42 protein-coding genes, 3 pseudogenes and 1 riboswitch (2 of these 46 cut by a window edge) are annotated in these 57,671 nt (G+C 72.6%); of the genes and pseudogenes, 18 read left to right on the forward strand and 27 right to left on the reverse strand.

Going from position 1 to position 57,671, the window contains the following annotated elements; genetic code table 11:
- A protein-coding gene (locus ACF088_RS04695; RefSeq protein ID WP_392373896.1) for a peptidoglycan-binding protein crosses the window boundary here: on the forward strand, nt 1-412 show its 3' end. The gene continues 476 nt to the left of window position 1, outside the view; the window shows 412 of its 888 coding nt (coding positions 477-888); its start codon lies off the left edge, out of view; its stop codon occupies nt 410-412.
- A 194-nt stretch (nt 413-606) separates the two neighbouring features.
- On the opposite strand, the gene ACF088_RS04700 is transcribed toward ACF088_RS04695, so the two are convergent.
- The 5 genes from ACF088_RS04700 to ACF088_RS04720 all read right to left on the reverse strand — a co-directional run bounded on the left by ACF088_RS04700 (nt 607) and on the right by ACF088_RS04720 (nt 8,358).
- Nucleotides 607-2,016, reverse strand: coding sequence for a hypothetical protein (locus ACF088_RS04700; protein ID WP_392373897.1), 1,410 nt, complete (start codon nt 2,014-2,016; stop codon nt 607-609).
- Nucleotides 2,017-2,109: 93 nt separating this feature from the next.
- The gene (locus tag ACF088_RS04705) at nt 2,110-2,985 is read right to left on the reverse strand and encodes a hypothetical protein (protein WP_392373898.1); all 876 of its coding nucleotides are present in this window, start codon (nt 2,983-2,985) and stop codon (nt 2,110-2,112) included.
- Between the two features lie 134 nt (nt 2,986-3,119).
- Nucleotides 3,120-4,484 (reverse strand): VWA domain-containing protein, encoded by a 1,365-nt coding sequence (locus ACF088_RS04710; RefSeq protein ID WP_392373899.1) that lies wholly within the window; start codon nt 4,482-4,484, stop codon nt 3,120-3,122.
- Nucleotides 4,481-7,207: a DUF5682 family protein gene (locus ACF088_RS04715; protein ID WP_392373900.1), complete on the reverse strand. Its 2,727-nt coding sequence runs from the start codon at nt 7,205-7,207 to the stop codon at nt 4,481-4,483. The genes ACF088_RS04710 and ACF088_RS04715 overlap by 4 nt, the downstream gene beginning before the upstream one ends.
- Complete coding sequence (locus ACF088_RS04720; protein ID WP_392373901.1) at nt 7,204-8,358, reverse strand: AAA family ATPase; 1,155 nt, start codon at nt 8,356-8,358, stop codon at nt 7,204-7,206. Before ACF088_RS04720 ends, ACF088_RS04715 begins: the two co-directional genes overlap by 4 nt.
- A 167-nt stretch (nt 8,359-8,525) precedes the next feature.
- Between ACF088_RS04720 and ACF088_RS04725 the strand changes: the two genes are divergently transcribed.
- A complete protein-coding gene (locus ACF088_RS04725; RefSeq protein WP_392373902.1) occupies nt 8,526-9,920 on the forward strand; it encodes an SWIM zinc finger family protein in 1,395 nt (464 codons plus the stop codon).
- A gap of 92 nt (nt 9,921-10,012) precedes the next feature.
- A pseudogene (locus tag ACF088_RS04730) lies at nt 10,013-11,731 on the forward strand (DUF5691 domain-containing protein); the annotation flags it as partial.
- A 374-nt stretch (nt 11,732-12,105) separates the two neighbouring features.
- On the opposite strand, the gene ACF088_RS04735 reads toward ACF088_RS04730, so the two are convergent.
- Nucleotides 12,106-12,564 (reverse strand): cobalamin B12-binding domain-containing protein, encoded by a 459-nt coding sequence (locus tag ACF088_RS04735; protein ID WP_392373903.1) that lies wholly within the window; start codon nt 12,562-12,564, stop codon nt 12,106-12,108.
- A 375-nt stretch (nt 12,565-12,939) separates the two neighbouring features.
- Here ACF088_RS04735 and ACF088_RS04740 point away from each other — a divergent pair, with 375 nt between their 5' ends.
- Complete coding sequence (locus ACF088_RS04740) at nt 12,940-13,962, forward strand: esterase/lipase family protein (protein WP_392373904.1); 1,023 nt, start codon at nt 12,940-12,942, stop codon at nt 13,960-13,962.
- Between the two features lie 249 nt (nt 13,963-14,211).
- Entirely contained in the window at nt 14,212-16,188 is a 1,977-nt protein-coding gene (locus ACF088_RS04745) for a peptidoglycan DD-metalloendopeptidase family protein (RefSeq protein ID WP_392373905.1), read from the forward strand.
- Nucleotides 16,189-16,302: 114 nt separating this feature from the next.
- On the opposite strand, the gene pcrA is transcribed toward ACF088_RS04745, so the two are convergent.
- Nucleotides 16,303-18,786 carry a DNA helicase PcrA gene (gene pcrA, locus ACF088_RS04750; protein ID WP_392373906.1) on the reverse strand — a complete coding sequence of 828 codons (2,484 nt, stop codon included), beginning with the start codon at nt 18,784-18,786 and terminating at the stop codon, nt 16,303-16,305.
- A gap of 289 nt (nt 18,787-19,075) precedes the next feature.
- Nucleotides 19,076-19,259, forward strand: a riboswitch (cyclic di-AMP (ydaO/yuaA leader).
- Between the two features lie 7 nt (nt 19,260-19,266).
- On the opposite strand from pcrA, the gene ACF088_RS04755 reads away from it, so the two are divergent.
- Nucleotides 19,267-20,418 carry an NlpC/P60 family protein gene (locus ACF088_RS04755; RefSeq protein ID WP_392373907.1) on the forward strand — a complete coding sequence of 384 codons (1,152 nt, stop codon included), beginning with the start codon at nt 19,267-19,269 and terminating at the stop codon, nt 20,416-20,418.
- A gap of 166 nt (nt 20,419-20,584) precedes the next feature.
- Here the strand turns inward: ACF088_RS04755 and ACF088_RS04760 are convergent, their stop codons facing one another.
- Complete coding sequence (locus tag ACF088_RS04760) at nt 20,585-20,938, reverse strand: hypothetical protein (RefSeq protein ID WP_392373908.1); 354 nt, start codon at nt 20,936-20,938, stop codon at nt 20,585-20,587.
- 325 nt (nt 20,939-21,263) lie between these two features.
- Between ACF088_RS04760 and ACF088_RS04765 the strand changes: the two genes are divergently transcribed.
- Nucleotides 21,264-22,439, forward strand: a complete 1,176-nt coding sequence (locus tag ACF088_RS04765) for an NlpC/P60 family protein (protein WP_392373909.1) — start codon at nt 21,264-21,266, stop codon at nt 22,437-22,439.
- A 62-nt stretch (nt 22,440-22,501) separates the two neighbouring features.
- On the opposite strand, the gene ACF088_RS04770 is transcribed toward ACF088_RS04765, so the two are convergent.
- The 4 genes from ACF088_RS04770 to ACF088_RS04785 form a co-directional block, all read right to left on the reverse strand.
- Nucleotides 22,502-23,626 (reverse strand): alpha/beta hydrolase, encoded by a 1,125-nt coding sequence (locus tag ACF088_RS04770; RefSeq protein ID WP_392373910.1) that lies wholly within the window; start codon nt 23,624-23,626, stop codon nt 22,502-22,504.
- Nucleotides 23,627-23,809: 183 nt separating this feature from the next.
- Complete coding sequence (locus ACF088_RS04775; RefSeq protein ID WP_392374001.1) at nt 23,810-24,523, reverse strand: LuxR C-terminal-related transcriptional regulator; 714 nt, start codon at nt 24,521-24,523, stop codon at nt 23,810-23,812.
- 89 nt (nt 24,524-24,612) lie between these two features.
- On the reverse strand, nt 24,613-25,911 hold the full coding sequence (locus tag ACF088_RS04780; protein ID WP_392373911.1) for a PspC domain-containing protein: 1,299 nt from the start codon (nt 25,909-25,911) through the stop codon (nt 24,613-24,615).
- Nucleotides 25,912-26,020: 109 nt separating this feature from the next.
- Nucleotides 26,021-27,910: a serine/threonine-protein kinase gene (locus ACF088_RS04785; RefSeq protein WP_392373912.1), complete on the reverse strand. Its 1,890-nt coding sequence runs from the start codon at nt 27,908-27,910 to the stop codon at nt 26,021-26,023.
- A gap of 251 nt (nt 27,911-28,161) precedes the next feature.
- On the opposite strand from ACF088_RS04785, the gene ACF088_RS04790 reads away from it, so the two are divergent.
- Both ACF088_RS04790 and ACF088_RS04795 read left to right on the forward strand, forming a co-directional pair.
- Nucleotides 28,162-29,721 (forward strand): PspC domain-containing protein, encoded by a 1,560-nt coding sequence (locus ACF088_RS04790; protein ID WP_392373913.1) that lies wholly within the window; start codon nt 28,162-28,164, stop codon nt 29,719-29,721.
- The gene (locus ACF088_RS04795) at nt 29,718-29,945 is read left to right on the forward strand and encodes a hypothetical protein (RefSeq protein WP_392373914.1); all 228 of its coding nucleotides are present in this window, start codon (nt 29,718-29,720) and stop codon (nt 29,943-29,945) included. The genes ACF088_RS04790 and ACF088_RS04795 overlap by 4 nt, the downstream gene beginning before the upstream one ends.
- Nucleotides 29,946-30,114: 169 nt before the next feature.
- Here ACF088_RS04795 and ACF088_RS04800 read toward each other — a convergent pair whose 3' ends face one another.
- The 3 genes from ACF088_RS04800 to ACF088_RS04810 form a co-directional block, all read right to left on the reverse strand.
- Nucleotides 30,115-30,660: a TQO small subunit DoxD gene (locus ACF088_RS04800; RefSeq protein WP_392373915.1), complete on the reverse strand. Its 546-nt coding sequence runs from the start codon at nt 30,658-30,660 to the stop codon at nt 30,115-30,117.
- A gap of 360 nt (nt 30,661-31,020) precedes the next feature.
- Nucleotides 31,021-32,298 carry a hypothetical protein gene (locus ACF088_RS04805; RefSeq protein WP_392373916.1) on the reverse strand — a complete coding sequence of 426 codons (1,278 nt, stop codon included), beginning with the start codon at nt 32,296-32,298 and terminating at the stop codon, nt 31,021-31,023.
- Nucleotides 32,299-33,360: 1,062 nt separating this feature from the next.
- A complete protein-coding gene (locus ACF088_RS04810) occupies nt 33,361-33,519 on the reverse strand; it encodes a hypothetical protein (protein WP_392373917.1) in 159 nt (52 codons plus the stop codon).
- Between ACF088_RS04810 and ACF088_RS04815 the strand changes: the two genes are divergently transcribed.
- Both ACF088_RS04815 and ACF088_RS04820 read left to right on the forward strand, forming a co-directional pair.
- Complete coding sequence (locus tag ACF088_RS04815; RefSeq protein ID WP_392373918.1) at nt 33,518-34,276, forward strand: hypothetical protein; 759 nt, start codon at nt 33,518-33,520, stop codon at nt 34,274-34,276. The genes ACF088_RS04810 and ACF088_RS04815 overlap by 2 nt on opposite strands.
- Nucleotides 34,277-34,481: 205 nt before the next feature.
- Entirely contained in the window at nt 34,482-35,063 is a 582-nt protein-coding gene (locus tag ACF088_RS04820; protein WP_392373919.1) for a lytic polysaccharide monooxygenase auxiliary activity family 9 protein, read from the forward strand.
- Between the two features lie 157 nt (nt 35,064-35,220).
- On the opposite strand, the pseudogene ACF088_RS04825 reads toward ACF088_RS04820, so the two are convergent.
- The 5 genes and pseudogenes from ACF088_RS04825 to guaA all read right to left on the reverse strand — a co-directional run.
- A pseudogene (locus ACF088_RS04825) lies at nt 35,221-36,012 on the reverse strand (class II aldolase/adducin family protein); the annotation flags it as partial.
- Between the two features lie 116 nt (nt 36,013-36,128).
- On the reverse strand, nt 36,129-37,070 hold the full coding sequence (locus tag ACF088_RS04830; protein WP_392373920.1) for an ornithine cyclodeaminase family protein: 942 nt from the start codon (nt 37,068-37,070) through the stop codon (nt 36,129-36,131).
- On the reverse strand, nt 37,067-38,200 hold the full coding sequence (locus ACF088_RS04835; protein ID WP_392373921.1) for an aminotransferase class I/II-fold pyridoxal phosphate-dependent enzyme: 1,134 nt from the start codon (nt 38,198-38,200) through the stop codon (nt 37,067-37,069). Before ACF088_RS04835 ends, ACF088_RS04830 begins: the two co-directional genes overlap by 4 nt.
- Nucleotides 38,197-38,850 carry a transcriptional regulator gene (locus tag ACF088_RS04840; protein WP_392373922.1) on the reverse strand — a complete coding sequence of 218 codons (654 nt, stop codon included), beginning with the start codon at nt 38,848-38,850 and terminating at the stop codon, nt 38,197-38,199. Before ACF088_RS04840 ends, ACF088_RS04835 begins: the two co-directional genes overlap by 4 nt.
- Nucleotides 38,851-39,000: 150 nt before the next feature.
- Entirely contained in the window at nt 39,001-40,587 is a 1,587-nt protein-coding gene (gene guaA / locus ACF088_RS04845; RefSeq protein ID WP_392373923.1) for a glutamine-hydrolyzing GMP synthase, read from the reverse strand.
- 252 nt (nt 40,588-40,839) lie between these two features.
- Between guaA and ACF088_RS04850 the strand changes: the two genes are divergently transcribed.
- A complete protein-coding gene (locus tag ACF088_RS04850; protein ID WP_392373924.1) occupies nt 40,840-41,139 on the forward strand; it encodes a chorismate mutase in 300 nt (99 codons plus the stop codon).
- Between the two features lie 980 nt (nt 41,140-42,119).
- On the opposite strand, the gene ACF088_RS04855 is transcribed toward ACF088_RS04850, so the two are convergent.
- From ACF088_RS04855 to ACF088_RS04865, 3 genes are all read right to left on the reverse strand, one after another.
- On the reverse strand, nt 42,120-43,895 hold the full coding sequence (locus ACF088_RS04855) for a GMC oxidoreductase (RefSeq protein WP_392374002.1): 1,776 nt from the start codon (nt 43,893-43,895) through the stop codon (nt 42,120-42,122).
- 347 nt (nt 43,896-44,242) lie between these two features.
- Nucleotides 44,243-46,051, reverse strand: a complete 1,809-nt coding sequence (locus ACF088_RS04860; protein WP_392373925.1) for a succinic semialdehyde dehydrogenase — start codon at nt 46,049-46,051, stop codon at nt 44,243-44,245.
- A gap of 128 nt (nt 46,052-46,179) precedes the next feature.
- Nucleotides 46,180-48,426 (reverse strand): serine/threonine-protein kinase, encoded by a 2,247-nt coding sequence (locus ACF088_RS04865; RefSeq protein ID WP_392373926.1) that lies wholly within the window; start codon nt 48,424-48,426, stop codon nt 46,180-46,182.
- A 321-nt stretch (nt 48,427-48,747) separates the two neighbouring features.
- On the opposite strand from ACF088_RS04865, the gene ACF088_RS04870 reads away from it, so the two are divergent.
- Nucleotides 48,748-49,797, forward strand: coding sequence for a hypothetical protein (locus ACF088_RS04870; RefSeq protein WP_392373927.1), 1,050 nt, complete (start codon nt 48,748-48,750; stop codon nt 49,795-49,797).
- A 64-nt stretch (nt 49,798-49,861) separates the two neighbouring features.
- Here ACF088_RS04870 and ACF088_RS04875 read toward each other — a convergent pair whose 3' ends face one another.
- Together ACF088_RS04875 and ACF088_RS04880 are read right to left on the reverse strand one after the other, a co-directional pair.
- Nucleotides 49,862-50,542 carry an HAD family hydrolase gene (locus ACF088_RS04875; protein ID WP_392373928.1) on the reverse strand — a complete coding sequence of 227 codons (681 nt, stop codon included), beginning with the start codon at nt 50,540-50,542 and terminating at the stop codon, nt 49,862-49,864.
- Between the two features lie 83 nt (nt 50,543-50,625).
- Nucleotides 50,626-51,303, reverse strand: coding sequence for a LysE family translocator (locus tag ACF088_RS04880; protein ID WP_392373929.1), 678 nt, complete (start codon nt 51,301-51,303; stop codon nt 50,626-50,628).
- 485 nt (nt 51,304-51,788) lie between these two features.
- On the opposite strand from ACF088_RS04880, the gene ACF088_RS04885 reads away from it, so the two are divergent.
- From ACF088_RS04885 to ACF088_RS04895, 3 genes are all read left to right on the forward strand, one after another.
- A complete protein-coding gene (locus ACF088_RS04885) occupies nt 51,789-52,100 on the forward strand; it encodes a hypothetical protein (RefSeq protein ID WP_392373930.1) in 312 nt (103 codons plus the stop codon).
- Between the two features lie 335 nt (nt 52,101-52,435).
- Nucleotides 52,436-53,098 carry a response regulator gene (locus ACF088_RS04890; protein WP_392373931.1) on the forward strand — a complete coding sequence of 221 codons (663 nt, stop codon included), beginning with the start codon at nt 52,436-52,438 and terminating at the stop codon, nt 53,096-53,098.
- A 119-nt stretch (nt 53,099-53,217) separates the two neighbouring features.
- Nucleotides 53,218-54,471: a sensor histidine kinase gene (locus tag ACF088_RS04895; RefSeq protein ID WP_392374003.1), complete on the forward strand. Its 1,254-nt coding sequence runs from the start codon at nt 53,218-53,220 to the stop codon at nt 54,469-54,471.
- Nucleotides 54,472-54,577: 106 nt separating this feature from the next.
- On the opposite strand, the gene ACF088_RS04900 is transcribed toward ACF088_RS04895, so the two are convergent.
- Complete coding sequence (locus tag ACF088_RS04900; protein ID WP_392373932.1) at nt 54,578-54,952, reverse strand: STAS domain-containing protein; 375 nt, start codon at nt 54,950-54,952, stop codon at nt 54,578-54,580.
- A gap of 462 nt (nt 54,953-55,414) precedes the next feature.
- On the opposite strand from ACF088_RS04900, the pseudogene ACF088_RS04905 reads away from it, so the two are divergent.
- Together ACF088_RS04905 and ACF088_RS04910 are read left to right on the forward strand one after the other, a co-directional pair.
- Nucleotides 55,415-55,990: pseudogene (locus tag ACF088_RS04905) on the forward strand (sigma-70 family RNA polymerase sigma factor); the annotation flags it as partial.
- Nucleotides 55,991-56,127: 137 nt separating this feature from the next.
- A complete protein-coding gene (locus ACF088_RS04910) occupies nt 56,128-57,465 on the forward strand; it encodes a zf-HC2 domain-containing protein (RefSeq protein ID WP_392373933.1) in 1,338 nt (445 codons plus the stop codon).
- A 127-nt stretch (nt 57,466-57,592) separates the two neighbouring features.
- On the opposite strand, the gene purU is transcribed toward ACF088_RS04910, so the two are convergent.
- On the reverse strand, nt 57,593-57,671 hold the 3' end of the coding sequence (gene purU, locus ACF088_RS04915) for a formyltetrahydrofolate deformylase (RefSeq protein ID WP_392373934.1). Its footprint extends 812 nt past the window's final position; 79 of the gene's 891 nt are visible here — the last part of the coding sequence; the start codon falls outside the window, past its right edge; the stop codon is at nt 57,593-57,595.

Genomic DNA, 57,671 nt, shown 5'->3' on the forward strand with positions numbered 1-57,671 from the left:
GCACGGCTGGAGCGAACGCTCGGTGATCGGGCACAAGGAGTGGCAGCCGGGGAAGGTCGATCCGCGCGGCATCACGATGGACGACCTGCGGGGCCGGATCAAGAGACGACTGGCGAAGCCGGCGGAGGACTCGCCGGAGCCGCAGCAGCCGGCGTACGAGCCGTTTCCCGGCCACGGCTTCTTCCGGTCCGGGACCCGCAGCCCGGTGATCACGGCGATGGGGGAGCGGCTGGTGGCCGAGGACTGCGGCCACTACGACATCGGCCCCGGTCCGGAGTGGACCGAGGCGGACCGGACGTCGTACGCGGCCTGGCAGCGCAAGCTCGGCTTCCACGGCAAGGATGCGGACGGGGTGCCGGGAAAGGTCAGCTGGGAACGGTTGCGGGTGCCCCGCACACAGCCCCGCACATAGCCCAACAGGTAGTCCAACACGTAGCCCAACACGTAGCTCCGGCAAGCCCGTTGGCGCACCGCGGGGCGACAGCGGTGCGGTGGAAACACCAAGGCCGGGCGGCCCTCCCCCACAGAGGTCCGCCCGGCTGTTCATGGGTGTTCCGGCATCGGCCGCCGCCGCGGCCGAGGAGCCGGTGGTGTCGGCCTGAGGCCTCAGACCGCCTGGACCGGCAGGGCCGGCAGGGCCGGCAGCGCCGGGAGGGCCGGGATGTTGGCGGCGTTGGTCAGGTCGGCCAGGTTGGCGGGCACGGCCGGGAGGGCCGGGGCGGCCGGGACGGCAACGGCGTCGGTCAGGTTGGCCGGGACGGCGGGCACGGACGGCACGGCCGGGAGGGCGTCGGTCACGTTGGCGGGCACCGACGGGACGGCGGGCACGGCCGGGAGGGCGTCGGTCACGTTGGCGGGCACCGACGGGACGGCGGGCACGGCCGGGACGGCGGGCACCGACTTCACCGGGGCCAGGCCCTGCACACCGGCGACGGCCTTACCGGCGGTGCCCTGCGCGTCGGTCGCGACGACGCCGGCCAGGCCCTGCGCGAACGGGGTGGCGTCAGCGGCCGCACCCTGGGTGAACGCCACGGTGTCGGTCGCCTTGCCCTGGACGAACGGCACCGCGTCGCCGGCCACACCCTGGGCGAAGGGCACCGCGTCGCCGGCAGCACCCTGCACGAACAGCTGCGCCTGGCCGCCGACCGTGATCACGAACGGGGTGGCCTGGCCGGCCGCGTCACCGGCGAGGTGACCGGCACCGCCGACCGCGCCCTGCGCAACCGGCACGACCTTGACGACGGCCCGGCGGGCGACGGGCGGCAGCGCGTCGGAGGCCGCCTTGTCGACGACCGGACGGGCGGTGGCAAGGCCGCCCTGGGCCTGCTTCGTCAGCTGCTCGGGACGGACGCCCGCACCGGCGAGACCGGCCAGCAGGTTGTCGACCGAGCCCGGAGCCTTGGGCAGCGCGGGGGCCTTGGGGAGCGCCGGGGTGCCGGGCAGGCCCTGGGGCAGACCGCCGGGGAGGTGGGCGGACGGGACGCCCGGGGTGGCGGGCAGCGACGGAACGGAGGGCAGCGTGCCCTTCGCCAGGCGGCCGGCCTTGCCGAGGTCGGCAGCCTTGGCGGCCTTGGCGGCCTTCTTGCTGACGGCCTTGGCAGCCTTCTTGGCCTTCTTCAGGTCGGCGGTCTTGCGCAGCTCACCGGTCTTCGGCAGGCCGGCGCCCTGGGCCTGCTTCTGCACGCCGTCCACCGCACCGGTCAGGTCGCCGGCCTGCGGCAGCTTGCCGGTGGGCAGGTCCTGGGTGGACACGCCGCCGCCGAGGACGCCGGTGGCCTTGCCCGCCGTGTCGCCCACCGTCTTCTTGGCGGTCGTGGTGACGGTCTTGGCCGTCTTCGTCGCGGTGCCGGCCACGTCACCGGTGGGCAGCTGCTTGGCCGTGTCGGTCACCGTGCCGGCGGCCGGCAGGTCCGACCCGACGGGCAGCTCGGCGGCGTTGGCGGCGACGGAGCCCAGGGCCCACAGACCGGTGGCGGCGGCGGCAACGACGATGGAACGGCGGATGTTCGAGCGCATGGAGGTGACGTCCTTCGAATTCAGGAGGGGTGAAAGGGCAGACCTGTCCCGCCCCCGCGCGGCAGGTCAGTTACAGACGCGGAGCGGTCTGCCCTAGCCCGGGAATTCGAGGATTTCTTCGGCACGCCGACGCGTCGGAGCGCCATCGGCCGTGCGGACGCCACCGGGCAGCAGCCGGAAGCGCAGGGGGTCCGCCGGGGCGGCGGCGTGCTGGTCCCCGCCACGGGGGCCGTGGCCGTCACCGGCGGTGTGCGAGGCAGGCGCCATCGGAGCCTGCGGGCACTGTCCCGGAAGGCCGTTGTGGCCCGGGGCGTGCTGCTCGTGGGCGGCGGCCGAGGGGTGCTCGGCGGCCGGCTTGCGCAGGCAGTCGGCGACGTCCGACGACGGCGCGGCAGACGGGCCGGCCGCCCGGGCAGCGGTCCGCGGACCGGCCGGCTGTGCGTCGCCCGGCGTACGGCCGTGCTGGTGCGGTGCGCCGTCTCCGGGACGCCCCGTGTGCTCACCGGACGGGAGGTGTACGGGAAGCGCGGCGCCTGCCGAGTCCCCGACTTCCCGTACGACACGGTTCACCGGCTCGGTGATCCGGCCGGTGACCGGCGCGGCCTGCTCGGCGGCGGGGCGTACGGCCTTGGCCACCGCGTCGGACGCGGCATGGGTGTGCTCGGCGAGCTTCGCGCCGGACGCCTTGCCCTGCCGCTGGAGCGCGGCCTTGGAGCCGGACAGCCCGTTGGCCGCCCCGTCCCGGGTGGCGGCCCGGTCCGGGGTGGACGCCTCGGCCGCGGCCTTGGCCGGGGTCGCCACCCCGGTCAGGTCCGCGCTCCGCGTGCGGTCGTCGGCATGGGCGCCGGGACCGAAGGCGAAGCCGAGGGCGACAAAGCCCACCAGGAAGAGCCCGGCCAGCAGCGCACGCCGCACGGCCACCGTGCGCGGAAGGCGCACGGCGGCAGGCAGGGCGAGCACAGCAGACAAGGAGGGACCTTCCCCTACGGACGGGGACGCCCAAGGCACACGGCCTCGGGGTCACGCGCGTCGCGGGCGATCGAGCGATGGCCTGATCCTTGCACGAGCAGCCAGGTGCCACGCAAGTCCCCCGGGGGTTCCTGTCACCGTTGCTCCGCCATGTCCGGTATGGGCAGCGGCCGTTTCTCGATCGCGGCCGCCATCACGTCCGGAAACAGATCCGGGGTGCAGGCGAACGCCGGTGCGCCCAGGGCCGCGAGGGCCGCGGCGTGGTCACGGTCGTAGGCGGGCGCCCCCTCGTCGGAGAGCGCGAGCAATGTCACGAACTGCACGCCGGACGCCTTCATTGCGGCGACCCGCTTGAGCATCTCGTCCCGGATGCCGCCTTCGTAGAGGTCGCTGATGAGGACGACGACGGTTTCGGTGGGGCGGGTGATGCGGGACTGGCAGTAGGCGAGCGCACGGTTGATGTCCGTGCCTCCGCCGAGCTGGGTGCCGAAGAGAACATCGACCGGGTCGTCCAGTTGGTCCGTCAGATCGACGACCGAGGTGTCGAAGACGACGAGCCGGGTGTCGAGGGCCCGCATGGAGGCGAGCACCGCGCCGAACACCGAGGCATAGACGACCGAGGCGGCCATCGAACCGGACTGGTCGATACAGAGCACCACGTCCTTCTTCACCGACTGCGCCGCGCGGCCGTAGCCGATCAGCCGCTCGGGGACGACCGTGCGGTACTCCGGCAGGTAGTTCTTGAGGTTCGCCCGGATCGTGCGGTCCCAGTCGATATCGCGATGACGCGGCCGGCTGATCCGGGCGGAGCGGTCCAGTGCGCCGGTGAGCGTGGCGCGGGTGCGCTGCGCCAGCTTCTTCTCCAGCTGCTCGACGACCTTGCGGACGACGGCGCGGGCGGTCTCCTTGGTGGTCTCCGGCATGACCTTGTTGAGCGAGAGCAGGGTGCCCACCAGATGCACATCCGCCTCGACGGCCTCCAGCATCTCCGGCTCCAGCAGCAGCGCGGACAGCCCCAGCCGGTCGATGGCGTCCCGTTGCATCACCTGCACCACGGAGGACGGGAAGTACGTACGGATGTCGCCGAGCCAGCGCGCCACCCCGGGCGCCGAAGCCCCGAGCCCCGCCGAGCGCCTGCCGCCGGGTGCCGTGCCGCCGCTTCCCTTCTCCCGGCCGTAGAGCGAGGCCAGCGCGCCGTCCATCGCCGCGTCCCGCTCCCGGAGTTCACACCCCGTACCGTCCGCACCGCCACCACCGAGCACCAGCCGCCAGCGGCGCAGCCGTTCTTCGGCCTCGGAGGCGGCGTCGGGGGCGGGGGCGGCGTCGGCCTCGGGGGCTGGGGCGGGAGCGGGGGCTGGGGCGGCGTGGGCCGGGTCCGGGGCCGCCGTGGTAGCGGCAGCCGGGCTCGTTCCTGCCGCCGGGGCAGTGGTCGTACCCGTTGCCGTCGTCGAGGCGGTGGTCGTACCCGTTGCCGTCGGGTCCGGTGTCGTGCGGGTCATGTGCGTGCCCCCGTGAGGTCGTCGGCCGGTCGGGTGTCGTCGGCCGGTCGGGTGGTGTCCGGTGGGACGTCGTCCGGCCTCTCGCCCGGCTCGTCGCCGAAGCCGTGCGCTCCGATCCCCAGCAGCAGGCGCAGGGTGGGGAGGACGGCCGCGGCGCGGTCGCGGTCCAGGCCGGGGCCGAAGCCGGGTGCGGCGGCGTCCGGCGCCTCGCCTGCCGGATGACGGGACGGGGTCATGGGGCCGCGGCGGATCAGTTCGCCGAGGGTGCGCCGCACGCCGGCCTCGTACTCCGCGAAGGTCCGGCGCAGCAGCGGCAGCACGTCCGTGAACGCGGCGTCCGGCACGCCGGTCAGCCAGCCGTCGACCAGCGCGAGCAGCCGTTCGTCATGGACCAGCAGCATGCCGCCGTCCCCGCCACCGACGAATCCCTCGATCCAGCCGGCGGCATCGGTGGGCGGGGTGCCCGGCGAGAGGGCGAGCCCCATCAGCCGCTCCGCTCCCCCGTCGCCCAACTCTCCTTCGTCAAGCAGCAGTCTGGCCGCCCGGCCACGGATCAGGCCCGGTACGGCGTCCCGTTCGCTCACCGCCCGCAGCACCCCGGCCCACCGCGCCCGCAGAGGCTGCGGGCCGGCCTGTGGTCCCGTCTGTGGTCCGGTCACCGGTCCGGTGTGCGGTCCGGTGTGCGGTCCGGTGTGCGGTCCGGTCACCGGTCCGGTCTGCTGCCCGGCCTGCGGCTGGCCGAGGAGACCGACGGCCTGGTGGGTGGCGTCGAGATGGCCGCGCATTTCGGCGGCGCCGTCGGCATCCAGGCCCAGGCAGGCGGGTGGCAGTCCGACGAAGACCCGCTCGGCCAGGCCCGTCGCCACCTCGCGCAGCGCCGCGGCGTCCGTGCCACGCACATCGCCGTAGCGCACGGACCGTACGAGGGCGGGCAGCGCCTGGGCGAGATGGCCGACGTCCGCATCCAGCGCCGCACGGTCCGACAGCGCCCGCATCACCACCGGGAGGGCGTCGGGGAGTTCGGCCAGCAGGCAGCGCTCGGCAAGCGCCGTGACCTCGGCGAGCGTGGCCGCCCCGGACGCCTCGGACGCGGCCTTGGCCGTGGCGGCCGAGAGCACGGTCGTGCCCCAGATACCGGCCTCCGCGACCCGCACCGACAGTTCGGGCTCCCAGCGCAGCCGCCAGGTCTCCCGGAACGTGCCGGTGCTGCCGCGGGAGCGGCCGGGCTCGCCCCACGGGATGCCGAGCAGCCGGAGCCGGTGCAGCAGGCGGCTGCGGCCGGCGTCGGTCTCCTTGCGCAGGTCCAGCTCCAGTTCCCTGTCCGGCGCCTCCGGTTTGAGCCGCAGCGTCCGCTGGCTGCGGGTGAGATCCCGTTGCAGCGGCACCGCGGGGGCGTCCTGGGGAACCTCGCCCAGCACCTCCCCCACCACCAGCCGGTCGTGGATCAGCAAGGACGGCGCATCGGAGCCGTCCCCCATCACGGCCCGTACCGCGTCGTTCAGTTCCGTCAGGCCCGCCAGCGGGCGGCCGCGTACCGTGGCCAGGCCCTCGGCGAGCCGTACCGCTTCGATGACATGCGCCGACGAGACCGCGTAGTCCTCTTCCCGGAGCAGCCCGGCGACCTTGGTCAGCCAGCGTTCCACGGGGCGGTCGGGGGCGCCGAAGAGATGGCCGTACCAACCCGGTGAGGCGATACCGGCGCCGTAGCCGCTGTGGCGGGAGAGCCGTCGGTGCGTCCAGGGCACCCAGGTCACCGCCGCCTTCACCTTCGGCAGGCCCTTGAGCAGCTGCCGGTCGGCGGCCACGGTGGTGCGCCGCGCCAGGGCCGGTACATGCCAGGCACCGCACACCACGGCGATGTCGTCCCCGAACTCCCGTCGCGCGGCGCGCAGTCGCAGCCGCATATGGGCCTCGCGCACCGGATCACGGTCATGGCCGCCGTCCCCGTACGTCTCGCGCAGCGCCCCCATGGCTTCGGCCAGCGCCGCGAACGGGGCCAGCGCATCCGCGCCGGCGGCTCCCCCACTCCCGGCTCCGCCCCCGCTCCCGGCTCCGCGCCCACTACCGGTTTCGCGCCCACTCCCGGTTTCGCCCGGGCGGCGGGCCTTGCGCGACCGGGAAGTGTCCCCACTACCGCGGTGCTCGACCACGTCCTCCCACCAGCGCTCTGGGTCGTCGTAACCGGCCGCCTCGGCCAGCACCCGGATCGGATCGACCCGCACCTCGGCCTCGGCCTCGGCCTCGGCCTCGGCAGCAGCCTCCTTCTCGCCGTCGGCTCCGTTTCCGTCAACCAGGCTCCCGTCGGCTTCCTCACCGGCGGCCGGCCCCTCGTCGGACGGTCCCTCACCGGACGGCCCCTCGCCGCCCCGGCGGCCCTCGCCGGACGGGCCCTCACCGTCCCCCATCGCCAGGGAGTGCGCCGCGGGCAGATCGATGAAGCGGACGGGGATGCCGCGCTCCAGTGCCCAGCGCATCGCCACCCACTCCGGGGAGAACTCGGCCAGCGGCCAGCACGCCGCGCGGCCGGGATCGTCCTGTGCATGGGCGAGCAGCGCGACGGGTGGACGCATCCCTTCCTGGGCGGCCAGCGGCACCAGCGTGTCCGCCTCCGGTGGTCCCTCGATCAGGACCGCGTCCGGCGTGCACTGGTCGAGGGCGGCACGCACCGCCCGCGCCGAGCCGGGGCCGTGATGCCGCACCCCGAGCAGCACCGGCCCGGTCATGCGCTCACCTCACGGCAGGCGCGGTAGAAGTCCTTCCAGCCGTCGCGCTCGCGCACCACGGTCTCCAGGTACTCCTGCCATACGACCCGGTCCGCCGCCGGATCGCGGACCACGGCTCCCAGGATGCCCGCGGCCACGTCCCCGGCGCGCAGCACACCGTCCCCGAAGTGGGTGGCCAGCGCCAGCCCGTTCGTCACCACCGAGATGGCCTCGGCCGTGGAGAGGGTGCCGGACGGCGACTTGAGCTTGGTGCGGCCGTCGGAGGTGAGGCCGGCCCGCAGCTCGCGGAAGACCGTGACGACACGGCGGATCTCGTCCAGCCCCTCCGGCCCGGCCGGGAGATCCAGCGAGCGCCCGATCTGCTCGACCCGGCGCGAGACGATGTCCACCTCTTCGTCCGGGGTGGCGGGCAGCGGCAGTACGACGGTGTTGAAGCGGCGGCGCAGCGCGCTGGAGAGTTCGTTGACCCCGCGGTCGCGGTCGTTGGCGGTGGCGATCAGGTTGAACCCGCGAACGGCCTGCACCTCCTGCCCCAACTCCGGGATGGGCAGGGTCTTTTCCGACAGGACCGTGATGAGCGTGTCCTGGACGTCGGCGGGGATGCGGGTCAGTTCCTCGACCCGGGCGGTCATGCCCTGGGCCATCGCGCGCATCACCGGGCTGGGCACCAGCGCCTCGCGGCTCGGGCCGTTCGCGAGCAGCCGGGCGTAGTTCCAGCCGTAGCGGATCGCCTCTTCGGGGGTGCCGGCCGTGCCCTGGACCAACAGGGTGGAGTCGCCGCTGACGGCCGCCGCCAGATGCTCGGACACCCAGGTCTTCGCGGTGCCGGGCACGCCGAGCAGGAGCAGTGCGCGGTCCGTCGCCAGGGTCGTCACGGCGACCTCGACGATCCGGCGCGGGCCGACATACTTGGGTGTGATGAGCGTGCCGTCCGCGAGCGTGCCGCCGAGGAGATAGGTCGCGACCGCCCATGGCGAGAGCCGCCAGCGCTCCGGGCGCGGCCGGTCGTCGGCCGCCGCGAGGGCCTTCAGCTCCGCCGCGAAACTTTCCTCGGCGTGCGGTCGCAGCGCTTCGGCGCCCGCGCCCTGCGGCGCCGTCCCACCGTTCGGATTGGTCTCGTCGTCCGTCGTCCTGAAGCTGTTCTCGGACATGGTTCCCCCTCGTCGCAACGTCTGCGGCCGGGACGGCGAAATCCCTGCGGCCGCTTGCGGAATCAAGCCTGCACCACGCCACTGACAATCCCCCGAAAACCCACCCTGAGCTGCGAGTTCAACGCGGTCCGCGGCGATTGTCAGTGGGGCGTCGTAGCGTCGATGACATGAATCCGCAGGGGGAACGCTGGACGACGGATCAGGTGCTCGCGCTGGCACCTGACGAGGCCTCACGCAAGGCGGGCGGCAAGCTCGCGGCGCCGGGGCCGTGGTCGGAAACGGGCGCGGACGAGAGCGCGGTGTGGGGGCAGTGCAAGGGCAGCGGCAAGAAGCCGTATCACACGGCCGTGGACCTCAACGGCCCCGCATTCACGTGCAGTTGCCCGAGCCGCAAATTTCCGTGCAAGCACGCGCTGGGGCTGCTGCTGCTCTGGGCGGGCGGCGGCCGGGAGGTGGCGGCGGGGGAACCGGCGCCGTGGGCGGGCGAGTGGCTGGCCGGACGCCGGGAGCGCGCCGAGCGGTCCGCGGGCTCGGGCCCGGGCGGCGGCACTCCGTCGCGTGCGCCTGCCGACCCGGAGGCCGCCAAGCGGCGGGCGGAGCGCCGGATGCAGCGGATCGGCACCGGCGCGACGGAGCTGGAGCAGCGCCTGGAGGATCTGCTGCAGTCGGGTCTGGCCTCGGCCGGCCACGCCGACGGGGGGATCTCCCGGTCGGGCAGCGGCACTGGGGGTTCGTGGGACGAGACGGCCGCCCGCATGGTCGACGCCCAGGCGCCCGGGCTCGCCTCGCGGGTACGCGAGCTGGGTGCGGTCGTGGCGTCCGGCCCGGACTGGCCGGCCCGGCTGCTGGAGGAGTGCGCCCTGCTGCACCTCCTCGACCAGGGGTTCCTCGGTATCGAGCGGCTGCCGGGCCCGCTCGCTGCGACGGTCCGCTCGCGCGTGGGGCTGACCACGGAGGCGGCGGATCTGCTGACCGGCCCCGAGGCGACGACGGTCCGGGACCGCTGGCTGGTGCTCGCCCAACAGGACACCGAGGACGGCACGTTGACCACCCGAAGAATCTTCCTCCGGGGCGAGCGGACCGGCCGGATGGCGCTGCATCTCTCCTTCGGCGGCGGTTCCCACCGCCCGCTGGATCTTGCCCTGCCCCCCGGTCTGGTGCTCGATGCGGACCTCGCCTACTACCCCGGCGCCCGACCCCTGCGCGCCACCCTGGGCGAGCGGCACGCCCCTGCGGTCCCGGGTCCCGTGCCACCCGGCTGCGGTATCGATGCCGCCCTGGCCGCGTACGGCGACGCCCTGCGCGACGACCCCTGGCTGGATTCCTGGCCGGTGGTGCTCGCCGAGGTCACACCGATTCCGGGACGCGACGGCAAGAGCTGGCAACTGGCGGACGTGGACGGGGAGTCGGCGCTGCCGCTGGACCCGCGCAGTCTGGGACGTACGAGCCTGTGGCAGCTGGCCGCCATATCGGGCGGCGCACCGATCACGGTCTTCGGCGAATGCGGCCACCGCGGCTTTCTGCCGCTGACCGCCTGGGACCCGGCCCCGGTGTCCCTGTGAGCCGCGCTCCCGCCGCACCGCCGACCACGCCCCCGGCCCCCGCCACCCACCGGCCACACACGCCGTCCACCACCGATCCCCGGAGGAAGGGCATGACGACCACCACCACGCCCACGTCACCCACCACGCCCACGTCACCCACTTCACCGGCTGCACCGGCTGCACCCACTCCCGCCGCTCCCGCTGCTCCCGCCTCCGCCACGCCTCCTTCCCTCACCCCGACCGCCCCGGCCCCCTGGGCCGATCTCGTGAGCGCCGCGCTCCTCGGGACCGAGCGGCGGACGCCGCCGGTGCAGGTGCGGCCCGGGCAGGGCGCCGCGGCCGCGCTGCTGGACGCGGCCGCGGTCAGCACGGTGCGTCGCCGCGCCGCGCTGCGCCCCGCACCGGCCGGCGAACGTCCCGCCCCGGCCCCGGCCGACCCACGCCCCCCGCTGCCGCCCGCCGCGCGCCGGCGGCTGGCCCTGCTGCTCGCCGACCGCGGTGGCAGCGGCGGCGGACACCGCGGCACGGCCCCCGACCTCACCGAACTGCTCCCCCAGTGGCTGGCCGCCGCCGGCGAGTACGGCTACCGGGCCCCGGAGGCGCTGCTGCCCGCACTGCTCGACGCGGCCCGCGCCCGTACGGATCTGCGGCCCGCCGCGCTGGCGCTGGCGGGGCCGCGTGCCCTGTGGCTGTCGCGGCTCAACACGGACTGGAAGTTCGCACTCCGGGGGATCGGCGGCCCGGCCGAGCTCTCCGGTGGCGACGACCCCGACGGCGTACGACACCGGTGGGAGGAGGGCCTGTTCGCGGAGCGGGTCGCCCTGCTGACCGCGCTGCGCCGCCAGGACCCGGGGGCCGGCCTGGCCCTGCTGTCCACGACCTGGCCCACGGAGCGGGCCGAGGACCGTCTGATGTTCCTCGACTCGCTGCGTGACGGGCTCTCGGCGTCCGATGAGCCCTTCCTGGAACAGGCGCTGTCCGACCGCAGCAGGAACGTCCGCGCCACGGCCGCCGAGCTGCTCTCCACACTGCCCGGATCCGCCCTCGCCGCCCGGATGGCGCAGCGCGCGCACAGCTGTGTCGGCCTGGACCGTACGGCCGGCGTCCCGGCGATCGCCGTGGAGGCGCCGCACGAGTGCGATGCGGGGATGCAGCGGGACGGCGTGGCGACCAAGCCGCCCTCCGGTCGGGGCGAACGGTCCTGGTGGCTGGGTCAGTTGGTGGAGGCGGCGCCACTGGACGGATGGCACGCCCGCTTCGGGGGCCGTGACGCGGCGGCGATCGTCGCACTGCCGGTGGGAGACGACTGGCGGACGGAGCTGCACGACGCCTGGTGCCGCGCCGCGGTGCGCCAGCGGAACACCGACTGGGCGCGGGCGCTACTGGGTGCGCCGGGCGCTCCCTCCCAGGCGGCCGAGGTCGCACCGGCCGGCTCGTCGCGGGACCTGACCAAGCTGCTGACCGTACTGCCCGATGCCGAACGAGCCCGGTGGGTCGCGGAGTTCATCGCGGTCCACGGACTGTCGGAGGCCTTCCGGATGCTCGGCGTGTGCGCGGTCCCCTGGGCCGAGCCGCTCGGCGGGGCCGTCGTCGACGCCCTGGACATCGCCCGGGACGCAGGCAGCTACCCGTGGAGCTTCAGCGGGGTGATGGGCCTGGCCGAGCGCTGCCTGGACCCGGCAGCGGCGGACCGTCTCGACATGCTCACCGCCGTCGCGGACGAGCCGGAGGGTGCCTCACCGGGCTCCGGCGGCTACTGGTCCGAGGCTTTCCAGCGGCTGGTCGGCACCCTCCGCCTCCGCGCCACCATGCACGCGGAACTCACCCCGGCACCCACCGGCCACGACGGCACGGGCGCCAGCGGCACCGGCGCCAGCGGCACGGGCGCCAGCGGCACAAGCGACAGCCGCGCGGGCGACAACGGCATGGGCAGCAACGGCTCAGTGGATCCTGCCGACACCGGCACAAGTACCGGTACCCGCACGCTCTCCGGCACCGGCACCGGCACGAACTCCGACACCGACACCGACACGGGCACCGGCACGGGCACGGGCACCCCTACCGCTACCCCGGAGCCCGGCCCGGGCCGGGCCACGCGACAGCCCCTCGCCCCATGACCCTCCGCCTGCCCCTCCGCTCCGGAACCGCCCGCGCTCCGGCCGCCCACGCCCCGGCCGCCCGCGCCGCCCGGTCGGCCCGTGGCTCAGACCGCCAGCGAGCGCACATTCGCGTTGACCCACTCCACGATCGAAGTGGTCGTCGCGCCCGGCGTGAAGATCTCCGCGACGCCCTGCGCCTTGAGCGGGGCGATGTCGTCCTCGGGAATGATGCCGCCGCCAAAGACCTTGATGTCCGCGGCGTCGCGCTCCTCCAGGAGGGCGATGACCTTCGCGAAGAGGGTGTTGTGCGCACCGGAGAGGATGGACAGGCCGATCGCGTCGGCGTCCTCCTGGATCGCGGTGTCGACGATCTGCTCCGGGGTCTGGTGCAGCCCGGTGTAGATCACCTCCATACCGGCGTCGCGCAGCGCCCGCGCGATGACCTTGGCGCCCCGGTCGTGCCCGTCCAGGCCCGGCTTGGCCACGACCACACGGATCGGACCCGACCTGCCCGCCGTGCCCTGGCTCCCCGTTTGCGCTCCGTCATGCCGAGCCACACTCATCACTGCCTCCAAGCCATGCACGGCACTGTGGTGCCGCCGAGCCGACAATCGATCGCGCGACCGCGATCCGGCGGCCACGAGCGTGAACGAACGTTATCGCCAGCATCCCGTACCCAGCCGTTTCGTGACATCCGGGGAGGGGGAAATCACACCTGGGACACGTTCGCTACGCGCCGTGTTCCGCGCGTCGTGCCGCCCCGGCCGGGCGGATCCGTACGCGCGGGGCGGGCGCTCGGGGAGTCGCAGCCGGGCCACCGCGCCGCCGGGCGCGCATCAGGGCGGGTACGCCGCATGCCCGCCGTCGCTGCTCATGGCTTCCCACGAGGGCATACGGGGGTCGAAGCCGCCTCCCGCGTGCCGTTCGGGAGGTCGGCCATGCAGGCCCTGCCCTTTCTCTCCGCACCCCTTCTGTCCGCACCCTTTCTCGCCGCACACCGCCTCTCCGCTCCCTTTCTGTCCGCACCCCTTCTCTCCGCGCCCCTTCTCTCCGCGCCCCTGCTGCTCGCGCGCCTTTGCACCGCACCCTTCCAGCGCGCACGCCGGCTTCCCACCCGTGCCTCTTCCCTGCTCCTGCGCAGCACGGTCGTGGAACTGGCGGTCCTCGCCGGCCATCTCCTCCTCTACCCGACCGGCATCTCCCGGGAACGACCCGTGCCACCACCCGCACCGCACCCCGCCGCGGGGCCCCCGGAGGGACACCCGGCACCGGAGACCGTGCAGCCCGACCCCGGCGCGCCGTCGATGCTGCCGACCGAGGGCCGGGCCCATCCGCCGGTCCTCCTGCTCCACGGCTTCATCGACAACCGCTCCGTCTTCCTGCTGCTGCGCCGCTCGCTGCACCGGCACGGCTGGCGTCATGTCGAGGCGCTCAACTACTCCCCGCTGACCTGTGATCTCCGTAAGGCCGCCGAACTGCTGAGCCGCCATGTGGAGGAGGTGTGCGCGCGGACCGGTCATCGCCGGGTGGACATCGTGGGCCACAGCCTGGGCGGGCTCATCGCCCGCTATTACGTGCAGCGGCTCGGCGGCGACGCCCGCGTCCGTACGCTGATCACGCTCGGCACCCCGCACTCCGGCACCGGCATCGCCCCCCTGATGTCGGCGCACCCGATCGTCCGCCAGATGCGCCCCGATTCCGCGGTGATTACGGAGTTGTCGTTTCCGGCGCCGCATTGCCGGACGCACTTTGTCGCTTTCTGGAGCGAGGAAGACCGGGTGATGGTCCCCGCCACGACGGCCAGAATCAATCATCCGGATTTGCATGCGGACAATGTGCATGTCGCCGGTGTCGGACATCTCGCGCTACCGGTCAACGGCACCGTCGCCGCCGGCATACGCGAGGCACTGACCTCGGCGGAGAGCGCGGAGGGGGCCGCGGACGTCATTTCGGTGGCCTGACCCCGACCGGTGATGACGGCCTGACTACCGTCCCGCGCGACGCGGAAACGGCGCCGCAGTGGCCGCCTGATCTTGACGTTGTGTCGAACAGGCATCGAACGGGGCGCCAAGAGCTCGCATGGGGACTGCCGAAAGGCGGCCAAATGCCCGGTCTCGCCGAGCCCAAAACCTGTTGAAGATTGTCGCCGCCGCGTACCGCCGGGTACAGTCACCGCTAATTCTCCTGCTGCCGAGGCGAAAGAGAAGTTGGTGAACGACCGTCACCCATCGGGGGCTCAGCTCCCGACCGGATCCGCTTCCGACGCCTCGTATGCGCACTATCCGGCCTACGACTCCTACGGGCAGCAGCACCCCCCGTCAGGCAACGCCGAATACGGCGACGGCGACCCGCTCTTCGGCTCGCTTCCCGGCTCGTACGAGACCGGTATGTACGACACCGGTACTTACGACACCGGCAGCTATGACACCGGGACGTACGACACCGGCACCCACAGCGCAGGCGCCTACGGGATGAGTGCCTACGGCACGGGCACCTTCCACACCGGCACTTTCCACACCGGCGCGTACGACACGGGTGCGTACGCAGCGGGCGACGGCTACGCCACCGGCTCGTACGACACCGGCGGCTATGCCTCGACGCAGTGGGACACCGGCGCCTACGAGGCCGGCGCCTACGACAGCGGCGCCTACGCCGCCGCCGACCCGCACTCGGCCGCCGCGGGCTACGACCCCTATGCGCACACCTCGTACGAGACCCCGGCGCAGGACCCGGCCGCGTACGCGTCTCCCGCCTACGACACGGCGGCCGCATACGAGAACGCCGCATACGAAGCCACGGCCTACGGGCACGGCGGGTACGACACCGGGAGCTACCCCACCGGCACGTATGACACCGGGAGTTACGCCACCGGCGCATACGAGACCTCCGGCGTATACGAGGCCTCCGGCGGCTTCGGGACCGCCGGCCGGCAGGCCACCGCCCTCCAGGAAACCGCGCTCGAAGAGACCGCCCGCCAGGAGACCGCGAGCTACGAGGCCACGGCGATCTGGCCGACCACGGACCGGAACCTGATCGCCGGCATCCCGGCCCAGGCCGGCCCGCCCCCGACCGACACCGTCCACTGGGACACCACCGTTTGGGGCGAAACCCCGCACTTCGACACCGGTCGGCCCGCCACCGGTCAGGGCGACACCGGGCAGCTCGACGTCCATCAGCTCGACACCGGGCAGCTCGACGTGAGCCAGCTCGACACCCAGCAGTTTGCCGCCCAGCAGTTTGCCGCCGACGGCTTCGAGACCGACGTTTTCGAGGCCGGCCGGCCCGAGACCCACGGCGGCTCCCCCGGTGCGGGCGGTCGCTCCGACGGCGGCACCGACACCGGCGATGCCGCTGCCGTGGCGGACGCCATGACGCAGGCCATGCCGGTCACCGCCGCGGCCCCCACCGCGCGGCGGGTCGCCGGGCCGGACGCCGGAAAGGCCGTCCGTGGCCGCGGCCGGAAGCGCCCGGTGAAGCGGTCGGCACTGCTGACCGTCGCCGTCCCCTCGGTCGCCGCCATGGGCGTGTGCGCCGTGGCCGCCGCGTCCGTCACCGGATTCACCGGGGACGACAAGAGCGAGGCGACCGCCCAGGCCGCGCCCGACGCGGGCGCCGTCAAACCGTCCGCGGCCAACAACAAGCTCGACACCCAGCTCGCCGGGCTCAGCGCCAGCGCCGACGACTTCCGCGACCGGGCCAGCCGCACCCAGGAGCGGATCGACCTCAAGGAGCGCCAGGCAGAGGCGCGGGTGCGCAAGGCGAAGGAGGCGGCGCGCAAAGAGGCCATGCGCCCCAAGTTCGTCCTGCCGGTCACCCAGCACGGGCTGAGCGCCACCTTCGGCCAGGCCGGGGTGAACTGGATGTCCGTGCACACCGGCATCGACTTCCCGGTCAGCTACGGCACCCCCGTGATGTCCGCCACCGACGGCACCATCCGCACCCAGTGGAACTCCGCCTACGGGAATATGGCGATCGTGACCGCGCCCGACGGCACCGAGACGTGGTACTGCCATCTGAGCAGCACCAAGATCCGATCCGGGTCGGTCAAGGCCGGTGAGCAGATTGCCTATTCGGGTAATTCCGGCAACTCCACGGGACCGCATCTGCACTTCGAGGTGCGCCCCGGCGGCGGCGCGGCGGTCGACCCGCAGCCGTGGCTGCGCGATCACGGCCTCAACCCGAACTGAAGCGCGGCCTCCACCCGCACCGACCGCGTTCCACCGTGCCGCCGTGCCGCCGTTCTCCCGTGCTGCCGTTCCGCCGGGTGACGATCCCCGTCACCCGGCCCGCGCGGCTCCCCGTTACAGCTTCTCCACCGGCGCATACCGCAGCAGCAGCCGCTTCGGCTTCTCGCCGCCGAAGTCGATGGTCGCCTCGGCGTTGTCGCCGCTGCCCTTGACGCCGACGACCGTGCCGAGCCCGAAGCTGTCGTGGGTGACCCGGTCGCCGATGGTCAGCGGGACGACCGGACGGTCGCCGGCGCGACGGGTCGCGAAGCCGCTCGGGCCCTTGGCGCGCGCCGACGAGAACGTGGAGCCGAAGCCGCCTCCTCCGCCGCCGCCTGCCGACATGCCGCCCATCGACGCGGACGGCGTCGCCGGGCCCGTACGCTTCCACTCCAGGTAGTCGACCGGGATCTCCTCCAGGAACCTGGAGGGCGGGTTGTACGAGGGCTGCCCCCAGGCGCTGCGCATCGTCGAGCGGGTGACGTAGAGCCGCTCGCGGGCGCGGGTGATGCCGACGTAGGCGAGGCGTCGCTCCTCCTCCAACTCCTTGGTCTGGCCCAGCGAGCGCATATGCGGGAAGACGCCGTCCTCCAGGCCGGTCAGGAAGACGGTCGGGAATTCCAGGCCCTTGGCGGTGTGCAGCGTCATGAGGGTGATCACGCCGCTGCCCTCCTCGTCCTCGTCCGGGATCTGGTCGGAGTCGGCGACCAGCGCGACCTGCTCCAGGAAGTCGGAGAGCGTGCCGGGGCCCGGGGCGGCAGCCCCCGATGTCGCAGCTTCGCCGCGGTCCTGCTCGAACTCCAGGGCCACGGCGGCGAGTTCCTGGAGGTTCTCGATCCGGGTCTCGTCCTGCGGGTCGGTGGAGGCCTGGAGTTCGGCGAGGTAGCCCGTGCGCTCCAGGACCGCTTCCAGGATCGTGGCGGGGCCGGCACCGGACTCGACGATGGTGCGCAGCTCCTCCATGAGGACGTTGAAGCGCTTGACGGCGTTGGCGGAGCGGGCCGCCATGCCGTACGCCTCGTCGACCCGGCTCAGCGCCTGCGGGAAGGTGATCTTCTCGCGCAGCGACAGGGCGTCGATCATCGCCTCGGCGCGGTCGCCGATGCCGCGCTTGGGGACGTTCAGGATGCGGCGGAGCGGGACGGTGTCCTCGGGGTTGCTGAGCACCCGCAGATAGGCGAGGACATCGCGGACCTCCTTGCGCTCGTAGAAACGCACCCCTCCGACGACCTTGTAGGGCAGCCCGACCCGGATGAAGATCTCTTCGAAGACCCGGGACTGGGCGTTGGTGCGGTAGAACACCGCGACGTCGCCGGCCTTGGCGTCACCGGCGTCGGTCAGCCGGTCGATCTCGTCGGCGACGAACTGCGCCTCGTCGTGCTCGGTGTCGGCGACATAGCCGGTGATCTTGGGGCCGGCGCCGGCGTCCGTCCAGAGGTTCTTGGGGCGGCGGTTCTCGTTGCGTTCGATGACGGCATTGGCGGCGGACAGGATCGTCTGCGAGGAGCGGTAGTTCTGCTCCAGCAGGATCGTGGTCGCGTCCGGGTAGTCCTCCTCGAACTGGAGGATGTTGCGGATCGTGGCGCCGCGGAAGGCGTAGATCGACTGGTCGGCGTCACCGACGACGCACAGCTCGGCGGCGGATTCGGCGGGGCCGACCAGCTCGCGGACGAGGGTGTACTGGGCGTGGTTGGTGTCCTGGTACTCGTCGACGAGGACGTGGCGGAAGCGGCGGCGGTAGTGCTCGGCGACATCCGGGAAGGCCTGGAGCAGATTGACCGTCGTCATGATGATGTCGTCGAAGTCCAGGGCGTTGGCCTCGCGCAGCCGGGCCTGGTACATGGCATACGCCTCGGCCAAGGTCTTCTCGAAACCATCGGCAGCCGTCCCTGCGAAGGTCTCCTCGTCGATGAGCTCGTTCTTGAGGTTGGAGATCTTCGCGCTGAAGGACTTGGGCGGGTAGCGCTTGGGGTCCAGGTCCAGATCGCGGCAGACCAGGGCCATCAGGCGCTTGGAGTCGGCGGCGTCGTAGATCGAGAAGGAGGAGGTGAAGCCCAGCTTCTTGGACTCGCGGCGCAGGATGCGGACGCAGGCGCTGTGGAAGGTGGAGACCCACATGGCGTTGGCGCGCGGGCCGACGAGCTCCTCGACGCGCTCCTTCATCTCGCCGGCGGCCTTGTTCGTGAACGTGATCGCGAGGATCTGGCCGGGGTGGACATGGCGCTCGGCGAGCAGATGCGCGATGCGGTGGGTCAGCACCCGGGTCTTGCCGGAGCCGGCACCGGCGACGATCAGCAGCGGGCCGCCGGTGTGCACCACGGCGGCCTTCTGCTCGTCGTTGAGCCCCTCCAGCAGCGTCGCCGGGTCGAGGGCGGGACGGGCGGCGCCGTCGCGGTAGTACGCCTCTCTGGGCGGAGGCGCGTCGAACTTCCCGCCGAAGAGGTCGGCGGGGATCTCCTCCGGGGCCGGGCCGTGCTCGTCCTCGGGAGGGGGAGGGTGCTCCTCCTCTCCCTTGTGGCCGAGGTCCGCCAGGAAGCTGTCGTCAAAGAGGCTGCTCATCGCCCACCGAGTCTAGGCCGCCGCACTGACAGCCCGCGGCCCAGTAGCCGATCGCGGCCCGCTTTCGGAGCGGCCGTGGCACCGCGGCAGGTCAGGGGGCCGGGGTCGGCACAGATCGGTCGGCGGCTCGTCTACCCGAATCAGACATCTGCCACAACAACCCCCGCATCGCGTTCAGGTCACAAAAAGGTTTCGGGCATATCGAACATCAGCCTTCACAGGAGCCACACGAGTTGGCTAACGTCCTCGCTCAGGCAGCCCGCCTCCCCGTGGACGACAGCGTCCGCACGGGCCGCCCACGCCGAGTCCGGCCCTGCCTCAGGCACCCGGAGCCGGGGACCCACCAGCACCACCGGGGTGAATCGATCCGGACAGCCGTCGCCAGCGGACATCCGGACCGTAGGGCAAGCCTTCCGTCAGCGACACCGCCCGAACCCGACAGCTAACCCGGTAGGCGGTCCACGGAAGGAGTCGCCGGCCTTGGCGTCGCATCGCAAGCCGCGCACCAGCATTCTCACCTCACCCGGAGGACGCCGTACGGCGGTCGGGCTCACCACCGCCGCCCTCGCCTCGGCCACGCTGCTCTCGCAGTCCGCCGACGCGGCCCCCCGGGCGCCCAAGCCCAGCATCGAAGAGGTCAAGCAGAAGGTCGACGGCCTCTACCACCAGGCCGAGGTGGCCACCCAGAAGTACAACGCCGCCAAGGAGCACGCCGACGACCAGCGCGACCGCGTCGACGGGCTGCTCGACGCCGCTGCCGAGCGGGCCGAGAAGATGAACGAGGCCCGGCGGCGGCTGGGCACCTTCGCCGCGGCGCAGTACCGCAGCGGCGGCATGAACCCGACGGCACAGCTGATGCTCGCCAAGGACCCGCAGCAGTTCTTCGACCGCAGCCACCTCATGGAGCGGCTGACCGGGCGACAGAAGGAGGCTGTCTCCGACTACCAGGAGCAGCAGGCCGCGGCCGCCCGGCAGCGGGCGGAGGCCACCCACGACCTGGAGCGGCTGCAGACGTCGCAGGCCGCGCTCAAGGAGTCCAAGCAGTCCGTCCAGCAGAAGCTGGCCGAGGCCCGGCAGCTGCTGTCCGAGCTGACCGCACAGGAGAAGGCGCGGCTGGCGGAACTGGAGCGCCAGAAGGAGGCGGCGGCCAAGCGCAAGGCCGAGGAGGAGGCCCGCAAGCAGCAGGAGCGCGAGCGCCAGCGGCAGCACGACGGGGGCGGCCCGTCCGGCGGTCAGACCGGTGGCGGCGCCGACAACGGCGGCTCGACCGGCGGTTCGTCCTCCGCCCAGGCCGGGAAGGCGCTCGCCTTCGCCCGCTCCCAGATGGGCAAGCCGTACGTATGGGGCGCGACCGGACCCAGCTCCTACGACTGCTCGGGGCTGACCCAGGCGGCGTGGAAGGCGGCCGGCGTCACACTGCCGCGGACCACCTGGGACCAGGTCAAGACCGGCCAGCGGGTCGCCACCAAGGACCTCAAGCCCGGTGACCTGGTCTTCTTCTATGACGACATCAGCCATGTGGGCATGTACATAGGCGGCGGCAAGATGATCCACGCCCCGCACCCGGGCGCCAACGTCCGGGAGGAGTCGATCTACTACATGCCGATCTACGGGAGCGTCCGCCCGGGCTGAGGCCCGGCCCCCGCTCCCCCGTCGGACCACCCCCCACGGCCACCCCCCACACGCCACCGCGCGGCCGTCGCCTCCGGACGAGGAGTGCGATGACCGCGCGGTGTGCCGTGGAGGAGCCTGTGCGCCGCCGCCCGAAGCCCTGTTTCCGGGGAGCCCGCCGTTCCGCTCAGGTCCAGAGCACGGCGATGAAGATGTTGGCCACCGTCAGCGCACCGACCGCACCGAAGAGCGGCGGGGCGATCTTCTCCTCGTCCCGCTTGACGTAGACCAGCGCCAGGATGACCACCAGAACGGCCATCTTGATGGCGAGCTTGACGGTGTTGAGGCTGTGACCCTCGGCCTGGTTGAGGCCGACCAGCACGATGCCGGTGACCAGCATCGTCAGCGCGCCGTGCAGCATCGCCGGCACAAAGCGGGCGGTGCCCGCGCCCATCGCCTTCATCTGGGTCAGAAAGCCGCCCAGCAGGGAGGCGATGCCGATGATGTGCAGGCCGACGAAGAGATTGATTACTACGTCCATAGTGCTGGATCGTAGCCGCCGCATAGCACGGCCCTTCCGGCAGGGCGCCCACAATCGCCGCTTCGGTCAGGCCGGGCCCGGTCCCGGCCGTGCGGCCGTGGCGGCATGGTCACCCGCGCGCCGACCGCGGTCGAAAGCGAACAATCCCGGGCAAGCGGACTCATCACCGTGACACCCAGGCTTAGCGTCCTCCTCCAGGCGGTCGACTCCCCGCCCTCGCCGGCCTCCCACCGGCGTCCTGTCGGCCGCCCCGCCGTGAGGTGCGGCGGTGGTCCGTTCCCTCGTGACGGACCGCCGCCGGGCCCACGGGCACCAAGGGAAGGAAGTGACGGCCACCGTGGCCTCGCACCGCAAGCCCCGGCAGCATCCGCTCGCCGCGCTCACCGGCGGCTCACGCAGCGCACGCACCGCCCGCACGGCCGCCACCCTGGCCCTGGCCGGTGCCGCCACCGCCACCGGCTTCACTCCGGCGGAAGGCGCCCCCGTCGCCGCTGTTGTCGACGGCACCGGCCAGGCCGCGCACCGGCTCACCCCCGACCGGGTCAAAGACCGGGTCAACGCGCTGTACCAGGAGGCAGAGGTGGCCACGCAGAGCTACAACGGCGCGAAGGAAGCCGCCGGCGCCGCACGCGAGGAGCTGAGCCGGCTGCAGGACGAGGCGGCCCGCAGAACCGCGGAACTGAACGCCGCCCGCAGCGAACTGGGCACCCTGGCCGCGAGCCAGTACCGCTCCGGCGGCGTCGACCCGACCGTACGGCTGCTGCTGTCCGCGGACCCGCAGCGCTATCTGGACGGCGCCGCGGTCCTGGAGCGTACGGGCAGCCACCAGGCGACCGCGGTGGCCGGATACGCGCGCCGGCTCGGCAGCGTACGGCAGGTCCAGCGGCGGGCCGAGGACACTGCGGAGCGGCTGGCGGGCACCGAGGCGGCGCTGAAGAAGCACCGGGTCACGGTCGTCCACAAGCTGGGCGCCGCCGAGCAGTTGCTGAACCGGCTCACCGCGGAGCAACGGCAGCGGATGGCGGGCCGTGGCGGTGCGCACGGCGGCGCCGGCCGGGGCCCCGCGGACCGCGGGACGGGGTACGGGGACGGTCTCCCCGGCACGGTCCCCGCCGGTCCGGGAGCCGCCGCGGCCGCGGCGCAGGCCCCCGACCCCCGGGCCGCGCGGGCCGTCGCCTTCGCCTACGCCGCCCTCGGCAAGCCGTACGTCTGGGGTGCGACGGGCCCCTCCGGCTTCGACTGCTCGGGGCTGACCCAGGCCGCCTGGAAGTCGGGCGGGGTGTCGCTGCCCCGTACGACCTACACCCAGATCAGCTCCGGACCGCGCATCGACAGGTCCCGACTCGCCCCCGGTGACCTGGTGTTCTTCTACTCCGGCATCAGCCATGTGGGGCTCTACATCGGCGACGGCAAGATGATCCATGCGCCGCATCCGGGGGCGCCGGTGCGGATCGCGCCGATCGACCAGATGCCGTTCGCGGCGGCGACCCGGCCGGCGTAGGGCCGGTCTTCGAAGTCCCGCCTGCCCGGCGGCTCCCCCGGCCGGGCGCGCCGTGCGCTCGCTCACGCCCTGAGCTGCGTCCCCAGCCAGCGGAAGACCTGCGGCACCTGGCGCTCCCACACCTTCATGGTGTGGCCGCCGGCGCCCGACGAGATCTGGTGGACGTTCACCGTCGTCGGATACCTCGCGAACTGCCGCAGACCGAGGCCGGCTTGGTAGCCGTCGCCCGCCGCGCCCGACACGTACAGGGCCGTACGCGGCGGCTTCCCTGCCGCGTTGGCGGACTTCAGGAGGTGCATCGGGTTGGTCTCGATGCGCAGCTTGGGGTCCTTGCCGGCCAGCGAGTCACGTTCGAGCGCCGGGTCGTTGTAGCCGGACATGGCGACCGCGGCGCGGTAGCGGTCCGGGTGGGACAGGGCGAGCTTGGCGGCGCAGTGTGCACCCGCCGAGTAGCCGGCCAGGGCCCAGGAGTCCGGTGTGCTGCCGGCCCGGAAGTTGTCGACGATCATCTTGCGGACATCGACGGTCAGCCAGCTGTCGGCGTTGACCTTCCCGGGGATGTTGACGCAGCCGGTGTCGGCGCCGGGGAAGACGTCGGTCCGCGGTGACACCAGGATGACCGGCTTGACCTGGCCGTTTTGCATCATCGGCCGGAGCTGCTCGGCCACCCGCAGGGAGCCCAGCCAGGTCTTCGCCGAGCCCGGGTAGCCGGGCAGCAGCTCGACCACCGGGAACTTCTTGTTCCGGTAGGCCGGGTCGTTGTACTGCGGTGGCAGCCATACGTAGACCTCGCCCTGCACGCCCGAGATCCGGCCCTTGAGTTCGGTCATCTGCACGCCCGGGCCCACCTTGGGGTCGTCGGCCGGGCGGAACTGCTGGAGCTGCTTGGGCTCGTTCTTGATCTGCCGGCCGCCCATGCCGTCGGGGCCGAGGTTCCGGGCCTCCTCGATATGGCTGCCGGTGCCGAGCAGATCGCCCCAGGTGTCGTAGAGATTGTTGGCGTTGTTGACCAGGACGAAGACCACGGTGATGGCCGTGACCTGGGCGAACAGCAGCATCAGCAGCCGGCCGAGGCCGCGCAGCAGGGGCGGCCCGGCTATCCGGCCCCACAGGGCGAGCGGCAGCACAAAGGCGACGATCAACAGCAGGATCGAGGTGAGGAAGAAGGGCGTGCCCGTCAGGCTCATCGGGATCTCGTTTCCAGGACAACTGCGCGAAGGACGTGGGGATGGTTCCGGCCCCGCCTTCGGCAGTGAGCCTCTCCGCGCCCTTAGATGGTGATCCGCGTGGTCCTGGTTGCCCTTCTTTGGTCGTTCTTTACGACCACGCTCCCCGGCGGCCCGTCAGCGGGCGCGGGACGGCGGTGCAGGTCAGACCAGCCGCCGGGCCGCCGCCCAGCGGGTCAGCTCATGGCGGTTGGAGAGCTGCAGCTTGCGCAGCACCGCCGAGACATGGGATTCCACGGTCTTCACGGAGATGAAGAGCTGCTTGGCGATTTCCTTGTACGCATAGCCGCGGGCGATCAGCCGCAGGACCTCGCGCTCGCGCTGGGTGAGGCGGTCCAGGTCCTCGTCGACCGGCGGGGCATCCGTGGAGGCGAAGGCGTCCAGGACGAAGCCGGCCAGCCGCGGGGAGAACACCGCATCGCCGTCGGAGACCCGGAAGATCGCGTTGACCAGGTCCGTGCCGGTGATGGTCTTGGTGACATAACCGCGGGCGCCGCCGCGGATGACGCCGATGACGTCCTCGGCCGCGTCGGAGACGGAGAGCGCGAGGAAGCGGACCGGGCGCTCCGCGTCGGCCATCATCGCGGCGCTACGGCGCAGCACCTCGACACCGCCGCCCCCGGGGAGATGGACGTCCAGCAGGACGACCTCGGGGCGGGTGGCCGTGATGACCGTGATCGCCTGGTCGACGTCGGCCGCCTCACCGACCACCTCGACGCCGGTGCGCCCGGTGTCGCCGATCTCGGCCTGGACGCCCGTACGGAACATCCGGTGGTCGTCGACCAGCACGACCCGTACGGTCCGACCCTCGGCCGCGCCGCCGCCGGTCTCGCCCTGCTGTGCGCCCTCGCTGCTCATCTGTTCCGCCCGTCCCTCGATGTCTGCCCCGCCATCATCCCGTGCTCCGTCCCGCGGTGTCGCCACCGGCTGCCGCTCGTCCGGCCCGCTCATGTGCCGCCCTCCGTCGCCGGGCGCTCCATCTCCAGTTCGACGACCGTGCCGCCCTCGGGGGCCGAACGCAGCCGGGCCGTGCCGCCATTGCGCTCCATACGGCCGATGATGGACTCCCGTACGCCCATCCGGTCCTCGGGGACCGCGTCCAGGTCGAATCCGGGTCCGCGGTCGCGCACCGAGACGAAGACCGTACGGCCCTCGACCTCGGCGAACACCTGCACCGCGCCGCCCTCGCCACCGTACTTGGCGGCGTTGACCATCGCCTCGCGTGCGGCCTGTATCTGGGCGCCGAGCGTTTCGTCCAGCGGACAGTCGCCGACGATCACGACTTCGATGGGGACGCCGTGGGCGTCCTCCACCTCGGCAGCGGACGCACGGACCGCCTCCGCCAGGGTGGTTGGTTCCTCGTCCTCCTCCTTGCCGCGGCCCTCGGGTTTGTAGAGCCAGGCGCGCAGCTCCCGCTCCTGGGCGCGGGCCAGCCGCGCCACCTCCCTGGGGTCCTCGGCGTTGCGCTGGATCAGGGTGAGGGTGTGCAGGACGGAGTCATGGACATGGGCGGCCACTTCGGCGCGTTCCTGGGCGCGGATGCGCATCAACCGCTCCGCGGAGAGCTCCTGGGTGATCCGCACGAGATAGGGACCCCCCAGCAGCGCGATGCCGACGACGACGGCGAGCGAGGCCTGCAGCACCGAGCCGAGATGGCGCACCGAGCCCTGCAGCACGACGATGCCGGTCACCCCGACGCCGACCAGCAGCACACCGGCCGCGCCGCGCAGCACCGGCAGCACGCCCTTGCGGCGGCCGAGCTCAAGCCACTGCGCCCGGCGGGAGTTGTCCGCCTGGCGCCACACCAGGGCGACACCGGCACCGATCAGCAGCACCGGCCAGACATAGCCCTTGGCCTGGCCCAGCTGAAATCTGGAGGCGACGATCGCGGTGCCGATGAGCAGCGCGATCAGTGCGAAGACCTGGCCCTTGTCGGGCTTGTGCCGGCGCAGCGGCCGTTTCCCGCCGACCCCTGCGGGGTGCCGGCGGTCCACGCCGCCGACGCCCAGCGGGACGAAGAACCAGAACGCGGCGTACAGCACGGCGCCCATGCCGTCGGCCAGGAACAGGGCCACGAACACGATCCGTACCCAGGAGACCGGCAGCCCGAGATGCCCCGCCAGACCGCGCGCGACACCACCGAGCAGCCGCCCGTCGGCGCTGCGGTACAGCCTGCGCACGGGCGGTTCAGCGGGGTCCGGCGCCGGGGCGTAGCTCGTCTCGGCACGGGGCGGAACGGTGGTCATGTCCCCGATCGTCACACGGCGCCGGGGCCCGGGGCATCAGGGTCGACCCTGAACCCGTCCCTGACGTTTCTCCCCCTCGCCGCTCCCGACCGTTGCTCCGCTCGCCGCCTCAGCTCTTCGGGTCGGTCCGGCGGAAGCCGTCCTTCACCACCGAGAAGACCTTCTCGTACTTCGTCCAGTCGGCTTGCGGTGCGGAGACATAGAGCGCGTATTCCTTGCCGCCCTCGCGACCGAACCCGAGGTCCATCGCCCGGAAGGTGCGGGCCCGGCCTCCGAAGGTGAACTCCCAGATCGCGGCGGGATCGCCCTGGTAGGTCGTGGGCTGCATCCGCAGCTGCGAGTAGATGGGGTACTTCTTCTTGAAGAAGGCCTCGACGTCCCTGAAGTGCTGCACCTGATCGGGCGAGGAGAAGTCCAGAACGCTCAGGGTCAGCTGGGCGCGCTCGGTGTCCGTCGCCTCGGTGAGCCCCGAGGCGTAGACGATCTGCCGGCCGCCGTCATTGACAATGCGCCTCCACCCCTTGGGTACCGGGAGGGTCACGCCGAGCGCGGACTCCTTTGCCGTCCGGAAGCCGTCGGGGAGGGGCGGCGGCGGCCCGATGCTGTGGTCCGGGGCCTTGGGAACGGATGGTGCGCCCTTGTCGGAGGCGCTTTGGGTCACAGCGGAGTCGTCACGGTTCATCAGGTACCAGGCCGCGCCGGCACCGCCCCCGGCGAACAGCACCCCGGTGACGCTCCAGACCACGGCCACTGCGGCACGCCGCTTACGGGGGGCCTTTCCGTCGGACAGCGCTTCCGTACGGTCCCCGTCGGCCCGCCCGGCGCCGCCCCCGTCCGGGAGAGCCATGGGGCCGGTCACGCCGCCGAGGTCCGTACCCGAGCCGGTGCCGGTACCCGAGCCCGTGTCCGAACGCATGCCCGTGGCCGTGCCCGCCGTCCCGGTTCCGGTACCGGTACCGGTGCCCGTACCGGTTCCGCTTCCGGTGCCCGTCCCGGTTCCGGTCCCGGTGCGGTCCGACGTGTCTCCCGTCGCGCCCGTGTGCGGCACCTGACGCGTCGGTGCCTCCGTCTGCCCGCCCGGCGTGGCCGGTTCCGGCGCACCGCGTCCGACGGTGCCCAGCGCCAGCGTCGGCCAGCCGTGCAGCGCCGTCTCCGCCTCGGCCTCGACGGCCCGCAGCGCCTGCTCGACGACCTCGGCCGTCGGGCGGTCGGCCGGCTCCTTGGCGAGCAGCGCCTCGATCAGCGGGCTCAGCGACCCTGCGTTGCGCGGCGCGTCGAGCGGGTCCATGGCGATCGCGTACGCCGTCTCGACCGCGGTGTCCTTCCGGAACGGGGGCCTCCCCTCGACCGCTTGATAGAGCGTCGCGCCCAGCGCCCACAGGTCGGAGGCGGGCCCCGGGCTGCCGCTTCTGACCCGCTCGGGCGCCAAGTAGTCGATGGAGCCCACCAGCTCACCCGTCTTGGTGAGCGTGGACGTACCACTGGCGACCGCGATGCCGAAGTCGGTGAGCACGACCCGGCCGTCCTCACCGAGCAGCACATTGCCCGGCTTGACGTCACGGTGCAGCACACCGGCGGAGTGTGCGGCCCGCAGCGCCGCCACCATGCCGCGTCCGATACGGGCGGCCTCGCGCGGGGTGACCGAACTCTCTTGGCGGGCCGCTTCCTTGATGACATCGCCGAGCGTCAACGAGGGGACGTACTCCATGACGATGCACGGCATCCCGGCATCGTCCACGACGTCGTGCACCCCCACCACATTGGGGTGGTTGATGCGTGCAGCGGCCTGCGCCTCGCGGGTGGTGCGCTCATGGCGCCTCGCCAGTTCGTCCGCATCCAGATGCGGCGCCACATGCAGACGCTTGACCGCGACTTGACGCCCAAGGACCTCGTCGCGGGCCCGCCAGACGGTACCCATACCGCCTTGGCCTATCCGCTCAACCAGGCGATACCGCCCGGCGACCAGTCGCCCCTTGTCCACCGACGCCGCCTCCGTCACCGCACGCCCCTCCGGAAACCCGTACGTATTCAGGGGGCAACGATAGTCGCCCGTGCCGGTGGAAAGCCCGCCCCCCACCGCCCGTCCGCACCCGTGTTCCGGCTGGGCCCGAGGGGCCGGGGGCATATGCGCAGGCACGAGGGGTTTCGGGACCCCCCAGGGGCATATCGGGGGTCGTCATCGAGGATCTCAGGGATCTGCCAGGGTTTCCACTGATGCCGGAAGCACGTGGCGCTTGTCACCATGGGTCCATGAACGATGCAGCCCCCGTCGAGGAGTCGGCGCCCTCCGGCCCCGTCGGCCCCACCCCGCCGCATGCCCCGCTGCGCCGCAGCCGGCGGCACAAGGTGATCGGCGGGGTGTGCGGCGGGCTGGGCCGTCAGTGGGATCTCGACCCGGTGATTTTCCGGATCGTGCTCGCCGTGCTCTGCGTCGGCGGTCTCGGCCTCATCGCCTACGGCTTCGCCTGGCTGCTCATCCCCCTCGACGGGGAGGACGAGAACGAGGGCCGCAGGCTGCTCTCCGGCCGGGTCGAGGGTTCAGCGCTGACGGCCCTGCTCTTCGCGCTGGTCGGCTGCGGACTGTTCCTGACGACTCTCGCCAAGGGCAGCATGATGTCGTTCGCCATCATGCTGACGCTGGCGGCGGCAGGTTCCGCCTACTGGTCCCGGCGGCGCCGGGAGGTGGAGACCAAGGGCCCGGAGTCGGTGGACGCCGCCACCGCCCAGGCCGTCGCCGATGCCCCGCCCGAGACCACGGCGCCCCCGGTGCCGGACAGTCCGTCCTGGTGGCGCAACCAGCGCTCCAGGGAGGCGGGTGGCCCGCGCTATCTGTGGGGGCCCGAGAACACCCCGCTTCCGCTGGACATCACCTACCGCCCCGAGCACGGCGCGGGCGCGCCGACTGCCGACCGGCCCCGCTCCTGGTCCGACGCCGGCAGTCCGCCCGGCCCGCCCCCGCACGGCGCACCGCCCGCCCCCGCCCCGCGGCGAACTCGCCGCAGCGGCCGCCCGATCGGCGGCTGGACATTCCTGCTCGCACTGCTCGCCGGAGGCGCCACGGCCCTCGCCGTCTCCCGCCAGGACGGCTTCGCGCCCTCCCTCCAGGCAGGGCTGGCCGGTGCGCTGGTCGTCTTCGGCCTGGGGCTCGTCCTCAGCACCTGGTGCGGCCGGACGGGCGGCGGCACGGTCTTCATGGTGGTGTGTACGGCCGTACTGCTGGCGGCCGCGACGGCACTGCCCGACAACCTCACCACCGACTGGCAGAAGCGCACCTGGACCCCCACCGCCCTCGGCTCGGTCCGTCCGCACTACGAGGTCGGTTCGGGGGAAGGGAGGTTGGACCTCGGTGCCCTGCCCCTCAAGGACGGCCGTACGGTCCACACCAGCGCGCGGGTGGGCTTCGGCCGCCTCCAAGTGACGCTGCCGCAAGGTGTCACCACCCGGCTCCATATCTCCCTCGGCCTGGGCGACATCCAGTTGCCCGGTGAATCGCCGCATGAAGTGGACCTCTCCGCGGGAGGCGAACAACGGACCATCACGCTGCCCGCCGACGGCCTCAAGAAGGGCGAGAAGCCGCGCGGCTCGCTCGATCTCGACCTCGAACTCGGCGCGGGCCAGGTCGCCATCGAGCGCGCGACGCCCGCTTCCCGCACGTCGGCACCCGCCCCGTCGGCACCCTCACCGTCGACGCAGATCCTGTCGACACCCTCACCATCGGCACCCGCGCCGTCGGAGCCCACCCCCTGGGCCTCCGCACCGCCGGTCCCCGTACGGCCGACCGCCCCGACCCCCGAGGGAGCCCCCGAGTGAAACGTCATCGCTTCGAACCGGCTCGCCTGATCGCGGGCCTCACCGCCCTCGCCATCGGCTCGGGCTACGGTCTCGACGCCCTCGGCGTCTGGCAGGCCCCCGGCCTCTGGCTCTTCCTCGCCCTGCCCGCCGGCCTGGCCCTCTCCGGCATCACCGCCGCCGTCCGGTCCACGACCCGCCGCGACACCCCGCCCACCGACCCGCCACCCCTGCCACACTCCTGACGGCACCGGTGACGCCACCCCGGACCGCCCCACGCCGCCGGGGAACGAAGGCCCGCCCCGGGGGGCTTACGAGGTGCCGTCAACTCGCCGCCCGGACAACTGCGCCTCCGCCCGGAAAACTGCACCTCCGGCCGGAAAAATGCGCCACAAGCCGGACAACTGCGTCTCGCTAGCCGAACAGCTGCGTCCCGTGCCGCTTGCGGCGATGCGCCCAGGCCGCGTCCAGGGAGAACCTCGGGGTGCCGGCCAGTACGAGCGGGACCCAGGCCATCAGATAGGCCAGGTCGTTGCCGTAGTAGTACGGAGTGGTCGCCCAGCTCACGGTGAGCCACAGGGACAGCGAAATCAGCGCACCGCCCAGCGCCGCCAGCCGCCCCAGCAGGCCCACGAGGGTCCCGAGGCCCACCGCGAGTTCACCCGCCGCGATGGCATAGCCGAAGCCCACCGGACTCTGCTGTGCGAGGTCCACGAGCTGCGGCAGCGCCGCCGCGTCATGGACCTGGCGCAGCGTTTCACCGATCGACCCCGCACCACCGGCCGCCAGGAACGCCCGGTCCATCAGCTTGTCGATGCCCGCATAGAGGAAGGTCGCCCCCAAAAACAGCCGCAACGGCAGCAGCGCATGGCGCGCCAGCCGCCCCCGCAACCCGGCGCCGGAGCCCTCAACGGCCACTCCTCCCAATTCGGCACCGATCGTGCGATTCGCGTGAACCATGACGTCCGCCTCTCCGTTGCCTCCGGGCGCAGACGATTGTGCCCCCGCCCGCGCCTCCTGGGGAGATACGTACGCACGTGCGCGAGAGGTTCAACGGACCGACGCACTTCGAACGGTTGCGGCACACAAAATCCTCACGCAACGGCGACCCGGCCGGAGCCGCACCGCCCGCGTCCCCAACCTCACAGGGCAATACACCTAGGGGGCCGTTTCACACTCCCCGGACCAGCCACATTCCGGACCAGCCACATTCCCCGGGCGAACCCGCCACACGTTCCGGACCTGCCCCCGGACCCGCCACATCCCCCGGACCTGCCATATCCCGGCCCCGCCACACCCCGGCTCCACCCACCGTGGCCCTCAGTCCAGCACGTCGACCGGGTAGCCGTTCGACTCCACACCCGCCGCCGTGATCACCCGGACCGTCACCCGGCCCGGCTCGACGTCGACCGGCACCGGGACGGTCAGCACCCCGTCCGTCGGATTGGCGAAGCCACCGGCCACCGGCACCAGGGGAACCGGGACATGGACATCACCGATCCGTACGACGGTCCGGGCGAGCCGGTCGGGTGTCCCGGCGCCCGGCGGAACGAAGCCGGCGCCACGGATCTCGATGTCGTCGCCGGTACGGACCGGTGCGGCGAGATCACCCAGCTCACGGGAGCGGACGACGGAGAGGATCACCGGGCGCCCGCCCGCCACCGCCTTCCCCCACAGATAGGTCGCCCCGGAGAGGGCGAGGAGCACCACCAGCCCCCAGGGAAGCTGCGGCAGGTGCCCCGGCTGCCCGGCCTGCCGCACCAGGGCGCACACCAGCACGGCCGCATTCACCAGGACGTACTGCACGTCCAGGAGGCTGCCCCGGCCCGCGTCGTCCGCCAGCAGGTCGGCGGCCCGCGGCCGCTCCGCGGGAACCTTCTGCAGCCGCCCCGACCGCACCCGCGCGGCCACCAGCCCGTACGCCAGCACGGCCACCCCGCACCCGATGGCGAGCGTCGTCAACAGGGCACCGGACCGGGCGAGTTCCAGGCCCTGGAGCAGCGCGCGCCGCTCCCCCGGCCCGGCGGCCGTCGCCAGGTGCACGGCCGTCGTCAGCACGGCGTACAGCACCGCGACCGCCCAGCCCGCCGCCACCGTCCGCGAGGTGGACAGCCGCCCGTCCTCGCCGATCAGCGGCGCCAGCGCCCCGCCGTGCGCCCGGTGCCACCAGGCGGCCGCCGTCAGCCCCAGTGCGAGGACGACCGCCGCGAGCAGCCCCGCCGTACGGGCCGCCGTCCAGCCACCGCCGATGGCGGTCAGCGCCTGCCCGAGCAGCAGCGCGATCACCGCGCCCCAGACGACGAGCAGGGTGCGCCACCGTACGGACGCCGGCCAGGCGGCCCCTTCGGCGGCGCCCCGCTTGGCCACCTCCCGCGCGGACAGCGTCAGTTCATCGGAGACCCACTGCCGGGCCGCACCGGCGGAGCGGGCGAGCCCGGCCGGCACGCCGCGCCCGGCGGCGAAGTCCTCGCGCAGCGCGATGAACGCGGCGACCGCCTGCCGGTGCCCCGCACGGGCGCCGTGCGGGCACCGCCCGCACTGGCACTCGCCACCGGTGGCGCGCTCCGCGCCGTCCCCCGGCTCGCCCGTTCCGGCCATCCTGCCCGCCGCCTCAACCGACACGTCCGTTACCGCCCGCCGCCGCTCGCCGCCAACTTGTTTTCCACAAAGGCGAATTGTGCCCCAGGTGGCCGGGGCGGATGTCAAACGTCCAGTTGGTGACGGGTGGCGGACGCAGCGGCGCGTTGACGTACGAGAAGTGGCGGCCCCGGCCGTCGCACGCGCCCCGATGGATCCGTACCGGTGTCCGCAGACTTGGCCCACTTTCCGCACACCTGACCGGTGGCCGGACCACGCGATCCCGGCGCTTCCCCTATTCGGGCGAACCGGGGCACGGCGACGGCTGAGCGGTCCACGCGCTGCGCAAGCTCTCGCCGTGTGCCAAATAGACGGAACTCATGGATCGCACCGCCGCGTTGACCTGGACAGACCACACGCCCGGGACAGCCCGACGGAACCGAACGGACCCCACGGACGCGGCGACCCCGGCGGAACACCACCCCGAGACCACACCCACCGGCGCCGGGCCCAGCACCGGGCCCAGCACCGGTCCCAGCACCGGTCCCAGCACCGGTCCCAGCACCGGGCCCAGCCCCGATCCCGGCACCGGGGCCGCCCCCCTCACCCCCCTCACCCCCTCGACCACATCCGGCGCCTGGGGGCCGCTCTTCTGGCCGCCGCCGCTTTCCTGCTCCTGACCGGTGCGGCCGCGCTGCTCGTCAGCGCGCCACCGGCAACCGCCCATGACCGCTACCACCGCCCGCCCGCCGGCGACAACTGCGCCTATGCGGGTACCGCGCCCCCCGTGGACGTACCGACCGGCTTCCCCATGCCCCGTCACTGGCACTTCCCCTGCACCGGGACCAAGCCCCCGCCCCCGCCCTCCCACAAACCGGCACCCCGTCCGCAGAGCCCGAAGCCCGCACCCCCACCGCCGCCCGCACCCAGACCCCGGCCGACACCGCCACCCCCGCCGCCTCCGCCCCCCACTCCCCGTGCCCGCCCCGCGGCCCCGCCGCCCGAGCCGACACACAAGCCCGAGCCCAAGCCCGAGCCGGTCGTCCGCCGCCCGGCGTCACCTCCGCCCGCCCTGCCCCGCAGCTATGCGCCGGTGTCCCACAAACCGCGCGCCGGGCGCTCCGTGGTGACCACGACCCTGCTGATCACCGCCCCGGCAGTCCTGGCCGGAGCCGCCCTCCGTCCCCGTTCGAGCTCCTCGTCCGGTTCCGCCGGGCGCCGTTCCTCGTAGGAGGTCTCCATGTCGCAATGGCTGGTGCTGACCCTCGCCATGGTCGCCGCCTGTGGCGTCGTCCTGACCATCACCGTCCTCAAGGAACGGCGGATCACCGAGGACGACGACCCGACCGAAACACCCGATGTGATCGAGTATCTGACGATGATGGTGGGAGTGGTGTACGCGATCGTGCTGGGCCTGGCCATCGCCGGAGTCTGGGAGGCCAGGAGCGCGGCCGAGGACACCGTACGGACCGAGGCACAGGCGCTGCACGAGGTCAGCGCACGGGCCCGGGCCTACCCCGCGCCGGTCCGGGACCGTATCCGCTCGGACGTCGACACCTATGTGTCCTACGTCGTGCACAAGGAATGGCCGGTCATGGCCGAGCGGGGGGAGCTGACCGGGCGCGGCACCGACCTGCTGACGAAGGTCCGGGCGGATGTCACCGACTACCACCCGCGCAACGACTTCGAAGGGCAGTCCTACCAGCCCCTCGTCGACCAGGTCGCGGTGGCCGACGGCGCCCGCTCCGCCCGTGCGGACGCAGCCGATTCGACGCTGCCGGGCGTGGTGTGGTTCGGGCTGATCATCGGCGGCGCCATTTCGATCGGCGTCATGTTCACCCTGCAGATCCGGCGTTCGGGGCGGGAGCTGCTGATGGCCGGGCTCTTCAGCGCCTTGATCGCCTTCCTGCTGTTCCTCGTCTGGGACTTCGACGCACCCTTCAGCCGGGGCATCGCCGCCACCGCCGCACCGTTCTTCGATCTGTTCCCGCATCCGTGAGACGGCGCCGGGCCTTGCGGGACGGCCATCCGTCCGGCAGGGCCCGGCCGGCTCGCCCCTCCGGAAGGAAGGCCCGGGTGGGCCGTCCGGTGGTTCGCGTGGACACGCACGGACGCGCGGACACAATCCGTAACCGGATGGATACAGTGCGCGCACATGGTCGATGTATCGACCTTCGCGTCGTCACGTCCTCAAGGAGAGATCTGTGGAACGAGAAGCCCGACACGGAGCAGTGACCCGGCCCAAGTCCAGGGCTCAACTTCACCTCGCGGACTGGCAGGCTGCCGGCCTGGAGGCCGGCAAGTTCTTCCCCGCCGCAGAAGCCGGCCTCACCGACCCGTACGCGCCGGACGACGTCCCCAACTTCGAGCCGCCCCCGGACGGCCGGATCGCCAGTGCAGGGAAGGACTTCGCCGCCAAGCTCGACGAGCCCGACGCGCAGCAGGACTGGCACAAGCACCAGACACCCGCCGGCCAGGCGCTGGAGATCACCTGGAACTACCACGCCCCGCACAAGACCCGCCGCTGGAACTACTTCCTCACCAAGAACGGCTGGGACCCGGGGGCGCGCCTGACGCGGGCGCAGTTCGACCTGGAGCCGATCGCCACGTACCAGAACAGCGGCCAGCCGTACTGGAGCGCCGACGACCTCCTCCCCGAGGACCCGACGATCCACCACATCACGCTGCCCGGTGACCGCAAGGGGTACCACGTGCTGTTGTCGGTGTGGGAGGTCGCCGACACCGGCAACGCCTTCTACCAGGTCATCGACCTCAACATCAGCTAGCTCGACGCGCAGTCCGGGCCCGGCACCGGCGCCCCGTCGCCTTCCTCGGCGACGGGGCGCCGCCACGGACCGGATGGCGCTCCCGGAACCCACCGGACCTGCCACCGCCACCCTCGCCGCCACCGGACCCGCCACCGCCACCGCCACCTGCCCCGCCCTAGCCGAAGAGATCCGGCTCGCTGCGCACGATCTGCTGGTACAGCGGCTGGTAGTTGATCCAGGCCACCAGGTCGTTGCCCAGCTGTTCGCGGGTGCGGACGGCGTTGTGGTGGTCGATCAGGACCGGTTTACCGGCGGCCTTCGCGGTCAGCTGGACCTGGCAGGAGCGTTCCATCGTGACGAACCACCACGCCGCCGCATCCACCGAGGCGCCGACCGTCAGCAGGCCGTGGTTGCGCAGGATCACCGCCTTGTGCGGCCCGAGGGCGGCCGCGATCCGCCGGCCCTCCGCCTCGTCCACCACGACGCCCGTGTAGTCGTCGAAGAGCGCATGGTCCTCGTAGAACGCACAGACGTCCTGGGTGATCGGGTCCAGCAGCTCCCCCAGCGCGGACAGTGCCCGGCCGTACGTGGAGTGGCTGTGGGCCGCCGCGATGACGTCGGGACGGGCCCGGTGGACCTGGGCATGGATGGCGAACGCCGCCTGGTTGACGTGATGGCGGCCCCGGACGACCTTCCCCTCCGCGTTCACCAGCAGCAGATCACCGACCGTGAGGTGCCGGAAGGACATTCCGAAGGGATTGACCCAGAAGCAGTGGGGGAACTCCGGGTCGCGCACGGTGATATGGCCCGCGACACCCTCCTCGAAGCCGAAGCGCCCGAAGAGGCGCAGCGCCACGACCAGGCGCTCCTGGCGGTGGCGCCGTTCGTCCTCGACGGTCTGGTGCGTCGGCGGCATCGCGAACTGCAGCTGATCGGTGGGTATCGGGGTCGGCTCGGGCATCGCGGCTCTCCTCCTGGCACGTACGGCGCTTGATGCTCGATGCGGAAGCTACCTTCCACTACCGCAGGTCACCAGGGGCGCGACCGGCGGGAATGCGCGGCGAAGCGGTGGCACCCGGGCATTCACTCCCGAAGCCGGCCCAGGACGGCCGAGGCGAGCGCCGCGTCCAGTGCTCCGACACCGGTGAGGTCGGCGACCGTGATCGCGGTGTCGGGCCGGTCCACGGGCGCCCGGAGCAGCAGCCCGGCCGCCATATCACCGTCCTCGGCGGCGGCCCCGGCACGGACGGCGTGGCCGAAGTCTCCGTGGTCGAGGCACTGGGCGTGGTCGTCGGTGGCGATGAGCCGTGCGCGGCGGAAGAGCGCGGGCGGCAGCTCGTTCTTGTGCGGCATGTCCGTGCCGATGCCGGTCACATGGGCGCCCGGGCGCACCCGGCCGGCGTCCAGGACGGGGGAGGTGGCCGGTGTCGCGGTGATGATCATGTCGGCCTGGGCCGCCTCCGCCGCCGCAGCGGGCCGGGCGGCCAGCCCGTGCGCACCGAGTGCGTCGCACAGGGCGCGGGCCTTGTCCGGAGTGCGGCCGTGGACCAGGACCAGGCCGAGCGGCCGCAGTTCGGCCAGCCAGAGCGCCTGGAGACGGGCCTGTTCGCCGGTGCCGAAGACGGCCAGCGTGCCGGCGGCGGGCCGGGCCATGGCATGGGTGATCAGAGCGCCCGCGGCGGCGGTGCGCCAGGCGGTCAGCAGACCGCGGTCGTCGAGGAGCGCGCGGGGCTGTCCGGTGCGGGCGCTGATGACGCAGACCAGACCGTGGTTGGACGGCAGGCCGAGCGCCGGGTTGCCGTAGAAGCCGGTCGCGATCTTGACGGTGAAGTCGGCGGCCCCGGTGAGCCGGCCGGCTTTGACGTGGCAGTCCCCGTCGGCTTCGGGGAAGTCCAGGTGCAGCGGCGGTGGCACGCTGGTGCGGCCTTCCGCGTGTGCGATCAGCGCCTCACGGACGGTGTCGAGGACCAGTCGCGAGGTGACGGCCCGTTCGATGGCGGCGGCGTCGAAGACAGCGAGCGTCATCGGCGCGCCCGCATCCAGTCGGCGAAGGCCGCCAGGCCTTCTTCCGGGTTGCGGCGGCCGATGCCGATGCGGAAACGGTCGGCGGGGGTGGCGGTGAGCTCGGAGCGGTAGATGCTCGCGGGCAGCAGCAGGACACCGGCTTCCTCGACCAGGCGGGTGCAGAACTCCTCCACCCCGTCGGCACCGAGGTAGCGGGGGTAGGCGACACATCCGCCGTCCGGCCGCTGCCACTCGATATCGTCCGCGAACTCGGCGAAGAACGCCTCGAAAGCCGGCAGATTGGCGGCGATCAGGGCCCGGTTACGGTGCAGGATCGTCTCGCGGGCCTTCAGGGCGATACGGGCCAGGACCTCGCTGGGCGCGGAGTTGCAGATGGTGGTGTAGTGCTTGGCCCGCTCCAGACGGGCGCGCAGCGCGCGGTCGCGGCAGGTGATCCAGCCGATGCGCAGCCCGGGAAGCCCCAGGGACTTCGAGGTCACGTTCAACGACAGTGCGCGCTCGGACACATCGGCGGCCTGCGGCAGGGTGCGGGCCGGGTCGCGTTCCAGGCCGCGGTAGACCTCGTCGCTGAACAGATGGATGCCACGCTCGTCGCACAGGCGGACCAGTGCGCGGAAGTCGGCGGCGTCGAGGACCTTGCCGGTCGGGTTGTTGGGGAAGTTCACCGACACGACCCGGGTGTTCGGCCGGATCGCCGCCACCACCTCGTCGAGGTCCAGGGCCCAGTCCCGGTCCGCGTCGAGGGCCACGCCGGTGACCTCGCACAGCGCCAGCGGCACGGTCTCGGCGGCCTGGTAGTTCGGGGTCAGCACCACCGCGTGGTCGCCGGCGCCGAGCAGCACGTTCATCGCCAGGTACAGGGCTTCCTCGGCGCCCGCGAAACAGATGACGTCGTCCGCGCCGGCCTGCTCGTACGTCTGGGCGATCGCTTCCCGCAGGGCCGGGTCGCCGAAGGTCTCGGTGTAGCCCAGGGACAGGTGCTCGAAGGCCTCGCGGTCCTGGTCGTCGGCCAGCCCGAGCAGCTCGCCGAGGGTCATGGTCTGGACGTCGGAGGCGGTCAGGTGGTGGCGGGCGGTGAACTCCCAGCGGGAAAAGTACGTTTCGAGGCGGAAGTCGGGCAGCCGGGTCATGCTGGTTCTTCCTTTGCGCTGGATGCTCTGAGTTCGGCCAGCAGGCCGTAGACGGTGGACCGGGACACCCGCAGGGCCCCGGCGACGACCGGCGCGGCGCGGCGCACCGCGAACACCCGGGCCTCGTCCAGCCGGCCGAGGACGGCCAGGCGGTCCTGGCGGGTCATGCGCTCGACGGGACGGCCCGTTTCGCGGACGTGGCCGCCGATGATGTGCTGGATGCGCTCGGACCAGTCCTGCTCGAACAGCGGCTCGGGGCGCTGCACGGCCGGGGCGCCGAAGGCGGACAGCACCGCCGCGGCCTGTTCCAGCGGGGTGCGGTCGAGGTTGATGCACAGCACGGCCGACGGCCGGTCGTGCGCATCGCGCAGGACCGCGCTCACCGACGAGAGCCGGCGGCCGTCCGCGAGCAGCTTCTCGTACGGCCCGTACACGTCCTGCGGCGACGGGTCGAGCCCGTCCAGTTCGCCGAGCAGGGAGGGGTCCCCCGGGCCACGGGAGCCCATCGGATTCCAGATCTCCAGGACCCGGTCGGTGTCCGGATCGTGCAGCACCACCTCGGCGTACGGCCCGAGCAACTGCGCGACGGCCTGGCACACCGGCGCCCACATCCGCACACGAGCGTCCCGGGGCTGTTCTGCTTGTCCCATGCTTGGACTGTAAGTCCAAACTGGACAGAAAGTCCATCCGACCGACGCGGCGCCGCCGCCCCCACCAAACGACGACGCCGCCGCTCAGCACAGGCTGAGCGGCGGCGTCGTCATACGGCCGGTGGGATCACCCCGGCCCGACGGGCGGGATCACTCCCACTCGATGGTGCCCGGGGGCTTGCTGGTGACATCGAGGACGACGCGGTTGACGTCGGCGACCTCGTTGGTGATGCGGGTCGAGATCCGCGCCAGCACGTCGTACGGCATCCGCGTCCAGTCCGCGGTCATCGCGTCCTCGGAGGACACCGGGCGCAGCACGATCGGATGGCCGTACGTCCGGCCGTCGCCCTGGACGCCGACCGAGCGGACATCGGCGAGCAGGACCACCGGGCACTGCCAGATCTCGCGGTCCAGACCGGCCGCGGTCAGCTCCTCGCGGGCGATGGCGTCGGCCTCGCGCAGCAGGTCCAGGCGCTCCTTGGTGACCTCGCCGACGATCCGGATGCCCAGGCCGGGGCCGGGGAACGGCTGGCGGTGGACGATCTCGTCCGGCAGGCCGAGCTCCGAGCCGACCATCCGGACCTCGTCCTTGAACAGCTGCCGCAGCGGCTCGACGAGCTGGAACTCGATGTCGTCGGGGAGCCCGCCCACGTTGTGGTGCGACTTGATGTTGGCGGTGCCCGTGCCGCCGCCGGACTCGACGATGTCCGGGTAGAGCGTGCCCTGGACCAGGAAGGCGACTTCCTCGCCCTCGGCGCCGGCCTCGGCGACCAGCTCGGCCTGGGCCTGCTCGAAGACCCGGATGAACTCGCGCCCGATGATCTTCCGCTTCTGCTCGGGGTCACTGACCCCGGCCAGCGCGGTCAGGAAGCGCTCCTCGGCGTCGACGACCTTCAGCTGGACGCCGGTGGCGGCCACGAAGTCCTTCTCGACCTGCTCGGACTCACCCTTGCGCTGGAGGCCGTGGTCGACGTAGACGCAGGTCAGCTGGTCGCCGATGGCCTTCTGCACGATGGCCGCGGCCACCGAGGAGTCCACTCCGCCGGACAGCGCGCAGATGGCGCGCTTGGTGCCGACCTGCTCGCGGATCGCGGCGACCTGCTCCTCGACCACGCTGGTGGTGGTCCAGCTCGGCTCGATGCCCGCACCGCGGTAGAGGAAGTGCTCCAGGACCTGCTGGCCGTGCGTGGAGTGCATGACCTCGGGGTGGTACTGGACGCCGTAGAGCTTCTTCTCGTCGTTCTCGAAGGCGGCGACCGGCACCACGTCCGTGGACGCGGTGACCGTGAAGCCCTCGGGCGCGGCCGAGCAGGCGTCACCGTGGGACATCCACACCGACTGCTCGGTGGGGGTGCCCTCGAAGAGGGTGGATCCGGGACGGGAGACGGTCAACGGGGTACGGCCGTACTCCCGGGCGCCGGTGTTGTCGACGGTGCCGCCGAGGGCGATCGCCATGAGCTGGAATCCGTAGCACATGCCGAAGACCGGAACACCGGCCTCGAACAGCGAACGGTCCAGGCTGGGGGCGTCTTCGGCGTAGACCGACGAGGGACCGCCGGAGAGGATGATCGCCTTCGGGTTCTTGGCGAGCATCTCGGCCACCGGCATGGTGGACGGCACGATCTCGCTGTAGACCCGGGCCTCACGGACCCGTCGGGCGATGAGCTGGGCGTACTGTGCGCCGAAGTCGACTACGAGGACGACGTCCGGGGCAGCGGCAGGGGGCGCTGATGGCACTTCGGCGGCCTTCCGGCGGTGTGGAGCAGGGGTTGGACTTTCGATTCTAACGGGCTCATACTTGGCCCCATGTCCAAGCAGCTGACCTTCGTCTTTACCTATGGCACCGGCCCGTCCGGCTGCCATGGTCGTGCTGCTTGATCCACTGACAAGCAACTTCCCAGGCGCCCCGGGCCGAAAAGGTCCGGGGCGTCTTGCGTCTGTCGGGACCGATCATCGGCTCCGGGGCCACGCACCCCAGGAGATACGGACATGAGCCCTCGGACCACCACCTCCCCCGCCCCCGGCACCGGCGCCCACACGCCGGAGGCGGCCGGGATCATCCATGACGCACGGCAGCGGATCGATGATCTCGACGGCCGGATCATCGGCCTCGTCCAGGAACGGATGGCCGTCTCGGCCGTCATCCAGCGCGAGCGCCTCACATCCGGCGGACGGCGGGTGAACCTCTCCCGCGAGATGGAGATCCTCGCCCACTACCGCGACCAGCTCGGCAAGCCGGGCACCGCGCTGGCGATGACCCTGCTGGAGCTGTCCCGGGGCCGGATCTGAGGCGGCCCGGAGGCGGGGAGCCCGGCCGGCTGCCGGGGGTGGCCGGATCCGGCCGGTGTTCCGGCGGTTCCGGCACCGGGGACCCGAGGGCGGCCATGGCTGGTTCTGGACGGTATGTGGTCGGTTTCGGGGTCGGTTGCGGGGTCGGTCGGGGCGCGTGGCGAAGCGCACGCGCCCCGGCGCAGCTGCCGGACCTGCGTTCGGTCGCCGACTCACCCATACGGCGCGTGACCGGCCGCCGCGAGGCTTCGTTGTTCCCGGTGCCACGCCAGCCAGGCGCGGCCTGCAGGACTACGCGTAGACGCCGCCTCACGGGCGGAAACCCGGAGCGATGAGACGCCGGCCGCCAGCCGCGGCCCGCGTCGTGGGACCTCGCTCCGGAGCCGTGACCGGTCAGCAGGGGACAGCAGCCCGGTCACATCCGATGGGGTGGTCGGTCCTGGGGACGCCCGGGACCGACCGCATCCGGTCGAAACGGTTGCGCCAGGTGAGGCGTATCCAGGACGATGCTTGACGAACGACCTGCCGTATCCGGTACGGACTTTTGCACTGCCATTGGTCCGACCACCGCAGCATTCGCACCATCGCGCACCACCCAAAAGCCAGCGGCGCTACCCCCCCCCCAGCGCCGCCCGTCGGTGCCGGCGCTGCCCTGACGCCGGCACCGAAAGCAAAGGGCCCCGTGGCCGTCCGCACCCCCCCTCGCGGACGGTATCCGGGGCCCTTCGCTGTGGGGGGAGTGCGCCCGGCGCACGGCCGTCGCCGAACCCGTGCCGTGCAGTGCCTTCGTGACTTCTGCGCGGTGGCCGTGAGGCTGCTGCGGGACCGGCGTGGGACTGCTGTGACGGATGTGACGGATGTGATCGGCATCACGGCAGGCTTCTTGTTGAGCGGACACCCTTTTTCGGCCAGGAACGGTCCTGGCCGGGTAGGTAGGTGTCCTCGTGCGGCCCTTCGTCGTATGCCGTCCCGCCGGGCCGCTACCTCAGGGACTTCTTCGGCGGCACCGGCGGGACGGCCAGGAACGGCAGGTTCAGCGCGCCGAAGGCCTTCGGAGGGACGGCGGGGCGGACCGGCTCGACGGGCGCCAGCCGCCGGTAGGCCCGGCCCTGGGCGGGGCGCGGGTCCGGTTCGCCCTTGTTGGGCCACAGCGACATCGCGCGCTCGGCCTGTGCGGTGATGGTCAGGGACGGGTTGACGCCGAGGTTGGCGGAGACCGCGGAGCCGTCGACGACCGAGATCCCCGGATGGCCGTAGAGGCGGTGGTACGCGTCGATGACGCCGTGGTCCGCGTCCTCGCCGATCGGGCAGCCGCCCAGGAAGTGTGCGGTCAGCGGTGTCCCCATCAGCTCGCCGACGTTGCTGCCCGCGAAACCGTTGATCTCCTGGGCGAGCAGGGTGGCGGCCTCGGTGGCTTCGGGGATCTGCTCGGGGTTGGGGGCGCCATGGCCCTGGCGGGCGGTGAGCAGGCCCTTTCCGAGGCCGCTCGGTTTGCGGTAGGTCGTCAGGGAGTTGTCCAGGGACTGCATCACCAGGCCGATGATGGTGCGCTCGGACCAGCGGCGGTTGGAGAGCGACCGGAGCAGCAGCATCGGGTGCCGTGCACAGTTGGCGGCCCACCGGGCGGCGCGCGAGCCGCGGCCGGCGAGGGGCACCTGGAGGATGGACATGGCGCCCATCGCATTGGAGCCCTTGCCGTAACGGACCGGCTCGATATGGGTGTGGGCGTCGGGGTGGATCGACGAGGTGATCGCGACCCCGCGGGTGAAGTCGGCCTCGGTGCCGTGCCGTTTGCGGTAGCGGCGGTTGTCGGTCTGTGCGCCCACCAGCGCCTCGGAGTTCGTCCGCGTCAGCTCGCCGAGCCGGCCGGAGAGGCCGGGGAGCAGTCCGCTGTCCTTCATCTTGTGCAGCAGGGTCTGGGTGCCGTACGTACCGGCCGCGAGGACGACCCGGCGGGCGGTGAAGGTGCGGCCCCGGCCGGTGCGTTTGTTGTCGGTGGGCAGGGTGGCGACGGCGAAACCGCCGCGGGAGTCCTCGGTGACGGTGACGACCGAGGTCATGGGGTGGATGACGGCGCCGGCCTGCTCGGCGAGGTGGAGGTAGTTCTCGTTGAGGGTGTTCTTGGCGCCGTGCCGGCACCCGGTCATGCACTCCCCGCACTCCGTACACGCCTTACGGGACGGGCCCTTGCCGCCGAAATACGGGTCGGGGACCTCGGTACCCGGCGTCGTCTTCGACGTGGCGTCCGCGTCCTCCCCGCTGACGGCGTCCCGTCCGTCCCCGAAGAAGACGCCCACCGGCGCGAGGTGGAAGGAGTCGCCGACGCCCATCTTCTCGGCGGTCCGTTGGAGATGGACGTCGGAGGGCGTCATCGTCGGGTTGAGGCGCACCCCGAGCATCCGCTTGGCCTGGTCGTAGTACGGCGCAAGCTCCGCGTGCCAGTCGGTGATATGGCCCCACTGCTGGTCCTCGAAGAACTGCTGCGGGGGGACGTAGAGGGTGTTGGCGTAGTTCAGCGAGCCACCGCCCACCCCGGCGCCGGCCAGCACCATGACGTTGCCGAGCAGATGTACCCGCTGGATGCCGTAGCAGCCGAGCGCCGGGGCCCACAGATAGTTGCGGATGTCCCAGGAGTTCTTCGGCAGCGTCTGCCGGGTGAAGCGGCGGCCGGCCTCCAGGACGCCGACGCGATAGCCCTTCTCGGTCAGCCGGAGTGCGGAGACCGAGCCGCCGAAGCCGGAGCCGACGACGAGCACGTCGTAGTCGTAGTCATGGCCCTGGCGGTCGGAGCCGCCGGCACGGGTGTCGGGGGCGTCATGGGTCTCAGGGCTGTCCCGGCCGCCGTTCGCGTCCCGGTCGCCGTTCGCTTCCCGGTCGCCGTTCACGTCCCGGTCACCGTTCGCGTCCCGGGCGCCGTTCGCGTCCCGGTCGCCGTTCGCGTCCCGGTCGCCGTTCACGTCCCGGTCACCGTTCGCGTCCCGGTCACCGTTCGCGTCCCGGTCACCGTTCGCGTCCCGGTCACCGTTCGCGTCCCGGTCACCGTTCGCGTCCTGATTCCGGGCAGAGTTCTCCTGGGGCACTGGCTCTCCCTGCTGAGGGGCTGTTAGCGGAGTCGGAACGCCTTCATCGCGCGCAGGCTGCGGGTCATGAACTGTGCGTACTTCTCGTCGGTCATTCCGAAGGACGGCGCGAGTGGCATCAGGCGCTGCTGGGCGACGGTCTGCGCCTCGGTGTACTTGAGGATGCCCTCGGAACCGTGCCGGCGGCCCAGGCCCGAGTCCCCCATGCCGCCCATCGGCGCCTGGACGCTGCCGTAGCCGGCCGCATAGGACTCGTTGACATTGACGGTGCCGGTGCGCAGCCGGGCGGCGACCGCACGGCCGCGGCGGCCGTCCTTCGTCCAGACACTGGAATTCAGCCCGTACGGCGTGGCGTTGGCGAGCGCCACCGCCTCGTCCTCGTCGCGGAAGCGGTAGACCGAGACGACCGGGCCGAAGGTCTCCTCGCCACAGACCGCCATCGGGGCCTGGACGCCGTCGAGGATGGTCGGCTCGTAGAAGAGCGGGCCGATGTCGGGGCGGGGGCGGCCGCCGGCGACCAGTTCGGCGCCCTTGGCGACGGCCTCCTCGACATGGCGGGTGACCGTCTCCAACTGGCGCTCGCCGACCAGTGAGCCCATGTCGGCGCCGTAGGCGAGGGCGTTGCCCAGCCGCATCGCCTTCGTACGGGCGGCGAACCGCTGGAGGAAATCGTCGGCGATGGACTCGTGGACGTACAGCCGCTCGATGGAGATGCACAGCTGGCCGGCGGAGGAGAAGCAGCCGCGGACGGCACCGGCGGCGGCCTTCTCCACATCGGCGTCCTGCAGCACCAACATGGCGTTCTTGCCGCCGAGTTCGAGCGAGACGCCGACCAGCCGGGCGGCGGCGCCCTGGGCGACCTCGCGGCCCGTACGGGTCGAGCCGGTGAAGGAGACGTAGTCGGCGTGCTCGACGACGGCGGGGCCGACGACCGGGCCCTCGCCGAGCACGACCTGCCAGACGTCCTCCGGCAGCCCGGCCTCGATGAGCTGCTCACGGGCCCACAGCGCGGTCAGCGCGGTCTCCGTATCGGGCTTCATGACGACGGCGTTGCCCGCGACGAAGGCCGGCAGGGCATCGCCGACGGACAGCTCGAAGGGGTAGTTCCAGGGGGCGATCTGCCCCACGACGCCCCGGGGCTGGCGGAGTTCGGTGACCTTGGTGAGGGTCGGTACGACGCCGGTGCGGGCCTTGGGCTTGAGGTAGGCGTGGGCCTTGCGGCCGTAGTGGCGGGCGGTGACGGTGACCGCCTGCACCTCCTCATGGGCGTGCAGCCGTGCCTTGCCGGTCTCCAGCTGGATCAGGTCGAGCACCTCGGCCTGGCGGCGCAGCACCAGGTCGTGGAAGCGGAGCAGGACCGCGGCGCGCTGCTTGACCGGGACCTTGGCCCAGCGTTCCTGGGCGGCGCGGGCCCGCTCGAAGGCGGTGGCGACGTCCTCGGGGGTGGACTCGGGCAGGTCGGCCAGCTTCTCGCCGGTGAACGGGGTGTGGTTGGCGGTGCGGCCCGCGCCGACCACACCACGGGTGAGCCGGGCGGCGAGTTCGGGGGTGACCACGTCCGCTGCGGTACGGGCGCCTGCCGGGGTGGCGGCGACCGGGTTGCCGTCGGCGGGGGCGGCGGGGGCCTCGTCGGCGGCGGGGGCCTCAGCAGCGGCCTCGTCGGGGGCGGCCTCGGGAGCCTCGCCAGGGGCGGCGGCCTCGGCAGCGGCCTCCGGAGCCTCGGCGGGGGCGGTGGCCTCGGGGGCCTCGTCGGCGGCGGGGCGGGGGGCATCTCCCGCCCGGGCGGAGCCGAGGGTGCGGGAGGCTGTTCCGGTGTCCTGCGAGTCCGTCATGTCGGCGAGCGTATTCCTCCCCGGACGCTTTGTGTACCCGGGAGTAATGAGTTTTCACGCCGGACGCACCATCGCGCCAGTGTCCGCTGGCCGCAAGGGGGCTGGTCTGGGACGACCAGGACCCCGGGTCACGCCCCGGTCAGCCGGAACGCGTCGAGCGCGGTGTCGAAGTGCCGCGTGGCCTCGGTGCGTGCGCCGACCGGGGAGGAGAGCCACACGTCGATCATCCGGCCGCCCTCGTCCCAGCTGAGGTCGTAGGTGCAGCGGGAGCCGCCGTCCTGCACACCGCCGTCCCAGACGAACTCCCAGCGCCCGGCCCGGCGCCCGTTGTGGGTGGTCTCGGTGACCTGCCCCTGACGGTAGCCGCGGTAGTGCGCCGGGCCTTCCGCGTCCGCCGTCCGCATCGCCCCCAGCGGCCCCTCCGGGACCCGCTTCTGGAGTTGGATGCCGATCCGGAACCGTTTCCGCTGCGAGGAGTAGTAGACGCGGTCGTTCTCGTACGAGCGGGTGAAGCCGTCCGGTACGGCGAGCACGAAGCCGGCCGGGTCGTGGACGAGGCGGTACCCGGCGGGGATCTTGCCGGTGGCCCCCGGGGCGGGCGACGAGGTGACCGTGACGGTGGGCCGTGCGCTGCCGGGGCCGGGGCTCCGCGCCGGTCCCGGCCCCGCGTCCGAGGCCTGCGGGGACCGGCCGCCGGCCTCGCCGTCGCTCCCCTTCGGGTGCATCAGGAGGACGGCGAGGCCCGCACCCGTGCCGCCGATCAGCACCGCCGCGAGCGCCACCAGCAGCGCGGTGCGGAGCCGGCCGGTGTGCGGCCGGGCGGCCGCCGCCAGCGCCCGGTCGTCGAGCGCCGCCCGGATCGGCGTACCCGGGGACCGGCCGCCCGCGCGCCCGCCGGGCCGCCCGCCGCCACCTCGGCCTGCGCTTCCATCTCCACCTGCGCCTGCGCCTCCACCTCCACCTGTGTCTCCGCCGCCGTCTCCGGTGGGAGCACGGCCGGGACCGGCCGGGGCCGCGGGCGGCGTCCCCGCGGCCAACGGGTCCTCGCTGGGCGGGTGTTCACTGGGCAGGCCGTCGCCGGGTCCGTCCTGCGGGGAGGCGTGGACATCGGGTCCGGGGTGGTGCGGGGCGTGACGGCCCCCGGAGCGGGACCCCGCCGACCCCGGCGGCCCCGCCGGCCCCGGCCCGCTCGCGCCCGCCACGGCCTCGGCGGCGCGGCCCGCGCCCCCGTCACCCGCGTGGACGTGGCCCTGGCCCTGGCCCTGGCCCTGGCCCTGGCCCTGATCCTGATCCTGGCCCTGGCCCCGGCCCTGGGCCTGGCCCTGGTCCTGACCCTGGCTGTAGCCGTAGCCGCGATCACGGCCGCCCCCGTGACCGTAGCCATGACCACCCCCGTGACCATGGCCGCGCCCGGTCCCCTGGTCACGACCGGGCCCCTGGTCGCCCGTCCCGCGCCCCGGAGAGCGGCCCGACCGCAGATAGCCGCGCAACAGCCGCTCCGTCTCGGCGACACCCAGCCGACGCGCCGGATCGCGCTCCAGCAACCCCTCGACGACGGCGCGCAACGCCCGTGCTGCCTCCGGGAATTGGATGTCCTCGTACACCACGGCATGCAGCACGCCGCCCAACGAGTCGCGGCGGAACGGCGAGGCACCACTGAGCGCGGCGCACAGCAGCACCCCGAGCGACCAGAGATCGGCCTCGGGCCCCGTGCCGCGGCCGGACATCCGTTCCGGCGCGGTGTATTCGGGGGAGCCGACGAAGCCGCCGGTGTCGGTCAGCGTGGTGACACCGGGGACCTGGGCGATACCGAAGTCGGTGAGGACGACCCGGCCGGTGCCCGACTCCATCAGGACGTTGGCGGGCTTGATGTCGCGGTGCAGCACCCCGCGGGTGTGCGCGGCCCGCAGCGCGCCCAGCAGCGCGACACCGATCCGGGCGGCCTCGCGCGGCGCGACCGGTCCGCCGCTCTGCAGCCGGTCGGCCAGCGACGGGCCCTCCACCAGCTCCATCACGATCCACGGCCGGCCGTCCTGCTCGACGACGTCATGCACAACAATCACATTCGGGTGCTTGATCCCGGCGACCGTCCGCGCCTCCCGCATCGCCCGCTCACGCTGCCCCCTCGACCCGGACCCGGACCCGGGCCGGGACCCGGACCGGGACCCGGCCACACCCTCGCCCTCACCCTCGCCCGCACCCCCGTCCGCCCCCTCACCAGCACCTTCGTCCAAGTGCAGCTCTTTCACCGCGACTTGACGGGCCAACAGCTCGTCGGTGGCACGCCAGACCGTCCCCATACCGCCGCGGCCCAGCCGTACTCCCAGGCGGTACCGGCCACCGATCAGCCGGCCCTCGCCCCCGAAGATCCCCATGGGCCCATCTTCCCGCACCGGCCCCTCACGGGAAGGGCGTCACCTCGGGGACCGGCCAAGGTCGCCCATGCCCGACGCCGCCCTGACACCGCCCCGACACCGCCCCGACGCCGCCCCGGCCCGCCGTGATCCACCGCCCCGTGGACGCAGTTGTCGCGCTGCCCACCCGGAACCCCTGACCGCACGACACACGGGGTGGAACCTCCACCTGCTCTTCCACCGTCCTTGACACAGTGAGGCTGTCGTACGGGAACAACCGGTGCGCGGTGGCCACGAGAAGCGGATCGGGGGTCGGTCATGGTGATGCAGGACGGTGGAACGGTGGATGTCCGTCCGGGCCCCGACCCCGGCCGGGCCGCCCCGGAGCACAGCGGCGCCTACCGTACGACCGCCCTGTCCCTCGCCCTCTACTCCGGTGTGCTGCTCGCCTGGACGGCCTACGGCATCGCCCAAGGGGACGGCAACGTCTGGGACTTCCTGGAGGGCCTGTTCAACCCGGGCGCCGCCCCCACGACCCAGATCCTCGGCCCGTACGAATGGGCCTTCACCGTCGGGTTCCTGGTGATCGCCGGGCTGGCACTGGCCCGGCGACGGGTGGCGCGCTCCGCGGCGCTGCTGTCCGGTTGGGTGCTGATCGCCGTCTCCCTGCGGGAGGGCGTGGGCCTCTTGGACGCCACCTACCGCGACCTGTACGGCCACGACCCACTGGGCGGCTGGGTGCTCACCACCCGCGGTCTGGGGCTGGTGGTGGCGCTGGTCGTGCTGTGCGCGATGGCCCCGGCCACCGAGCGCCGCCGTGGCGGGCACCCGTCCGCCCCGGGGGCGGACGGCCCGGAAACCTGGTCGCGCCCGGAAACCTGGTGGCGCCGCCAGTCCCAGATCTGCGGGGTGCTGTTCCTGCTGATGTGCCTGGCACGCATCGGCTGGCTCGTCGCCGATCTGACGACCCCCGAGGGGGACGTGGGCCACTATCTGCGTAATGCGGTCGACGGCTCGGTGCTCGGCACCCTCGATCTGGCCGCGCCCAGCGCGTTCGCCACCCTCGGATCGGTGCTCGCGCTCCTCGTTCTCGGGGTGCTGGCCTTACGAGGACGACGGGAAGTGCGCGGCGCGCTCCTGGTGTTCGCCGCGCTGGAGCTGTACATCACCGTGCGGATCGTCGTCTCGCTGACCGTCACGGACTTCTTCAACCGCTCCTTCGAAACCCCCCAGGGCGCCCTGTCGCTCGCCACGACGGCCTACGCCCTGGCAGCCATGACCTCGGTCGTCGTCCTGGCCACCGGCCGCGGCTTCGGCCCGTACGGGGGCATGCGGACGGAGGGGTTCCGGGCGGCTGCGGTGGGGCGGAGTGGGGGTTGTAGGGGGTTGTAGGGGGTTGTAGGGGGCGTCGGCGCCGCACACGGGCGTAGCGCGTGCGGCACTCGAAGAGGACGGGTCAGCAGGCGGTGTTCGCCCCGGTCCCCAGCTCCCTGGCCCAGTCCCGCAGTTCGGGGTCGGCCAGACTGGTGCCCAGCCAGTCGTGATCGAGGTCGGCTCCTGAGAGGGACGGTACGACCGCGACGTAGAGCCCGGCGGCACGCGCCGAGGCGATGCCCGTGGCCGAGTCCTCGAAGGCGACGGAACGCTCCGGGGCCACACCGAGCGCTTCGCATGCCGTGAGGTAGAGCTCCGGTGCGGGCTTGGGGGAACGTACCTCGTCGGCGGCGAACGAGTGGGTGAAGCAGTCGGTGAGGCCGGCCGACCACAGTGCCGCGTCCAGCAGTTCCCGGGGGCTGTTGCTGGCTACGGCGACGGGAACGGCCGCCCGGCAGGCGCGCACCAGGTCCGCCGCCCCGGGGAGGGCCGCGGCGCCCCGGGAAAGCTCCTTGCGGACTCTTTGGAGGAGCTCGGCGGCGAGTTCGGCACCGGCGCCGGGCCGCCCGAAGTATTGCGCCATGGCCTCTCCGGCGCCCTCCACGGTGCGGCCGATGACCAGGGCTTTCTGTTCGGGACCGAAGGGATGGCCGTGCGCCGCGAAGATGGCCGTCTCCGCAACGGTCGCGCAGGCTTCGGTGTCGACCAGCAAGCCGTCGCAGTCGAAGACCACGGCCTCGGCGCTGAGGGGGAGCGAGCACATACAGATGTCCTTTCGCTTCGGGTGAGGCGCGGGTTGCCCGTTCCGCGACTGTGGGTGGCCTTGCGGTGGCGTCTCCCGGTACCTCACTGCCCGAGCCCGAGCCCGAGCCGGAGCCCGAGCCGGATGCCGAAGGCGGCGATGACCGTGCCGGTGATGCGGTCGAGGTAGCGGCGGACCGAGGGCCGTTGCGGGCGGTCTCGGAACACGCGCGCGAAGGCGATCAGTGCGCACGCCCAGACGACGCCCAAGAGAAGGTGCACACCGGTCAGGACCACGCCTGGAGCAAGGTGCGAGGCGCCGGCGGGGATGAACTGCGGGAGCACCGCCACGCAGAAGGCACCCCTCTTCGGGTTGAGGAGATGGGTCGCGATCCCTTGCCGCCAGCCGCCGATCAGGGAGTCGCCGGCGCCTGTCCCGGCCTTGGCCTCGCCCCCGGCCCCCGCTGTCTGCGGGCTCTCGCTCGATGAGTGGCGCCAGGTGGCCCACAGCAGTCTGCCGCCCATCCCCACCAGGTACGCGGCTCCGGCCCAACGAAGAGTCTCGTACGCGAGGTGAGACGCGGTCAGCAGTGCGGTCACACCGAGCGAGGTGAGCACGCCCCAGACCAGCGTGCCGCTCTGGATGCCGAGGACCACACCCCAGGCGCGTCGGCGGCGTCCGAGCGCCGCGGTCCGCAGGATGAGTGCGGTATCCAGCCCGGGAGTGAGCGTAAGGAGCCCCACTATCAGGGCAAAAGCCCCTATTGCGGCTAAGGTGATCATGAGCGAACACCCTAGGTCGGGACCCATGGAACGTCCACATTTCTGCCCGGAACCGGGCAGGGGATGGCGGTGTTCGCATTTGGCTTTGCGCCTCACGCCTCAGGTGATGTGCCCGGGATACACCTCATGTGACATGGGGTCAGCCGATCACATGGGATCCCCCGGAACGAGGGCGCCCAGGGGGCGCCGTACACAGGCGTAGCGCGGTCGGTACGTCCTTCTGCAGAGACGGAAAGCGGCACAGCACGTCACCGTCCGGGGCGCAGGCCCTTGCCCAGCGTTGCCGCACCGTCAAGAACGACGGGCCCAGCGGCCGTCGCGAACTGCCCGGGGCCGTGCCACCGCACGACAGCAGGTCGACGCGACCCAGGCCCCCCATCCGCACCCCATCCGCGCCCCCTCCGTGCGCACCCCCTCCGTGCGCACCGGCACAACACGCAAGCGGAGGCGAAGGCCGAGGCGGAGGCCGAGGCGGAGGCGGCCCGATGAGCACACCCCCCACCCCGCGGCTGCTCCCGTGGACCGGCGCGGACGACAAGCCCTGCCATCTCCTCACGGACCGGGACGACAGCCCTCTCGCCCGGCGCGCCGATCAGATCGAGGCGCTGCAACACAGGATGGGCACAGGACTGCTGGAGCACGCCCGGGTTCCGATCGATGATCCGGCGGTGGACTCGCGGCAGTTGCGGTTTTTGTCGGCCCAGCTCCGTACGGCGCAGCGGGCCGCCTTACGGGTCGCACAGAGCCACGGTGCGCGGACAACCGACGACGACACCCTGCCTGACCTGGAGTTTTGAGGACGCACCAGGTGCTTGCCGGGCGTGCGGGGGAGATCCCCCTCCGGAACGCCCCCGCACGCGCGAAGCGGCCGCCGCGTGTGGGGGTCGCGGCGGCCGCCGATGTGAACTGCAACGCGTCCTGGGCTTGTGGCCTCTTCAGTGGTGCAGCATGTGAACAACTCTGCCCGCGGGGTCCTCCCCGCGGCATCCTCCAGAGGTCGCGGGCTCACCCCCGCCGCTCGGCGGGGGTGCGGGGCCACCACAGGGCGGTCCCGGGTGACAGGCAAGCGGAATCGCGCGATGCCGGGCGGTTTTGCGAGCTGGAGTGGGCGCGAAGGAGAAAGGGGCGGCCGGTGATCCGTGTCGCTGTGGTGGACGACGAGCGGCTGGTCAGATCCGGACTGCGGATGATTCTGGGGACCGCCCCGGACATCGAGATGGTCGCGGACTGCAGTGGCGCCGAGGCCGTGGAGACCGTGCTGCGGTGCGCAGCCGATGTCGTGTTGCTGGACATCCGGATGCCGGACGTGGACGGGCTGACCGTACTGCGCCGGCTGCGCGCCGCCCCGAAGCCGCCCGTGGTGGCGATGCTGACCACCTTCGACGCCCAGGAGTACCTGACGGCGGCGCTGCGCGAAGGTGCGGCCGGGTTTCTGCTCAAGGACTCCGACCCGGAACAACTCGTACGGGCCGTCAGGACGCTGGCGGCGGGCGGCAGCGTGCTCGATCCCGGCGTCACCCGTGCCGTGATCGGGGGCTATCTGACCGCCGAGGACCAAGCCGCCGCGAACCGGGCGGTGAGCGGGCTGACCCCGCGGGAGTCCGAGGTGCTGGCCCTGCTCGGCGAGGGCCTGGCCAACGCCCAGATAGCCGACCGGATGGGGCTCGCCCCCAGTACGGTCAAGGACCATGTGCGCGCCCTGCTGGGCAAATTGGGCGGGATCAACCGCATCCAGGCGGCCATCGTCGCCGACCGGGCGGGCCTGGTCGCGGGCGCCCCTCGGGGGTCGTGGTGAGAACCGGGGGCGGGAGCGGCAGAGGGAGCGGTTTGGTGACCTCCGGCCTGGGGACGCCCGGCCGGGTGACATCCGGCCGGGGCGCGGCGGCGCCGGGCACCGGCGCGGGGCGGGCGCTGCTGCGTGGGCCGGTCGGGCGGCGGCTGCGCAAGGTCGCTCCGCTGGCGGTCCCCGTTCTGCTGGCGATCGCCGACGCGATGCTGGTCAACGGCGTCGAACTCGACCTGGAAGTGGGCGTCTCGATGGCGGCAGCGGCCGCCCTGCTGATCCGCCGTCGCTTCCCGCTGCTGGTTTTCCTCTTCACCCTCCCCGGGCTCTACATCGGCTACATCTGGTTCGCGCCGATGATCGCGCTCTACACCCTGGCCGCCCGGCGGCCCGGCCGGGCGCGGCTCGGCTGCTGTGCGCTGCTGCTGATCGCCGCGCACTTCTTCCCGTATCCGATCTCCGACTTCGAACTCACCGCGTACCGGGAGAACACCCTGGTACTGATCGACGCCAGCGTCACCTCGGCCGCGCCCATCGCCCTGGGACTGCTGATGCGCACCCGCCGGGAACTGGCCGCCCGCGTCGAGGATCTGACCCGCAGCCTGCGCCGTGAGGACCGGCTGCTCGCCGACCGGGTCAAGACCACCGAACGTGCCCGGCTCGCCCGGGAGATGCATGACGTGGTGGCCCATCAGGTCAGCCTGATCAGCCTGCAGGCGGGGGCGGTGCAGGTGAGCACCGAGGACGCGGAGGCGCGCGCGGGTGCCAGGACGATCCGGGAGCTGTCTGTACGGACGCTGGAGGAACTGCGGCACATGGTGGGCGTACTGCGGGCGGACGGCGGTGAGGCGGCGGAGGCGCGTGACCTGGCTCCCCAGCCGGACCTGGAGGAGCTGCCGCGGCTGATCGAGATGAGCGCGCTGGATGTGACGTACGAGCGCGGAGTGGTGGCCGGCGCCGGCGGCGTGAGCGGCGCGAAGACGGTGGAGCGGGCGGCCTTCCGCACGGTCCAGGAGGCGCTGACCAACGTCCGCAAGCACGCTCCGGGAGCGCGGGTGCGGGTGCGGGTGGATCCGGTGGACACGGTCCGGGGCGTGGTGGCGGACGGAGCAGAAGTGGCCTACGGGGCACAGGCGGCCGACGGGGCACAGGCGGCGGACGGAGCGGAGGCGGCCGACGGGGGCCGTTCGGCGCACGGGCTGCGGGTGGAGATACGCAACGGGCCGCCGGACGCGACGGCGACGGTCCCCGCGCTGCCCGGGGGCGGACACGGCCTGGTGGGGCTGCGCGAGCGCGCCCAGAGCCTCGGCGGAACGCTGGAGGCGCGGAGCACCTCCGACGGCGGCTTCGTCGTACGGGCGGAATTCCCGTACGGAGCGGGGTGAAGGAGGGCCGGCCACGGGGCAGGAACAGCGGCCGGGCCGGTCCTGGTCCTGGTCCTGGTCCTGGTCCTGGTGCCGAGGCGTCAACCCGAGGCCTCAGCCCGAGGCTTCAGGCGGAGAGCGGTGCGGCGGCCTCGTCGACGGCGGTGCCCAGGTCCGGGTAGACCTCGAAGAGCCGACGCACGCCCAGTGCGGCCAGCACCCGGTTGACGTGTGAGCCGTCCACGGCACCCTGGGCGGGGAGGATCAGCCGCAGCCGCCCCTGGCAGGAGCGCATCAACCGGCGGGCGGCGATCAGTACGCCGACGCCGCTGGAATCGCAGAACCGCACCTCGGAGAGATCGAGCACCAGAGATCTCCGCCCGTCCGCCACCGCGTCGTGCACATGCTGGCGCACCGCCGGTGAGGTGACCAGGTCCATCTCACCGGACACCTGGAGTACGGCCCAGGGGCCCTTTTCGTCCTCTGCCACCTTCAACGACACGCGCTCGAAGCCTTTCGCTCGCTTTCGTACCGGATGAATACGGACCGCATCCGGAACTCATCCTTCCCCGCTCGACTGCCCGGCCCCTCTCCCCTGAAACTCTTCCGAATCCTTGGCGCAACAGGCAGTACGCCTAAGGCTATGCCCCGAGGAGCGCAGCTCTTCGCCGACATTCGGTCACACACGGATAACACATGGCCCCATACGGGCACGAACGATCCGCATCGATCCACTGCGATCGGGCATTATCGCCACAAAGCGAGGGCATCGGTCCGTCAGGGCTTTACCATCCCCGTACCCCTCAGGGCTCGGTTTGCCGCAAAGGAGCGTGCGTTGTCAGACCCGCGCATTACATTCGAGGGCACGGCGGTCCTGTGACGGTGCACACAGGTCCGGGCAAGCGGGTGCAGGAGTGACGGCCGAGGTGTGAGCCCGGAGGCGCCGGGCAGGGATGGGGATCCGATGGGACACGACGCCCCACCGCGGTGGGACAGGCGGATGCAGCAGCGGCTCGCCCACGGCGAGGCGGCCGCGCTGGGTGAGCTCTACGACCGCTTCGCCTCTCTGGTGCACAGCCTCGCCTACCGCGTCCTGGACGACGAGGACGCCGCCGACCGCGTGACCCGCGAGGTGTTCGGCTACATCTGGGAGCACCCGGATTCCTATGACCCCAAGCAGGGCCCGCTGCGCTCCTGGGTCGCCGGCATCACCCGCCATCAGGCCGTCCAGCGGCTGCGCCAGGCCGAGGCGGCCTCGGCGCGCGACTGCGGACCCGACGCCCCCGCACCCGCCGAAATAGAGCAGAAGATCCGCGAGGCCTCCACCGCGGCCCGCGCCGACTTCATCGTCACCTCCATGCCCGCGCCGCTGCGGGCCGCCCTGGAGCTGGCGTACTTCCAGCGCCGGGACTACCGCCAGACCGCCGCCGACCTCGGCGTCACGGAGGACGAGGCCCGGCGTCGGCTCCGCCTGGGCCTGCAGCTGCTGTCCACCGCTCACAGCCACCAGGCCCTGCCGCCCGCCCACCGCTCCGCACCCGCCCCGCGCTCCGCACCCGCCTCGTCCCATGGACCGCAGGCGCCGCGCACTCCCCGCGGACCCCGCCCGCCACACTCCCAGCACACCGGCCCGGGGACCTCCGCACCGCCCGGCGGCCCGGGACACGGACGGCCCCGGTGAACGGCCCGGACGAGTGGGACGACCGCGAGCTGCCCGGCAGCCCCGGCGAACAACCGCGGATACCCGCACCGCGCACCGCGGCCGAGGACCACGGCCCGCTCCCGGACGACCTGCCGGTACCCGTCCGCGACCCGGTGCAGGAGACCGGCGGCGGCCCCCGCGAACCGGAAGCCGAGCCCGTGACCGAGCTGCCCGCTGCCGTCCCCTTCCCCCTGCCGGCGCCCGGACCACCGCACCGGATCCTCAAGTCGCTGCTCGGCGCCTGGGCGCTGTCGGCCTGCTCCCCCGAGGAGACGGCCGCGGTCGAGGCACATCTGACCGACTGCGCCTCCTGTGCGGACGAAGCGCTGCGGCTGCGCGATGCCGTCGGGCTGCTGCACCCCGCCGACAGCCTCGACCTCGATCCGCTGCTGCGCTCCCGGGTGCTGGAGGGCTGCCTGGGCCGCCGTCCGGCCCGTATCCCGGTGCCCGAGTGGGCGACGCCCTATGACGCGGAGACCGCCAAACTGGACGCGCTACTGCGCGACATGGGCGAATCGGAATGGCGTGCTCCGGTGCGGCTGCGCTGGTTCGAGGGGGAGCGTCCGGTCGGGCGGGAGTCCACCGTCGCCGGCGTCATGGGGCATCTGATGGCGGTCGACGGCCTGGTCGCGACGGCTCTCGGGCTGCCCGACCCGCTCGGCACGACCGCCCCGCCGGGCACCCCGGACCCTCTTATCCGTACGGAAACGTTCTGGCGGACGCCGGCCGAAGCGCACAGCCCGCTCGCCCTGCGCGCACCGTGGCGCGACCAGAGCTATGCGCTGATACGGCAGGTGTCGTTCGCCGGCGACAAGGTGGCCGAGCTCGCCGTGCCGTACGGGGAGTTCCGGCTCACGCTGTGCGACGCGTTCCTGGACCGCGCCTTCGAGTGCTGGGTGCATGCCGGGGATATCGCGGAGGCGGTGGACTATCCGTACGAGCCGCCGGCGTCGGGGCACCTCCACCAGATGGTCGACCTCGCCGCCCGGCTGCTGCCCAGCGCGCTGGCCGACCGCCGCCGGGCCGGGCTGGCCGCGCCGCCGCAGCGGCTGGTCGAGGCGGGCGCCCCGGGCCGTACGCTCCATCTGGAGATCGAGGGCAATGGCGGCGGCCACTGGTACATAGCGCTGGACTCACCGGCCGCGCTCGGCACCCCGGACCGCACGGTCGCCCATATCGCCCTGGACAGCGCCGAGTTCTGCCAGTTGGCCGCGGGCCATATCTCTCCCGAGGAGGCCGCCGCAGGTCAGCACGGCGAACGCGACGCGATCCGCGATGTCCTCTTCGCCACCGCGTCGCTGTCCCGCCTCTAGACGGTCCCGCCTCTGGACGCTCGCCACTAAGGGGCGGTCGAACACACCCCGTAGGGGGGCCGAGGGCCCCCTCGGGGCCACAACGTGCTGGGTGGGGAGGGTATTCCGCGGTGGCGGAGAGGCCTGCTTACGCGAAGACGACCGTCCGGCTGCCGTTGAGCAGGACCCGGCGCTCGCTGTGCCACTTCACGGCCCGCGCCAGCGCC

The sequence above is a fragment of the Streptomyces sp. NPDC015125 genome (genome assembly GCF_043080045.1).
Taxonomy (GTDB): domain Bacteria; phylum Actinomycetota; class Actinomycetes; order Streptomycetales; family Streptomycetaceae; genus Streptomyces.

Coding starts and splice junctions, on each gene's coding strand:
- ACF088_RS04830 (WP_392373920.1), bottom strand. CDS start 37,070: ATGACGCTCGCTGTCTTCGACGCCGCCGCCATCGAACGGGCCGTCACC.
- ACF088_RS04725 (WP_392373902.1), top strand. CDS start 8,526: ATGAATCCGCAGGGGGAACGCTGGACGACGGATCAGGTGCTCGCGCTG.
- ACF088_RS04815 (WP_392373918.1), top strand. CDS start 33,518: ATGTCGCAATGGCTGGTGCTGACCCTCGCCATGGTCGCCGCCTGTGGC.
- ACF088_RS04885 (WP_392373930.1), top strand. CDS start 51,789: ATGAGCACACCCCCCACCCCGCGGCTGCTCCCGTGGACCGGCGCGGAC.
- ACF088_RS04790 (WP_392373913.1), top strand. CDS start 28,162: ATGAACGATGCAGCCCCCGTCGAGGAGTCGGCGCCCTCCGGCCCCGTC.
- ACF088_RS04710 (WP_392373899.1), bottom strand. CDS start 4,484: ATGACCCGCACGACACCGGACCCGACGGCAACGGGTACGACCACCGCC.
- ACF088_RS04740 (WP_392373904.1), top strand. CDS start 12,940: ATGCAGGCCCTGCCCTTTCTCTCCGCACCCCTTCTGTCCGCACCCTTT.
- ACF088_RS04775 (WP_392374001.1), bottom strand. CDS start 24,523: ATGAGCAGCGAGGGCGCACAGCAGGGCGAGACCGGCGGCGGCGCGGCC.
- ACF088_RS04780 (WP_392373911.1), bottom strand. CDS start 25,911: ATGACCACCGTTCCGCCCCGTGCCGAGACGAGCTACGCCCCGGCGCCG.
- ACF088_RS04865 (WP_392373926.1), bottom strand. CDS start 48,426: ATGGGGATCTTCGGGGGCGAGGGCCGGCTGATCGGTGGCCGGTACCGC.
- ACF088_RS04805 (WP_392373916.1), bottom strand. CDS start 32,298: ATGGCCGGAACGGGCGAGCCGGGGGACGGCGCGGAGCGCGCCACCGGT.
- ACF088_RS04760 (WP_392373908.1), bottom strand. CDS start 20,938: ATGGACGTAGTAATCAATCTCTTCGTCGGCCTGCACATCATCGGCATC.
- ACF088_RS04810 (WP_392373917.1), bottom strand. CDS start 33,519: ATGGAGACCTCCTACGAGGAACGGCGCCCGGCGGAACCGGACGAGGAG.
- ACF088_RS04880 (WP_392373929.1), bottom strand. CDS start 51,303: ATGATCACCTTAGCCGCAATAGGGGCTTTTGCCCTGATAGTGGGGCTC.
- ACF088_RS04715 (WP_392373900.1), bottom strand. CDS start 7,207: ATGACCGGGCCGGTGCTGCTCGGGGTGCGGCATCACGGCCCCGGCTCG.
- ACF088_RS04700 (WP_392373897.1), bottom strand. CDS start 2,016: ATGCGCTCGAACATCCGCCGTTCCATCGTCGTTGCCGCCGCCGCCACC.
- ACF088_RS04840 (WP_392373922.1), bottom strand. CDS start 38,850: ATGGGACAAGCAGAACAGCCCCGGGACGCTCGTGTGCGGATGTGGGCG.
- ACF088_RS04800 (WP_392373915.1), bottom strand. CDS start 30,660: ATGGTTCACGCGAATCGCACGATCGGTGCCGAATTGGGAGGAGTGGCC.
- ACF088_RS04735 (WP_392373903.1), bottom strand. CDS start 12,564: ATGAGTGTGGCTCGGCATGACGGAGCGCAAACGGGGAGCCAGGGCACG.
- ACF088_RS04860 (WP_392373925.1), bottom strand. CDS start 46,051: ATGACGGACTCGCAGGACACCGGAACAGCCTCCCGCACCCTCGGCTCC.
- ACF088_RS04770 (WP_392373910.1), bottom strand. CDS start 23,626: ATGAGCCTGACGGGCACGCCCTTCTTCCTCACCTCGATCCTGCTGTTG.
- ACF088_RS04835 (WP_392373921.1), bottom strand. CDS start 38,200: ATGACCCGGCTGCCCGACTTCCGCCTCGAAACGTACTTTTCCCGCTGG.
- pcrA (WP_392373906.1), bottom strand. CDS start 18,786: ATGAGCAGCCTCTTTGACGACAGCTTCCTGGCGGACCTCGGCCACAAG.
- ACF088_RS04875 (WP_392373928.1), bottom strand. CDS start 50,542: ATGTGCTCGCTCCCCCTCAGCGCCGAGGCCGTGGTCTTCGACTGCGAC.
- ACF088_RS04720 (WP_392373901.1), bottom strand. CDS start 8,358: ATGTCCGAGAACAGCTTCAGGACGACGGACGACGAGACCAATCCGAAC.
- ACF088_RS04850 (WP_392373924.1), top strand. CDS start 40,840: ATGAGCCCTCGGACCACCACCTCCCCCGCCCCCGGCACCGGCGCCCAC.